At 70.6% G+C, this 57671-nt stretch carries 49 protein-coding genes (1 of these 49 only partly in view); 34 read left to right on the top strand and 15 right to left on the bottom strand.

Annotated features, from left to right (window positions below; genetic code table 11):
• The first annotated feature begins 77 nt into the window (after positions 1-77).
• The 9 genes from ACZ4LX_RS11235 to ACZ4LX_RS11195 all read left to right on the top strand — a co-directional run bounded on the left by ACZ4LX_RS11235 (position 78) and on the right by ACZ4LX_RS11195 (position 11169).
• On the top strand, positions 78-1052 hold the full coding sequence (locus tag ACZ4LX_RS11235; protein ID WP_467641073.1) for a LacI family DNA-binding transcriptional regulator: 975 nt from the start codon (positions 78-80) through the stop codon (positions 1050-1052).
• A gap of 148 nt (positions 1053-1200) precedes the next feature.
• Positions 1201-2877 (top strand): ABC transporter substrate-binding protein, encoded by a 1677-nt coding sequence (locus ACZ4LX_RS11230; protein WP_467641070.1) that lies wholly within the window; start codon positions 1201-1203, stop codon positions 2875-2877.
• A 24-nt stretch (positions 2878-2901) separates the two neighbouring features.
• On the top strand, positions 2902-3966 hold the full coding sequence (locus ACZ4LX_RS11225) for an ABC transporter ATP-binding protein (RefSeq protein WP_467641068.1): 1065 nt from the start codon (positions 2902-2904) through the stop codon (positions 3964-3966).
• On the top strand, positions 3963-4943 hold the full coding sequence (locus tag ACZ4LX_RS11220) for an ABC transporter permease (protein ID WP_467641065.1): 981 nt from the start codon (positions 3963-3965) through the stop codon (positions 4941-4943). The genes ACZ4LX_RS11225 and ACZ4LX_RS11220 overlap by 4 nt, the downstream gene beginning before the upstream one ends.
• A 5-nt stretch (positions 4944-4948) precedes the next feature.
• Positions 4949-5965 carry an ABC transporter permease gene (locus ACZ4LX_RS11215; RefSeq protein WP_467641062.1) on the top strand — a complete coding sequence of 339 codons (1017 nt, stop codon included), beginning with the start codon at positions 4949-4951 and terminating at the stop codon, positions 5963-5965.
• On the top strand, positions 5962-6978 hold the full coding sequence (locus ACZ4LX_RS11210; RefSeq protein ID WP_467641059.1) for an ABC transporter ATP-binding protein: 1017 nt from the start codon (positions 5962-5964) through the stop codon (positions 6976-6978). Before ACZ4LX_RS11215 ends, ACZ4LX_RS11210 begins: the two co-directional genes overlap by 4 nt.
• Before the next feature lie 31 nt (positions 6979-7009).
• Positions 7010-8428 (top strand): GH1 family beta-glucosidase, encoded by a 1419-nt coding sequence (locus ACZ4LX_RS11205; protein ID WP_467641056.1) that lies wholly within the window; start codon positions 7010-7012, stop codon positions 8426-8428.
• A 55-nt stretch (positions 8429-8483) separates the two neighbouring features.
• Complete coding sequence (locus tag ACZ4LX_RS11200) at positions 8484-10358, top strand: discoidin domain-containing protein (protein WP_467641053.1); 1875 nt, start codon at positions 8484-8486, stop codon at positions 10356-10358.
• A 337-nt stretch (positions 10359-10695) separates the two neighbouring features.
• Positions 10696-11169: a carboxymuconolactone decarboxylase family protein gene (locus ACZ4LX_RS11195; RefSeq protein WP_467641050.1), complete on the top strand. Its 474-nt coding sequence runs from the start codon at positions 10696-10698 to the stop codon at positions 11167-11169.
• A gap of 310 nt (positions 11170-11479) precedes the next feature.
• Here ACZ4LX_RS11195 and ACZ4LX_RS11190 read toward each other — a convergent pair whose 3' ends face one another.
• Together ACZ4LX_RS11190 and ACZ4LX_RS11185 are read right to left on the bottom strand one after the other, a co-directional pair.
• Positions 11480-12787, bottom strand: coding sequence for a VanZ family protein (locus tag ACZ4LX_RS11190; protein WP_467641048.1), 1308 nt, complete (start codon positions 12785-12787; stop codon positions 11480-11482).
• An 83-nt stretch (positions 12788-12870) separates the two neighbouring features.
• Positions 12871-13050 (bottom strand): hypothetical protein, encoded by a 180-nt coding sequence (locus tag ACZ4LX_RS11185; RefSeq protein WP_467641046.1) that lies wholly within the window; start codon positions 13048-13050, stop codon positions 12871-12873.
• Between the two features lie 635 nt (positions 13051-13685).
• Between ACZ4LX_RS11185 and ACZ4LX_RS11180 the strand changes: the two genes are divergently transcribed.
• Positions 13686-15080: a hypothetical protein gene (locus tag ACZ4LX_RS11180; protein WP_467641043.1), complete on the top strand. Its 1395-nt coding sequence runs from the start codon at positions 13686-13688 to the stop codon at positions 15078-15080.
• 135 nt (positions 15081-15215) lie between these two features.
• On the opposite strand, the gene ACZ4LX_RS11175 is transcribed toward ACZ4LX_RS11180, so the two are convergent.
• Positions 15216-16016: an ALF repeat-containing protein gene (locus ACZ4LX_RS11175; protein ID WP_467641040.1), complete on the bottom strand. Its 801-nt coding sequence runs from the start codon at positions 16014-16016 to the stop codon at positions 15216-15218.
• Between the two features lie 377 nt (positions 16017-16393).
• On the opposite strand from ACZ4LX_RS11175, the gene ACZ4LX_RS11170 reads away from it, so the two are divergent.
• Entirely contained in the window at positions 16394-16990 is a 597-nt protein-coding gene (locus tag ACZ4LX_RS11170; RefSeq protein ID WP_467641037.1) for a dihydrofolate reductase family protein, read from the top strand.
• 48 nt (positions 16991-17038) lie between these two features.
• Here ACZ4LX_RS11170 and ACZ4LX_RS11165 read toward each other — a convergent pair whose 3' ends face one another.
• Entirely contained in the window at positions 17039-18634 is a 1596-nt protein-coding gene (locus tag ACZ4LX_RS11165) for an adenosine deaminase family protein (protein WP_467641034.1), read from the bottom strand.
• A gap of 315 nt (positions 18635-18949) precedes the next feature.
• Between ACZ4LX_RS11165 and ACZ4LX_RS11160 the strand changes: the two genes are divergently transcribed.
• Complete coding sequence (locus ACZ4LX_RS11160) at positions 18950-19828, top strand: GH25 family lysozyme (RefSeq protein WP_467641031.1); 879 nt, start codon at positions 18950-18952, stop codon at positions 19826-19828.
• Positions 19829-19978: 150 nt separating this feature from the next.
• On the top strand, positions 19979-21115 hold the full coding sequence (locus ACZ4LX_RS11155) for a glycoside hydrolase family 3 N-terminal domain-containing protein (protein ID WP_467641028.1): 1137 nt from the start codon (positions 19979-19981) through the stop codon (positions 21113-21115).
• A 123-nt stretch (positions 21116-21238) separates the two neighbouring features.
• Here ACZ4LX_RS11155 and ACZ4LX_RS11150 read toward each other — a convergent pair whose 3' ends face one another.
• On the bottom strand, positions 21239-22327 hold the full coding sequence (locus ACZ4LX_RS11150) for a zinc-binding dehydrogenase (RefSeq protein ID WP_467641025.1): 1089 nt from the start codon (positions 22325-22327) through the stop codon (positions 21239-21241).
• Between the two features lie 235 nt (positions 22328-22562).
• Here ACZ4LX_RS11150 and ACZ4LX_RS11145 point away from each other — a divergent pair, with 235 nt between their 5' ends.
• Together ACZ4LX_RS11145 and exaC are read left to right on the top strand one after the other, a co-directional pair.
• Positions 22563-23240, top strand: coding sequence for a TetR/AcrR family transcriptional regulator (locus tag ACZ4LX_RS11145; RefSeq protein ID WP_467641022.1), 678 nt, complete (start codon positions 22563-22565; stop codon positions 23238-23240).
• Positions 23241-23387: 147 nt separating this feature from the next.
• Positions 23388-24911 (top strand): acetaldehyde dehydrogenase ExaC, encoded by a 1524-nt coding sequence (gene exaC / locus ACZ4LX_RS11140; RefSeq protein ID WP_467641019.1) that lies wholly within the window; start codon positions 23388-23390, stop codon positions 24909-24911.
• A 117-nt stretch (positions 24912-25028) separates the two neighbouring features.
• Here exaC and ACZ4LX_RS11135 read toward each other — a convergent pair whose 3' ends face one another.
• From ACZ4LX_RS11135 to ACZ4LX_RS11120, 4 genes are all read right to left on the bottom strand, one after another.
• Positions 25029-25733 (bottom strand): tectonin domain-containing protein, encoded by a 705-nt coding sequence (locus ACZ4LX_RS11135; protein WP_467641016.1) that lies wholly within the window; start codon positions 25731-25733, stop codon positions 25029-25031.
• 80 nt (positions 25734-25813) lie between these two features.
• Positions 25814-26191 carry a hypothetical protein gene (locus ACZ4LX_RS11130; protein WP_467641013.1) on the bottom strand — a complete coding sequence of 126 codons (378 nt, stop codon included), beginning with the start codon at positions 26189-26191 and terminating at the stop codon, positions 25814-25816.
• A 464-nt stretch (positions 26192-26655) separates the two neighbouring features.
• Positions 26656-26928, bottom strand: a complete 273-nt coding sequence (locus ACZ4LX_RS11125; protein WP_467641011.1) for a DUF397 domain-containing protein — start codon at positions 26926-26928, stop codon at positions 26656-26658.
• Entirely contained in the window at positions 26925-27746 is an 822-nt protein-coding gene (locus ACZ4LX_RS11120) for a helix-turn-helix domain-containing protein (RefSeq protein WP_467641009.1), read from the bottom strand. The genes ACZ4LX_RS11125 and ACZ4LX_RS11120 overlap by 4 nt, the downstream gene beginning before the upstream one ends.
• 111 nt (positions 27747-27857) lie before the next feature.
• Between ACZ4LX_RS11120 and ACZ4LX_RS11115 the strand changes: the two genes are divergently transcribed.
• From ACZ4LX_RS11115 to ACZ4LX_RS11100, 4 genes are all read left to right on the top strand, one after another.
• On the top strand, positions 27858-28325 hold the full coding sequence (locus ACZ4LX_RS11115; RefSeq protein ID WP_467641008.1) for an ATP-binding protein: 468 nt from the start codon (positions 27858-27860) through the stop codon (positions 28323-28325).
• A gap of 15 nt (positions 28326-28340) precedes the next feature.
• A complete protein-coding gene (locus tag ACZ4LX_RS11110) occupies positions 28341-29384 on the top strand; it encodes an NAD(P)/FAD-dependent oxidoreductase (RefSeq protein WP_467641005.1) in 1044 nt (347 codons plus the stop codon).
• A complete protein-coding gene (locus ACZ4LX_RS11105) occupies positions 29381-30100 on the top strand; it encodes an SAM-dependent methyltransferase (RefSeq protein WP_467641002.1) in 720 nt (239 codons plus the stop codon). The genes ACZ4LX_RS11110 and ACZ4LX_RS11105 overlap by 4 nt, the downstream gene beginning before the upstream one ends.
• Positions 30101-30244: 144 nt before the next feature.
• Entirely contained in the window at positions 30245-30799 is a 555-nt protein-coding gene (locus ACZ4LX_RS11100; protein ID WP_467640999.1) for a DinB family protein, read from the top strand.
• A 137-nt stretch (positions 30800-30936) separates the two neighbouring features.
• Here the strand turns inward: ACZ4LX_RS11100 and ACZ4LX_RS11095 are convergent, their stop codons facing one another.
• A complete protein-coding gene (locus tag ACZ4LX_RS11095; protein ID WP_467640996.1) occupies positions 30937-31554 on the bottom strand; it encodes a YceI family protein in 618 nt (205 codons plus the stop codon).
• 248 nt (positions 31555-31802) lie between these two features.
• On the opposite strand from ACZ4LX_RS11095, the gene ACZ4LX_RS11090 reads away from it, so the two are divergent.
• From ACZ4LX_RS11090 to ACZ4LX_RS11065, 6 genes are all read left to right on the top strand, one after another.
• Positions 31803-32324: a hypothetical protein gene (locus ACZ4LX_RS11090; RefSeq protein WP_467640993.1), complete on the top strand. Its 522-nt coding sequence runs from the start codon at positions 31803-31805 to the stop codon at positions 32322-32324.
• A 191-nt stretch (positions 32325-32515) separates the two neighbouring features.
• Positions 32516-33667: an ABC transporter substrate-binding protein gene (locus ACZ4LX_RS11085; RefSeq protein WP_467640990.1), complete on the top strand. Its 1152-nt coding sequence runs from the start codon at positions 32516-32518 to the stop codon at positions 33665-33667.
• Positions 33668-33749: 82 nt separating this feature from the next.
• Entirely contained in the window at positions 33750-34850 is a 1101-nt protein-coding gene (locus tag ACZ4LX_RS11080) for a FecCD family ABC transporter permease (RefSeq protein WP_467640987.1), read from the top strand.
• The gene (locus ACZ4LX_RS11075) at positions 34847-35680 is read left to right on the top strand and encodes an ABC transporter ATP-binding protein (RefSeq protein WP_467640984.1); all 834 of its coding nucleotides are present in this window, start codon (positions 34847-34849) and stop codon (positions 35678-35680) included. Before ACZ4LX_RS11080 ends, ACZ4LX_RS11075 begins: the two co-directional genes overlap by 4 nt.
• The gene (locus ACZ4LX_RS11070) at positions 35677-36369 is read left to right on the top strand and encodes a hypothetical protein (RefSeq protein ID WP_467640981.1); all 693 of its coding nucleotides are present in this window, start codon (positions 35677-35679) and stop codon (positions 36367-36369) included. The genes ACZ4LX_RS11075 and ACZ4LX_RS11070 overlap by 4 nt, the downstream gene beginning before the upstream one ends.
• The gene (locus ACZ4LX_RS11065; protein WP_467640978.1) at positions 36366-37091 is read left to right on the top strand and encodes a hypothetical protein; all 726 of its coding nucleotides are present in this window, start codon (positions 36366-36368) and stop codon (positions 37089-37091) included. The genes ACZ4LX_RS11070 and ACZ4LX_RS11065 overlap by 4 nt, the downstream gene beginning before the upstream one ends.
• A 78-nt stretch (positions 37092-37169) precedes the next feature.
• Here the strand turns inward: ACZ4LX_RS11065 and ACZ4LX_RS11060 are convergent, their stop codons facing one another.
• The gene (locus ACZ4LX_RS11060; protein ID WP_467640975.1) at positions 37170-38399 is read right to left on the bottom strand and encodes a glycoside hydrolase family 64 protein; all 1230 of its coding nucleotides are present in this window, start codon (positions 38397-38399) and stop codon (positions 37170-37172) included.
• Between the two features lie 351 nt (positions 38400-38750).
• On the opposite strand from ACZ4LX_RS11060, the gene ACZ4LX_RS11055 reads away from it, so the two are divergent.
• The 9 genes from ACZ4LX_RS11055 to ACZ4LX_RS11015 all read left to right on the top strand — a co-directional run bounded on the left by ACZ4LX_RS11055 (position 38751) and on the right by ACZ4LX_RS11015 (position 54744).
• Complete coding sequence (locus tag ACZ4LX_RS11055) at positions 38751-42623, top strand: endo-alpha-N-acetylgalactosaminidase family protein (protein WP_467640973.1); 3873 nt, start codon at positions 38751-38753, stop codon at positions 42621-42623.
• A gap of 107 nt (positions 42624-42730) precedes the next feature.
• Positions 42731-45055: a polysaccharide lyase 8 family protein gene (locus ACZ4LX_RS11050; RefSeq protein ID WP_467641163.1), complete on the top strand. Its 2325-nt coding sequence runs from the start codon at positions 42731-42733 to the stop codon at positions 45053-45055.
• Positions 45056-45222: 167 nt separating this feature from the next.
• Positions 45223-46620 (top strand): S1 family peptidase, encoded by a 1398-nt coding sequence (locus ACZ4LX_RS11045; protein WP_467640970.1) that lies wholly within the window; start codon positions 45223-45225, stop codon positions 46618-46620.
• Positions 46617-48908, top strand: a complete 2292-nt coding sequence (locus tag ACZ4LX_RS11040; protein ID WP_467640968.1) for a serine/threonine protein kinase — start codon at positions 46617-46619, stop codon at positions 48906-48908. The genes ACZ4LX_RS11045 and ACZ4LX_RS11040 overlap by 4 nt, the downstream gene beginning before the upstream one ends.
• Before the next feature lie 150 nt (positions 48909-49058).
• The gene (locus ACZ4LX_RS11035; RefSeq protein WP_467640965.1) at positions 49059-50483 is read left to right on the top strand and encodes a vWA domain-containing protein; all 1425 of its coding nucleotides are present in this window, start codon (positions 49059-49061) and stop codon (positions 50481-50483) included.
• Positions 50483-51502: a hypothetical protein gene (locus tag ACZ4LX_RS11030; RefSeq protein WP_467640962.1), complete on the top strand. Its 1020-nt coding sequence runs from the start codon at positions 50483-50485 to the stop codon at positions 51500-51502. The genes ACZ4LX_RS11035 and ACZ4LX_RS11030 overlap by 1 nt, the downstream gene beginning before the upstream one ends.
• The gene (locus ACZ4LX_RS11025) at positions 51499-52737 is read left to right on the top strand and encodes a carbohydrate ABC transporter substrate-binding protein (protein ID WP_467640959.1); all 1239 of its coding nucleotides are present in this window, start codon (positions 51499-51501) and stop codon (positions 52735-52737) included. Before ACZ4LX_RS11030 ends, ACZ4LX_RS11025 begins: the two co-directional genes overlap by 4 nt.
• Positions 52738-52890: 153 nt before the next feature.
• Positions 52891-54474 (top strand): acyl-CoA carboxylase subunit beta, encoded by a 1584-nt coding sequence (locus ACZ4LX_RS11020; protein ID WP_467640956.1) that lies wholly within the window; start codon positions 52891-52893, stop codon positions 54472-54474.
• Between the two features lie 66 nt (positions 54475-54540).
• A complete protein-coding gene (locus ACZ4LX_RS11015) occupies positions 54541-54744 on the top strand; it encodes an acyl-CoA carboxylase subunit epsilon (protein ID WP_467640953.1) in 204 nt (67 codons plus the stop codon).
• A 227-nt stretch (positions 54745-54971) separates the two neighbouring features.
• Here ACZ4LX_RS11015 and ACZ4LX_RS11010 read toward each other — a convergent pair whose 3' ends face one another.
• The 4 genes from ACZ4LX_RS11010 to ACZ4LX_RS10995 form a co-directional block, all read right to left on the bottom strand.
• On the bottom strand, positions 54972-55553 hold the full coding sequence (locus ACZ4LX_RS11010; RefSeq protein ID WP_014048542.1) for a GTP-binding protein: 582 nt from the start codon (positions 55551-55553) through the stop codon (positions 54972-54974).
• Complete coding sequence (locus tag ACZ4LX_RS11005; protein ID WP_467640950.1) at positions 55534-56148, bottom strand: DUF742 domain-containing protein; 615 nt, start codon at positions 56146-56148, stop codon at positions 55534-55536. Before ACZ4LX_RS11005 ends, ACZ4LX_RS11010 begins: the two co-directional genes overlap by 20 nt.
• An 89-nt stretch (positions 56149-56237) precedes the next feature.
• Positions 56238-56651: a roadblock/LC7 domain-containing protein gene (locus ACZ4LX_RS11000; protein ID WP_018551717.1), complete on the bottom strand. Its 414-nt coding sequence runs from the start codon at positions 56649-56651 to the stop codon at positions 56238-56240.
• Between the two features lie 10 nt (positions 56652-56661).
• Positions 56662-57671, bottom strand: the 3' end of a protein-coding gene (locus ACZ4LX_RS10995; protein WP_467640947.1) for a sensor histidine kinase. Its footprint extends 2212 nt past the window's final position; 1010 of the gene's 3222 nt are visible here — the last part of the coding sequence; the start codon falls outside the window, past its right edge — the gene reads right to left on this strand; the stop codon is at positions 56662-56664.

Below are 57671 nucleotides of genomic sequence, written 5' to 3'. Positions count from 1 at the left end.
CGGTTCCGGAACCGGTTGCGGTACCGGTTCCACCGTCGTCCGTTCGCTCTGTCCCGTTGTGTCCTGGAGGCCCTCCGATGCGTGTCACCATCGCTGATGTCGCCCGTGAGGCCGGCGTCAGCAAGACGACCGTCTCCCGGGTCATCAACACCAAGGGCGAAGTGGATGGTTCGACGGCCGCCCGTGTTCGTGAAGTGATCGCACAGCTCGGCTACGTGCCCAGTTCGGGCGCCGTCGGTCTGGCCCGCGGCAGCAGCCGTACGGTCGGCATGCTGGTGCCCTCCCTGACCTGGCCGTGGATGGGCGAGGTGCTTCAGGGCGTCGTCGACACCGTCGAGGCCGCCGACTACGGGCTGCTGCTCTTCACGTGCAACCGCGGGGCCGAGTCCGTGGAGCGCTTCACCAGCCAGGTGTCGGCGCGCGCCTTCGACGGACTGGTCGTGGTCGAACCCGAGAACACCATGGACCATCTCACCGCCCTGCACCGCGCCGGCCTGCCGATCGTGCTGATCGACGATCGCGGCCACCACCCCGAGTTCCCCTCCGTCGTGACCACCAACCACGAAGGAGGCGCGTCGGCGGCCCGCCATCTGCGGGACGCCGGCCGCACCAGGCCCCTGGTCATCACGGGCCCGCAGGACTTCGGCTGCGTACGCGACCGGCTGGAGGGCTTCGTCTCCGTGCTGCCCACCGACCTCGTCGTCCGAGGGGACTTCACCGAGCGGTGCGGGCGGCTCGCCGTGGAAGAACTCCTCGCCTCCGGCGTCGAGTTCGACTCCGTGTTCGCGCACAACGACATCACCGCGGCAGGCGTCCTGCGGGCGCTGCGCGCCGCGGGCCGGACCGTGCCCGGCGACATCGCGGTGGTCGGTTTCGACGACATCCCGATGGCCGAGCACACCGAACCGCCCCTGACCACCGTGCGCCAGCCCACCCGGCAGATGGGTGAGACAGCCGCACGGATGCTGCTCTCCCACCTCGGCGGCACGCCCGTACCCGACGCACCGGTCGTGCTGCCCACCGAACTGGTCGTGCGCCACTCGGCGCCCTAGCGACGCGGGCCGCCCCGCACCGCACCCGCAGAACCCGCACCCGTCCCGCCCGCACCGCCCGTACGCACCCGCACCGTCCGTACCCGGCGCGCCGAGCGCTGCCCGTTTCCGGATCTTCCAGACCCGCCAGTCCCTTCCTGGAGTCGCCATGTCCGCACGCCGTCACCACACGCTCCGAGCGGTCGCGCTCGCCACCGCGGTGGTCGCGCTCGCCGCCGGATGCTCGTCAGCCAACTCGAACCGCGGCAAGAGCGGCAGCGGCGCCTCGGGCGTCCTGACCCTCGGGAAGCCGGACGGGCCGCAGACGAACAACAGCAACCCGTTCCTGAACACTTCGGCGGGCGCCACCCTCGGCTACCGCTGGATGATCTACGAGCCGCTGGCCATGACGAGCCAGATCCGGCCCTCCGACAAGGCCGACCCGTGGCTGGCGACCGACTGGAAGTGGGACCTCAACTACACCAAGGTCACCTTCACCCTCGACGACCGCGCCAAGTGGGCCGACGGAAAGCCGCTGACCGCCGAGGACGTCGCGTTCACCTTCGGCCTGCTGAAGAAGCACCCGGCGCTCAACGCCGACGGCATCGCGTGGGGCGGGGTCGAGGTCCAGGGCAAGAAGGTCGTCCTGACCTTCGACGACTCTCAGTACGTCAACCAGAACAAGATCATCCAGCAGTACATCGTGCCCAAGCACATCTGGGAGAACGTCAAGAACCCGGAGACCTGGCCCAACCGCACACCGGTCGGCTCGGGGCCGTACAAGCTGAAGACGTTCACCCCGCAGACCACCACGCTGACCGCCACGCCCACCTACTGGAAGGGCGCGACGAAGGTCAAGGAGCTGCGCTACAGCACGTACAACGACAACAGCGCCGCCACCACCGCGCTGGCCGGCGGCAAGCTGGAGTGGTCGTTCGTCTTCATGCCGAACTACAAGCAGCTGTTCATCTCCAAGGACCCGGAGAACCACAAGCTGTGGTTCCCCTCCGGGCTCGGCATCCACGGCCTGTGGTTCAACACCGCCCGCAAGCCGTTCGACAACCCCGCGCTGCGCAAGGCCATGGCGATGGTGGTGGACCGCAACGCGATCTACACCCAGGCCGAGGCGACCCTCTACCCGGAGATCACCAACCCGACCGGCATCCCGCTGCCCGCGGGCAAGTCCTTCATCGCGCCCGAGTACCGGAACGCGACCACCGAGCCGGACGTCGAGGGCGCCAAGAAGGTCCTGGAGAAGGCCGGCTTCACCCTCAGCGGCGGTGTGCTGAAGGACCCGGGCGGCAAGCCGGTGAAGCTCACCTTCACCGACCCGGCCGGCTGGAACGACTACATCACCGGTCTGGCGATCATCAAGGACAACATCAAGAAGATCGGCATCGAGGCCAAGGTCAAGACGCAGACCGCCGAGGCCTGGGGCGCGGACGTGGCCAACGGCAACTTCGACGCCACCCTGCACTGGACCAACAGCGGCGCCACCCCGTACGACATGTACCAGAACATCATGGACGGCGCGCTGCTCCAGCCGATCGGAAAGCCCTCCCAGCAGGGCAACTTCGGCCGCTTCAAGAGCACCGAGGCGACCGAGGCACTGAAGGACTTCGCAGGCGCCACGACCGACACCGCCCGCACCGCGGCGATGAACACCCTGCAGAAGATCATGGTCGAGCAGGCGCCGATGATCCCGACGGCGGCCGCGCCCATCGGAGCCGAGTACTCCACCAAGAACTGGGTGGGATGGCCCACCGAGGCCGACCCGTACGCCGACCCGCAGCACACCCAGCGCTCGGCGCTGGAGATCGTGCTGAAGCTCAAGCCGTCGAAGTAGCACCCAGGGATCCAGGTACCGGCCATGTCTGAACAGCTCGAAAAGAACCACGTCGTGCTAGAAGCGCGCGGAGTCACCAAGCACTTCGCCGTACGGCGCACCGGCCGCGATCTCCTCGCGGGCAAGCGCCGAACCGTCCACGCCGTCGACGACGTCTCGCTGCGACTGCGGCGCGGCACCGTCACGGCACTGGTGGGGGAGTCGGGCTCCGGGAAGTCCACCGTCGCCAGACTGCTCGCCCAGCTGTATCCGCTCACCGAGGGCGAGATCCACCTGGACGGCCAGGCGGTGAAGGCCGGACGTGGCCGGTCCTTCCGCGGTTACGTACGCCGGGTCCAGCTCATCTTCCAGGACCCGTTCGCCTCGCTGAACCCGGTGCACACCGTGCGCTACCACCTGACCCGCGCCCTGAAGATCCATGGCAGGGCCGGCAGCGGCGACGCCGAACTGGAAGAGAACCTGACCGCTCTGCTGAACCGGGTCCAGCTGACTCCTCCTCATCAGTATCTGGACAAGTTCCCGCACGAGCTGTCGGGAGGTCAGCGCCAGCGCGTGGCCATCGCCCGCGCGCTCGGCGCCGACCCCCAGGTCCTCCTCGCCGACGAGCCCGTCTCGATGCTGGACGTCTCGATCCGGCTCGGGGTCCTCAACCTGCTGAAGGACCTCAAGGACCGCATGCACCTCGCGATCCTCTACATCACCCATGACATCGCGTCCGCCCGCTACTTCGCGGACTCCACCCTCGTGATGTACGCGGGCCGGATCGTCGAGGGCGGGGACAGCGAGACCGTCACCCAGCACCCCGCCCACCCCTACACCCAGCTGCTGATCGCCTCGGCGCCCGACCCGGACCGGGTGGCCGGCGAGGAGGAGCAGGAGGAGACCGGCAGCGGCGAGCCCCCGTCGCTCATCGACCCGCCGGCCGGCTGCCGGTTCCACCCCCGCTGCCCCAGGGCGATGGAGCGCTGCCGCACCGAACTGCCCCCGCGCTTCGACCTCGCCGACGGCCAGTGGGCCGCCTGCTGGCTGTACGAAGGATCCGCCGGCGCGGCCCCCGCCGACGACCACGAGAAGGAGGCCGCGAAGTGAAGTACCTGCTCCAACGGCTCGCCTTCTACCTGGTCACCGCCTGGGCCGCCATCACCATCAACTTCCTCATCCCGCGCATGATGCCCGGCGACCCGGTGCAGGCCCTCATCGCCCGCTTCCAGGGGCAGCTGGACACCAGCGCCATCGCCTCGCTCAAGGCCCTGTTCGGCCTCGACGAGAAGCAGTCGATCTGGCAGCAGTACACCGACTACTGGTCGCACCTGTTCCACGGAGACCTCGGCCTCTCCTTCACCTTCTTCCCCACACCGGTGAGCGAGGTCATCGCCCAGTCGCTGCCGTGGACGCTCGCGCTCGTCGGGATCACCACGCTGATCAGCTTCGTGCTCGGCACCGGCATCGGAGTCTTCACCGGCTGGCGGCGCGGCTCCTGGCTGGACAGCCTGCTGCCCGTCACCACGTTCATCTCCGCCATCCCGTACTTCTGGCTCGGCCTCATCGCCATCTCACTGTTCGCCGTGAAATGGCCGCTCTTCCCGGCCGCCGGCGGCTACGACAACGCGCTGGTGCCCGCCTTCGACTGGCCGTTCATCTCCAGCGCGCTCTACCACGGGGTGCTGCCCGGCCTCACGATCGTGCTCAGCGCGGTGGCCGGCTGGATCCTCGGCATGCGGAACATGATGGTGACGGTGTCGAGCGAGGACTACGTCATGGTCGCCCAGGCCAAGGGGCTCTCCGAACGCCGGGTGATGTTCGGGTACGCCGCCCGCAACGCGATCCTCCCCAACATCTCCGGCTTCGCCCTCTCACTCGGCTTCATCGTCGGCGGCACGCTCCTGGTGGAGATGGTCTTCTCCTACCCGGGCATCGGCTACCAGCTCTTCCAGGGCGTGGGAGCCAAGGACTACCCCCTGATGCAGGGCGTCTTCCTCATCATCACGCTCTCCGTGCTCGCGGCGAACCTCCTCGCCGACGTGCTCTACATGGTCCTCGACCCCCGTACCCGAAGGGAGGCCTAGGGATCATGGCCGTCACCGCCACAGAGGTCGCCGTCCTCGACGCGACCGAGACCCCGGCGCCCAGCAGGCGCGGCTTCCGCTTCCTGCGCGGCCGCAAGACCGTCGTCGGACTCGGCATCCTGCTCTTCTTCGTGCTGATCGCCGTCATCGGCCCGTGGATCGCCCCGTACGACCCCGACACCATGAGCAGCGAACTGCTCCGGCCGCCCTCCGGTTCCCACTGGTTCGGCACCACGCAGACCGGTCAGGACGTGCTCTCGCAGATCCTCGTCGGCACCCGGGGCGTCCTCGTCGTCGGATTCGTCGCGGGCATCATCGCCACGGCCCTGTCCGTGCTGATCGGCGTCAGCGCCGGCTTCCTCGGCGGCACCGCCGACGAAGTGCTCTCGCTGCTCTCCAACGTCTTCCTGGTCATCCCCGGGCTGCCGCTGATCATCATCATCGCCAGCTTCGTCTCCGACACGGGCGACCTGCTGATCGCCGCCGTCATCGCCCTGACCTCCTGGGCCTGGGGCGCCCGGGTGCTGCGCGCCCAGACGCTCTCCCTGCGCCGCCGGGACTACGTCGAGGCGGCCCGCGCCACCGGCGAGTCGACCTGGCGGATCATCCTCTTCGAGGTGCTGCCCAACCTGACCGCCGTCATCGCCTCCGGCTTCGTCGGCACCGTCATCTTCGCGATCCTCTCCGAGATCACGCTCGCCTTCATCGGCGTCGCCGACATCTCCGACTGGAACTGGGGGACCGTCCTGTTCTGGGCCCAGTCCAACCAGGCCCTCGCCCAGGGCGCGTGGTGGTGGTTCGTCCCGGCGGGGCTCTGCATCGCCCTGCTCGGCATGTCGCTCGCCCTCATCAACTTCGGCATCGACGAGTTCGTCAACCCGCGGCTGCGCACCGAGACCGGCGGCTCCCGGAAGGTCCGCATGCGCGTCGGCTTCACCCCGGTGGCCCGCACCGGCACGCCGGAGGCCGGCTCCACCCCCGTGGCCCGCACCGGCACGTCCAAGAAGGAGCCCCGCTCATGAGCGAGCCCGTCCTCACCATCAGCGGCCTCAACGTGGACTACGGGACCGGCGCGGACGCCGTGCACGCGCTGCGCGACATCGACCTCACCCTGCACCGGGGCGAAGTCCTCGGCCTCGCGGGCGAGTCGGGCTCCGGCAAGTCCACCCTGGCCTACGCCGTCACCCGGCTCCTCTCCCCGCCCGGCGTGATCACCGGCGGCGAGGTCCACTACCACCGGCCGGGCGGCGACACGCTGGACCTGCTGACCCTGACGCCACCCGAACTGCGCGCCTTCCGCTGGCAGGAGCTGTCGATCGTCTTCCAGGGCGCGATGAACTCCCTCAACCCGGTGCACACGGTCCACAGCCAGCTCACCGACGTACTCCAGGCCCACCGCCCGGAGATGAGGAAGGGCGAACGGACCGCACGCGCCAAGGAGCTGCTGGACCTCGTCGGCATCTCCGCCGACCGGCTCGGCGCCTACCCGCACCAGCTCTCCGGCGGCATGCGCCAACGGGTGATGATCGCGATGGCCCTCGCCCTGGAGCCCGAGATCGTCATCATGGACGAGCCCACCACGGCGCTCGACGTCGTCATGCAGCGGCAGATCCTGCGCCGGCTGGTCCGACTCCGCGAGGATCTCGGCTTCTCCGTCGTCTTCATCACGCACGACATCTCCCTCCTCATCGAGTTCTCCGACCGGATCGCGATCATGTACGGCGGACGGATCGTCGAGGAGGCCGGCGCGTCCGAGATCTACCGCGACCCCCGCCACCCGTACAGCGACGGACTGCTGCACTCCTTCCCCGCCCTGCACGGACCCCGCCGCGAGCTCAGCGGCATCCCCGGCTCGCCCCCGCACCTCTCCGCGATGCCGGCCGGCTGCGCCTTCCACCCACGCTGCGCCAGGAAGACCGACGCCTGCGACACCCACGTCCCGCCGCTCGCCGCGCCGGACGGGGGCGACGGTTCCCGTTCGGTGGCCTGCTGGCTCCACCGGGAAGCCCCGGCCCCGGCCGCCGCCCGCTCGTAGCGCCGTACGTCACGCACACCACAGGAGAACCATGAACCTCGTCACCCCCCAGGCCTACGCCCGTGAGATCGCCGCCCGCGCCGTGCCCGGTCTGCCCGCCGACTTCCGCTGGGGTGTCGCCACAGCCGCGTACCAGATCGAGGGAGCGGCGGCCGAGGACGGCAGAACGCCGTCGATCTGGGACACCTACTGCGGGGTGCCGGGCATGGTCGTCCGGGGCGAGAACGGCGATGTGGCCTGCGACCACTACCACCGGATGCCCGAGGACGTGGAGCTGATCGCCGGCCTGGGTGTCGACACCTACCGCTTCTCGCTGGCCTGGCCCCGCGTCCAGCCGGGCGGCCGGGGCCCCGCCAACGCCAAGGGCCTGGACTTCTACAAGCGCCTGGTCGACGAGCTGGACGCCAAGGGCGTCACCCCGTGGGTCACCCTCTACCACTGGGACCTGCCGCAGGAGCTGGAGGACGCGGGCGGCTGGCCGGCCCGCGACACCGCCCACCGCTTCGCCGAGTACGCCGCCCTCGCCTACGACGCCCTGGGTGACCGGGTGAAGCACTGGACCACGCTGAACGAGCCGTGGTGCTCGGCGATGCTCGGGTACGCGTACGGCAACCAGGCCCCCGGCCGCACGAACTTCGGCGAGGCGATCCACGCCGTCCACCACCTCCTCCTCGGCCACGGTCTCGCCTCGCGGTACATCCGGGAGCAGGCCGCCGCCCGCGGCAACGACCTCGAACTCGGCATCACCCTCAACCTGGGCACCGCCACCCCCGAGACCGGCAGCCACGAGGACGCCGAGGCCTGCCGCCGCGCCGACGGGCTCGGCGCCCGCCTCTACCTGGACCCCGTCGTCAAGGGCTCCTACCCCGGGGACATCGTCGACGACCTGGCCGCCCAGGGCGTCGAACTCCCGGTCCAGGAAGGCGATCTGGAGATCATCTCCACCCCGCTGGACGTCCTCGGTGTCAACTTCTACCGGGGCTCGCTCTTCTCCGGCGTCACTGAGGACGGCGCGACGGCCGATGCCGACGGCCTGCCCGTCACCCGCGTCGTCGAGCGCGACCTGCCCCGCACCGCCATGGACTGGGAGATCACCCCCACCGCCCTCACCGACCTGCTCGTCCGCCTGGAGAAGGACTACGGCCTCCCGACGGTCATCACCGAGAACGGCGCCGCCTTCGACGACACCGTCTCCGAGGACGGCGCGATCCACGACGCCGACCGCACCACCTATCTCGCCGACCACATCGCCGCCGTCGCCGCCGCCCGTGCGCAAGGGGCCGACGTCCGGGGGTACTTCGCCTGGTCGCTGATGGACAACTTCGAGTGGTCCTACGGCTACGACAAGCGATTCGGCATCGTCCGCGTCGACTACGACACGCAGGTGCGGACGCTCAAGGACAGCGCCACGTGGTACCGCGACACCATCCACCTCACCCGCAACGCGTAGCCGCGCCCGCGCGCGTGGCCGCGCAGCCCCCACGTATACGAACGGGAGCCCCACCGTGCCCTCTCGTACGACTCTGGCAGCCACCACCGCCGCCGCACTGATCGCCCTCGCCGCCCCCATGGCCTTCGCCGCCCCGGCCCCCCGGCCGGCGGTGCGGGCCGCGGCCTGGGACACCGACCGGGCGGCCGCCGCCCACACCGCCGACCCCGGCGCCGTCACCGCCTCCGGCAGCGAGAACGACGCCGCCGGCCCCGGGGCCGCGGCGGACGGCGACGGCGCGACCCGCTGGTCCAGCAACTTCGCCGACGACGCCTGGATCCGCGTCGACCTGGGCTCCGTCATCCGGATCAGCCGGGTCACCCTGGACTGGGAGGCCGCCTACGGCAAGAAGTACGTCCTGGAGGTGTCGAGGAACGGGACCGACTGGACCCCCTTCTACACCGAGGACGACGGCACCGGCGGCAGCGTCACCGCGCACACCTACCCGCAGGAGGTCACCGGCCGCTACGTCCGGATGCGCGGCGTCCAGCGCGCGACCGCCTGGGGCTACTCCCTCTACTCCTTCAAGGTGTACGGAGGAGAGCAGGCCCCCGCCTCGACCACCCGCACCAACCTCGCCCTGAACCACCCCGCGTACGGCAACCTCTACCAGCACGCGGGCAACTCACCGGCCTTCGTCACCGACGGCGGATGGCCGGCCGACCTCAAGGCGGACCAGTCGCGCTGGTCGAGCGACTGGAACGCGGACCGGTGGGTCGGCGTCGATCTCGGAGCCGCCTCCGCCATCGACACGGTCGACCTGTACTGGGAGGCGGCGTACGCCGTCGACTACCGCATCCAGGTCTCCGACGACAACCGCACCTGGCGCACCGTGTACCAGCCGTCCGCCGCCGACGTCGCCGCCCGCCGCGCCGATGTGAAGGCCCCGGGCGAGGCGGCGGGCCGCCACGACACCGTGACCCTGCCCACCCCCGCGACCGGCCGCTACGTCCGGATGCTCGGCATCGAACGCCGCTCCTTCCACAACCCCGCACCCGCCACCGCCCAGTTCGGCTACTCCCTCTACGAGTTCCAGGTCTGGGGCACCGGAGGCAGCGCGGACGCCGCCTACCCGGCCCTGCCCAAGGACCCCGGCGGCGCGTACAGCACCACCTTCTTCGACGACTTCACCGGCTCGGGCCTGGACCGCTCCAAGTGGCGGGTGGTCCGCACGGGGACGGAGATGGGCCCGGTCAACGGCGAGTCGCAGGCCTACGTCGACTCGACGGACAACATCCGCACCGAGAACGGCGCCCTGGTCCTGGAGTCGAAGTACTGCAAGGGCTGCACCTCCACACCCAACGGCACCTTCGACTTCACCTCCGGCCGGGTCGACACCAACACCAGGTTCGACTTCACCTACGGCAGGGTGAGCGCCCGGATGAAGCTGCCGGTCGGCGACGGCTTCTGGCCCGCCTTCTGGATGCTCGGCAGCGACGTCGACGACCCGTCGGTCTCCTGGCCCGGCTCCGGCGAGACGGACATCATGGAGAACATCGGCTACGGCGACTGGACCAGCTCCGCCCTGCACGGTCCGGGCTACTCGGCCGACGGCAACATCGGCAGGCAGCAGACCTATCCGAACGGTGGCCGCGCCGACGCATGGCACACCTACGGTGTCGAGTGGACGCCCGAAGGCATGACGTTCACCGTCGACGACCGCGTCGTCCAGACGACCTCGCGCCAGAAGCTGGAATCCACCCGGGGCCAGTGGGTCTTCGACCACCACCAGTACGTGATCCTCAACCTGGCACTCGGCGGCGCGTACCCGGCCGGATGGAACAAGGTCACCACCCCCTACTGGGGCCTTCCGCAGTCCAGTGTCGACCGTGTCGCGCAGGGCGGGGTCAAGGCGGAGATCGACTGGGTGCGGGTCGAGCAGAAGAAGTAACCGGACCACCATGCCCGCACTGGGCGCGGGAGGCACCCCGCCCCGTGCGCGGCCTGCGCCACCACCCGCCTCGACACCGATGCCCCACCCTCCGTCGAGGGTGTCCCGGCGGGGCGTACGGTCCGAGTCGGGGTGGGCGTCCGGCGTGGCTGGACTCCACGCCGTCGAGCTGCGAGACCGTCCGCAGCGGCCGTGGACCGTTGTTGCCGCGCGCCGTGCGCGGGTGGCCGGCGCTCGTCGCCGGCGGCATGACGCAGCTCACATCCGGCCGTGTCACAGGGGGCAGAGTCACCTCGTCTCGGGGACGTAGCCACTGACGATCACGGAGGAGCACCCCATGGACGCGCGACTGAACTACTTCGCCGGCCCGACCGCAGGCAAGGCCCTCAAGTACCTCATGTCGGCGGGCAAGGCAATCAAGGAACTGCCCCTACCGGCCGCGACGCAGGAGCTGGTGGCGCTGCGCGTGAGCCAGATCAACGGCTGTGCCGTCTGCCTCGACATGCACACCAAGGAGGCCGCCGCTGCCGGCGAGACCGCGGTGCGGCTGAACCTGGTCGCGGCGTGGCGGGAGGCCACGGTCTTCACCGAGGCCGAGCGTGCCGCGCTGGAGCTGACGGAGCAGGGGACCCGCGTCGCGGACGCGGCCGGCGGGGTCGGCGAAGAGGTGTGGGCGAGCGCCGCGAAGCACTACGACGAGGAGCGGCTCACTGCCCTGGTACTCCTGATCTCCTTCATGAACGCGGTGAACCGGCTGAACATCATCACCCGGCAGCCGGCCGGCACGTACGAGGCCGGGCAGTTCCACTGAGCGGCATCAGCAACTGGCTCGGAGCCCGGCTGCGGGCCACCGGTCACCGGTGCCGGGGCGCTGCTCCGGCCTGCCGGTGGTCTGGCTGATCACAAGATGCCGACGGGCTGACAGCCCATCGCGGCTGCCCCACCCGCTGTCCTGCCCAGGCCGTGAACATCGAACAGACCTGAAAGCGGGTGCCAAAGCAGGTGCCTCCCGGGGCGGTGAACATCGAGCCTTTCGCATCCTGATCAGGTGGCGAGTTCGAGGGGGCCGACGGCTCGGACGACGGCTGTGATCCGGGTGGTGCTGAAATTGAAGGGCTCAACTATGGACTCACCTTGCCGGTTTCGGCGTCCACGTACACCTCATAGGGGTCCGATTGGTCAATTGTGATGGATACGGCCCATTGAGCCCGCCATTCACCTTTTCTCTGAACCGCAGCGAGCCTGGTTGCCTTGACCTTGGCCCCGGAATTATTCGGAAGCGTGTCGTTCACGAGAGATTCTGCCCGGACGCGGCTCACTCGGCGGGGAGGAAGAGTAACGGACGATGGCCCATGTTGCACGTTCAGTTGTGAAACTCTGCCAGCTCGATTGATCTGGACATCAAGGCGCATGGGCATGAGTACGCCGTCTTCGATCTTCCGCCAACTTACAAGCCATCCGAACTCCGCTCCATCACCAACAGGGTATGAATCGTGGTCACCGTCCTTGAGAGCCCACGGGTAGCGCGCGCTCGCGTAGCGTTGCGCGATCGCGTACGCGCTGTCAGCATCCTCTGGTTTTCCGGCTGTGCCGGCTACAGGGAAGCTCCCCGGGCCGGGCACGCTCGAGCTTTCCAGGCTGACATTGAAGTTTTCCCTATCCGGCCAACTCAAGGTGGCCGAGCCGTCGGGAAGGGCGATAAGCAGCGTCTCGGGCCCGCCCTCGTATCCGGGCTGAACCTGCACATTCACCGGAGAGTACCGATCATCGAATGCCTCTCTGAGTGCCGTTCGCGCAGCGTCCTTCTCGCTGCCTCCGGCGATCTGGAGACCAGTGGAATCCACTGCGATTGGCGTGATGACAAGACTCCAAACGATTGCGCAGACAGTAAGTATGCCGAAGCCGCCTATGGCGAGCGGCTTCACACCCTGGCGCCACGGGCTGATCTTAGAACCCTGCATTCTCAGCAGAGCGAAGCCCAGGGTCGCACCCAGAATTACCCCAATCGCATTCATCTGCGCGTCACTGCTTTCGCAGTTTCGGCTGATCCAGGGGATGGTTGCCTGCGACAACTCAACCGATATCGGGGCCAGAACCCCGAAAGTGACGATGGGAAGAGGCCGTCGAAATGCCAGGGCTGCAAAGAGTCCAAGGGGTACGCACATGGCGGCGTTAAGCAGCCCCTGCTCCGTCTTGAATGGCTCCGCGATGTCCCTATTGATGACGCAAACGCGACTCGCTCCACCTCCGCCCGGGATGAATACGGTGACCCCTACGGCCATGGCAAGACAGAATATGAAGGCGGCAATCGCGTAGGAAAATGGTTTGTTCTTGCGGGTGACCCAGTAGGTTGATAGTCCGCAGGTGAGTGAGATGGCGATAAGGGAAAGAAGGAATATTTCTCGATCTTGGAAAACTGCATTCAGCATGGTGCCTTACTATCTTTCGAGCGTAACAAGGTAAATCCTCACGCCCTGCGGTCAGGGCGTGAGGAGTGAGTCGAATGGTCGTGTCAGCAGTACTGCGAGACCGGCGTCTGGAAGTTCCCCTGGCCGCTCACGTTCATGATTCCGACGGTGGCGCGGCACTTGAAGTCGCTGCCGCTGCGTGTCCAGTTGTTGGACTTCGTCGTGCCGGAGGACTGGGTGAAGGTGGCCCCCCAGTACGTGGTGCCGGCGTAGGTGTATCCCAACTTTGCGGTGATGGACGAACCGCTGGTCTTCGTGTAGTGGGTATTTATGTTTGTGTTACCGGCACTGTTCCATGTCTTGCTGTGGAAGAGTGCGCCACTCGAAAGCGATGTGCACCTGCTGCCGTATCCTAAATCGCCGTCCCCGGGGCACCCGGCAGTCTGAATCGAAATGCTCCCCTCCTCTGCGGCCGACGCGCTGCCAGCGGCACCGAGGGTCATGAGTAGGGCAGGGATTACCGCGAGAGAGTTTGCAATCTTGCGCACGCAGATGCCTTCCTTGGCTTTCCGGTTTGATGGCGGGGGTACTTTCGGGCATGGCGAAGTAATTGCATGTCGATTTTCCCACCGATGGAAGTGATCGTGAGTGACTACGTCAATTCACGTAGTGATCTTAATTTACACACCTCCCTCACACAAGGAATTTTTTCCGTGACTGTAAATGTATAGTGAGATTTGGAGTGAAATGGGGTGTACTGGGGCTGAATGAGATCCGTTTTCGGACATTGAGCCAATTTCCGTCCTGATCGGGTGGCGAGTTCGAGGGTGTCGACGGCTCGGGTGATGGCCGTGATCCGGGGCGCGTCTCTCCGTGAAGAGGTAGCGCGCTTCTAACCCTTTTGGGTTAGTTTGGGGCTATGCGGACCAGGCCGTACCCCCATCCAGTGGTCCCGGCGCTCCTGGCGGGACTCCTGGTCGTGCTGTCGGCGCTCGCCCTGCTCCTGATCCGCCCCGCGCAGGCCGTGACCGGCGCCTCCACCGTCGACGACGTCGCCCAGGCCCTGCGCAAGGGCCCGGTGTACGTGGATCCGGCAGCGGCCGGCCAGCTCTCCCGGAGTCAAGCCGACGCCCTGACGAAGAAGATCAAGGACGCCGACAAGCCGGTCTTCGTGGCGGTACTGCCGCAGAGCTCCGCCTTCCCCGCGGGCAGCGTGCTGCGCACCCTGCGCACCGACACCGGGATCAGCGGCGTCTACGCGATCCGCCTCGGCGACGGCTTCAACGCGGGCGCCGACCCGCAGGTGATGTCGAGGCAGGCGGTCCAGAACCTCACCGCGGCCGTGAAGACACCCGGCGCGGACACGTCCGCCGCGACCCAGCTGAACGCCTTCGTCGACCGGGCCGTCGAACAGGCCCGGGGCACCGCCCCCGCCTCCTGGGGCGGCGGCTCCTCCGCCGGCAGTGGCTCGGCCGGCGCAGGCCTGATCGCGGTCGGCGCGGTCGTGGTCGTCGCGGGCGCGGGGGCGTACACGGTCGTGCGCCGTAACCGCAAGCGCAAGGAGGCCGAGGAACAGGCCGCCCTGGACAAGCTCCGGGTCGTCGTGGACGAGGACATCACGGCCTACGGGGAAACCCTCGACCGGCTCGACTTCCACCCCGCGGAACCGGGCGCCGACGACGCGATGCGCGCCGACTACGAGCGCGCCCTCGACTCCTACGAGAGCGCGAAATCCCGGATGGACAAGGCCCGGCACCCCTCCGACGTGCGCGGGGTGACGCAGGCCCTGGAGGACGGGCGGTACTCGCTCGCCGTCCTGGAGGCCCGTCGCACCGGCTCCGGACTCCCCGCCCGCCGGCCGCCCTGCTTCTTCGACCCGAGGCACGGCCCCTCGGTCGCCGACGTCCGATGGACCCCGTCGGGCGGCACCGCCCGCGACGTCCCGGTCTGCGGCGCCGACGAGGTACGGCTGCGCGAGGGCGAGGACCCGGCGAGCCGCACCGTCGACATGGGCGACGGCACCCGGCGCCCGTACTGGGAGGCCGGTCCGGCCTATGGCCCCTGGGCGGGCGGCTACTTCGGCGGCGGCCTGCTCCCGGGCCTGCTGGTCGGCACGATGCTCGGCTCGATGCTCTCCACCCCGGCGTACGCGGCGGAGTACGGGGGCGGTGACTTCTCCGGCGGCGACTTCTCAGGCTCCGACTTCGACTCCTCGGGCTTCGGCGGAGGCGGCTTCGGCGACGGGGGAGGCGGCGGGTTCGGCGACGGGGGAGGCTTCGGCGGGGGCGGTGACTTCGGGGGCGGCGGCTTCTGACGTGCGCGGGAGGCACAAGGGGGCCGAGGCTTCCGGCGTGCGCGGGAACGTCCCGGGGGGCGGGCCCGGCCGAGGCCCCCGGGACCCACTGTGGACCGGCGGCAGCCTCGGCGGGCCCGCTCTTGGCGGCTGTGGTCAGCCGTCGATCTCGTACTGGCCGACCGTCCGGAACTGCCGCAGGGCCTCCGGGCTGCCGTCGTCGAGTACCGCCTGGATCGCGTCGTACATGGCGTCGCTGATGTCCGGGTCGGCCAGCATGCGGACGATGTACACGCGGTCGTCCTCGGCCTGGGCGAGCCGGTATCCGGTCCACCGGAAGGAGCTCAGGGCCTCGGCTGTGTAGATGTCGAGGGCCTCGTTGGCCTCCCGTATCACCCGCTTGTCGTTGTTCTGCGTGGCGACGCCGATGATGCGGACGACGGCGATGGAGTCGTCCTCCATCTGGGCCACCGCGTAACCCGTCTCCAGGAAGGCCCGCAGGGCTTCGGGAATGCTGGCGTCGAGGAGTTCGTTGGCCTCGCGTATCACCCGCCTGTCGCCGTTCTTCGTGGCGACGCCGATGATGCGGGAGACGAAAACCTGGTCGTCCTCGGCCTGGGCCGTGCGACAGCCCGTCTTCAGGAAGTCGCGCAGGGCGTCGACGGTGGAGCCGAGGGCCTTGGTCGCCTCGCGACGGACGCCCGTGCCGGCGTTCTCGTCCGCGAGGATGTCCTGGACCGCGGCCCGGAGTTCGTCCTCCGTCATCTCGTCGACCGGAGTACCGGCGTCGGACGGGACGGCCGGGCAGGCACTCGCCGGCGTGGTCGTGACGGGGGTGGTGGACGTGACGGCCGTGGCCGGCGCGGCCGTGCCGGCGGCGAAGGCCGGTGAGGCGAAGAGGAGAGCGGGCGTCAGGGCGGTCGCGGCGACCAGCAGCGCGGCGCGGGTCGGTCTCATGGATGTGCCTCCAGACTCGTGTTTCCTTCGGCGCCAAGGATCCCTGTGTCGTGCACGAAGATCAACGTCTTTTGAGAGATGGGGAATTGTCAGTAACTACCGTCCCGTGTAAGGCTCTTGCCCGGGTTATGGTCCAGGCCGGACGGCGGGCCGCGCGGCGTCGGCGGGGAGGCCCGGGACCGTCCGGGTGCGCAGACGGGACGGGCGCGTGACCGGATGTGCGGACGGAGACGCGACCGGACGTGTGGACGGAGCCTGGGGCAGGCGCCCGGTCGGGCGATTCTCTGCGACGACGGCGATGGCCCGCGATGACTTCCGGCCGGCGTGGCAGTCTCACTTCCCGTACACCTGAACCGCGCTCCACGAGGAGAGAGCACATGCGCATCGTCATCAGCGAGTTCATCAGCCTGGACGGCGTCGTACAGGCCCCCGGCGGTGCCGAGGAGGACACGGACGGCGGCTTCGCCCACGGCGGCTGGTCGCACCCCTTCTTCGACCCGGAGGTGGTGGGCGGCTCGTTCGACGCCTCGCTGAACGCGGCCGAAGCCCTGCTGTTCGGCCGCCGCACCTGGCAGACGATGGCCGCGGCATGGCCCGGCCGGGCGGGCGACCCCTTCGCCGACCGGATGAACGCGATCGGGAAGTACGTCGTGACCGACACCCTGGGCGACGACGACCTGACATGGGAGAACACCGCGCGCATCCCCGGCGGCACGTTCGCGGAGCGGGTCCGGGAGCTGCGGGAGAAGGAGGGCGGCGACCTGCTCGTCATGGGCAGCCCCACCCTCGTACGCGGACTGCTGAGCGAGGACCTGGTCGACGAGCTCCGGCTCGTGATCATGCCGGTGCTGCTCGGCGGCGGAAAGTCGATCTTCCCGGAGGACGGCGGGCTGCGCACGCTGGAGCTGGTCTCGACCGTCGTCAACGGAACGGGTGTGCAGGTCTGTACGTACCGGCCGGCCGTGAACGCGTAAGGGTGCGGGGCCGACGGCCCCGCACCCCTGTGTGCCGGCGGTCCGGTGTCAGCGACGGCCGCCGTGGGCGCGCTCGAAGGCGGCGAAGGCCGTCTCCTGGCGCCACTGCGTCGCGGCCTTCGGGTTGCCGGAGAGGTAGCGGGCGCAGCGCGCGCCCGGGTGGGTGCTGCCGGGCCGGGTGTCGGCGCAGACGGCGACCGCGCGGTAGCCGGAGGCGGCGGAACCGGTGGCCCACAGGCTGCGGCCGTCACGGAACGCGTACTCCAGCGAGGCGCGGGCCAGATCCTTCAGCGCGGTGTAGCCGAGGTCGTACGTCCTGGCGGCGTACTGGTACTCGTGGCTGATGTCGATCCGCGAGACGCCCGGGTCGTCGGTGGACAGCACCACCGGGACGCCGTAGCTGCGGTAGGCCTCGAACGGGTGGTCGGCGCCCGCGATGCCGAGGATCTGCTTGTTGCTGGAGAAGGGCACCTCGACGGCCACGTTGCGCCGCGCCATGGTGCGCGCGAGCTGCCGCCAGTTGTTCTCGTGGACCAGGTCCACACCGTGCCCGATGCGCTCGGCCCCGGCGACGCGCACGGCCTCGTCGATGTGGAAGGTCAGATCCTCCGGCTTGACCAGGCCCGGGGCCAGCTCACCGGCGTGCAGGGTGAGGTGGGCGCCCGGGTACTGGCCGCGCAGGTACTTCAGCATCCGCATCTGGAGGCTGTAGTTGGCCAGCGAGCTGTCCCAGTCCTCGGGCTGTACGAGGTTGACCGCGACGAACCTCGGGTCGCGCTCGGCCAGCCGCATGCCGACCGCCATCTGCGTGAACACCCGTGCCGGGGTACTGCCCCGGGACACCTGGGAGATCCAGCGCACGGGCAGCCGGCAGCCGGGGTCGGGGCGGGGCGTGTCGCAGTGGGCGGTCCGCCGGAAGTCGGCGTCGCCGTCGTCGGCCTCCTGGACCGCCTCGTCCACGACCCGGTCGAGCTGCCCGCCGGCCAGCAGCTTGCGGTGGAACGCGGCCAGGTCGGCGTCGTAACCCACCTTCTCCGCGAGCGCCCTGGCGCTGTCCGAGGCGGGGGTGACCATGGTCTCCAGATAGAACTGGTTCTGCTCGACCACGGTGTTCGCCACGTCGGCCAGCAGCTTGCCCCGGTCCCAGGTGGCGAGGCCGAACTTGCCGAAGGTGTCGAAGAAGTGGTCGTGGCCGGACTCGTCGGCCGGGAAGTCCTGCATGGACCAGGCGCGGATGATCTGCTGCCGGAACGCCGCGTCCGTCCTCGCGTCGGCGGCGGGCCGGGTGCCCGTGCCGCACGGCGGAGCCACGGCCGTCATCGTCGCGTCGAGGCACAGCCCCTTGTCGATGGCGAGCTTGATCAGGTACTCGGTGGTCGCCGCGCCGGACAGGTGGTTGTGGAGGTCGCCGCCCTTGGGCAGTGCCTTGAAGAAGGCCTTCAGCGCGGCGGGCCTGCCCTGCAACGAGTCGAGGTACGCGGCGGTTCTGCGTTCGGCCGGGGTCACCGCGCGGGGCGAGGCGTCCGGTACGGGCGCGGCGGCGGCGGGGACGGCCGGGAGCAGGGTCAGCAGGGCGAGCGCGCCGCCGAACCCGGCCAGGAGTGGGGAGTTGGGACGGCGTGCCGTCCGGAAGGTAGAGATCACCGCCGAATGATCGCGCCCGGCAAGGCCGTTTACCCCGCAAACCACGTCCATGACCGCGAACCTCCACCCGATCGAGTGCGCGCTACTGCCCGCCAGTTCGGAAAACTTCTGCCGATCACCGGTCGTTTGTACAGCTCACTGCGGGGTCGATTGGACTGGACCACTAAAGGAATCGGAAAGTATTTACCGCACGGGCGCATCTGTGGCTGACTATGTCGTGTTCGCGACAACTGGACGCGCGTAGACGACGCACAGGGCGCGCGGCCGGAGCGGGTGAGTCGCAGGACCGAACCCCCCACACAGCAGGAGGCAGCCTTGTTCGCCCGGATCACTTCCCCCCAGCACACCCAGAAGAGACTCACCGTGGCCGGTGTCCTCGCCACGAGTGCCGCGCTGCTGCTCGGCCTGATGTCCGGCACCGCGTCGGCCGCCCCCGTACCGGACAGCCCCGTGCCCTACGGCAAGGGCTACATGGGCGTCGGCTACCTCCAGGACAGCAAGGAATTCAAGCCGGACAGCCGGCAACTGCACCTCGACCCCCGGGCGGACGCCAACCTCAAGGCCAACCCTGAGGGCATCGACGTCTCCAGCTGGCAGGGCGGCATCAACTGGAGCTCGGTCCGCGGCGCCGGAATCGAGTTCGCCTGGATGAAGGCGACCGAGGGCCTGACGTACAAGGACCCGACGTTCAGTGCCAACTACCTGAACGCCTACAACGCCGGCGTGATCCGCGGCGCGTACCACTACGCACGCCCGGACGTCTCCGGCGGCGCGGCCCAGGCCGACTTCTTCGCGAGCAACGGCGGCGCCTGGTCGCGGGACAACCTCACGCTTCCCGGCGTGCTCGACATCGAGGGCACCTGCTACGGCTACTCCCAGGCCTCCATGCGGCAGTGGGTCCTCGACTTCTACAACACGTACAAGGCCCGCACCGGCCGTGACGTCGTGATCTACACCAGCCCCAGCTGGTGGAACACCTGCACCGGCGGCTGGAGCGGGATGTCCGCCCTCAGCCCGCTGTGGGTCGCGCACTGGACCACCGGCACGCCCAGTATCCCGTCGGGCTTCCCGTACTACACGGTCTGGCAGTACACCTCCACCGGTGCGGTGAACGGTGTCTCGGGCAACGTCGACCGCGACCGCTTCGGCGGTGACCGCTCCCGCCTGCTGGCCCTGGCCAACAACACCCCGTGACGACGGGAGCCGGACATCGTTGCCCCTCCCGGGCGTGACCCCCGGGTGAGGGGTACGGGGCCGGAGCGGCCGCACCCCGGCCGCTCCGGCCTTCGTGCTCTCTCCCCGGAGGCCCGCCCGGCTTCACGACCGTCGACGAAGGAGCACATCATGGGCTCGACACCACCCCTCAGCAGGCGCGGCGCCCTCATCGCCGGAGCGGCGGCCCTGGCCGGCGGGCTCGGGGCGGCGGCCGGTGCGGAAGCGGCCGTACGACCTGTGGAAAGCGCACGCCCCCGCGCGGCCGCGCTGTCCCCGCTGCAACGCGCCGGACAGTGCGTCATCCATTCGTATCCCGGGCTCACACCCCCCGACTCCCTGATGAACGCGATCAAGGAAGGGCGCACGGCCGGTGTGATCTTCTTCGGGGAGAACATCGAGAACCTGAGCCAGATCGAGAGCGTCGTCCGGTCGATGAACGCGGCGCATGCCTCGTCCCCCGTGCAGGCCCCGCTGCTCCTGATGACCGACCAGGAGGGCGGCGTGGTCCGCCGTCTGCCGGGGGAGCCCGTCATGTCCGCCAAGGACGTCGGCGCCTCCGCCGACCCGCACCAGTGGGCCGACTTCACCGGCGGCGCCGCGGGCATGAACCTCGCGGGCGTCGGCATGAACGTCAACCTCGCGCCGGTCCTCGACGTCTACCGCAAGGACGGCGACTTCACCGACCAGTACGAGCGGTCGTACAGCAAGTCCGCCGCCGCCGTGGCCAGTTGCGGTACGGCCTTCATCGCCGCCCAGCAGGACGCCGGTGTCGCGGCCACCGCCAAGCACTTCCCGGGTCTCGGCCCCGCGTCGGCGAGCCAGAACACCGACCTCCGGCCCGTCACCCTCGCCACGTCCGCGGCCACCCTGCGCGGCGTGGACGAGGTGCCGTACCAGGACGCCGTCGCGGCGGGCGTCAAGCTCGTGATGCTGTCCTGGGCCGTCTACACCGCCCTGGACGCGGACCGGCCCGCCGGTCTGTCCCCGGCCGTCGTCGGTGAGCTGCGCGACCGGCTCGCCTACACCGGCGTCACGATCACCGACGCCCTGGAGGCCGGCGCACTCCAGGCCTTCGGCGGTACGTCGCAGCGCGCGGTCGCGGCCGCCGCCGCGGGGATGGACCTGGTGCTCTGCTCCTCGCGCAGTGTCTCCCAGGGGGACGAGGCGGTGACGGCCCTGAGCGGCGCCCTGGCATCCGGCAGCCTCGACGGCGCGGCCTTCGACGCCGCCGCCGCGCGCGTCAACGCGCTGCGGGCCGGTCTGTAGCGGCCTGGCGGCAGGGCGGCCGCCCGGCCCGGCAAGGGAGCGCGCGCATGCCGCCGGGGCCGTACGGAGGAGTCCGTACGGCCCCGGCGTGGTGGGGCGGAGTCCGTGTGCGTCAGGTCTGCGTCAGGAGAAGTCGCTGATGACGACGCGCGCGGTGGTGCCGTCCTTCAGGGACTCGTAGCCCTGCTCGATGTCGGCCAGCCCGATCTCCTTGGAGACCAGGTCATCGAGGTTCATCCGGCCCTGGAGGTACATCGAGGCGTAGAACGGGATGTCGCGCTTGAGGTTCGAGGAGCCCATGTAGACGCCCTGCACCTTCTGCGAGTTGCTCAGCGCCACCAGCGCGGACACGTCGATCCCCGCGTCGTTGCCGCCGACGCCGATCAGGTAGAGCCCGCCGCCCTTGCCGAGCATCTGCATGCCCTGGGCGGTGACGGGGCGTACGCCGACGAAGTCGAAGACGTGGTCGGCGCCCTGTCCGGTGATGTCGCGGACGGCCTCGACCGGGTCGACCGAGCGGGAGTTGACCACATGGGTGGCGCCGAACGCCTTGGCGCGCTCCAGCTTCGCGTCCTCGATGTCGGTCACGATGATCGTGCCCGCCCCGGCGATCCGGGCACCGCTGACCGCGTTCATGCCCACGCCGCCGGCGCCGATGACGACGACGGTGTCGCCCTGCCGGACGTCGGCGCTGTTGAGGACGGCACCGGCGCCGGTGAGCACACCGCAGCCGATCAGCGCGGCCGGGGCCCACGGCATGTCCTGGGGAATGACGGCGAGCTGGTTCTCGTGGATGAGGGTTTCCTGGGCGAATCCGCCCAGACCCATGCCCTGGGCGACCGGGGCGCCGTTCCAGCTCAGGCGGGGTGCCTGGCCCGGCGCGCGCAGGGTCGCCTCGGGGCGCAGGCAGATGTGGGTGCGGCCGCTGAGGCAGTTCACGCAGGAGCCGCAGTACTGGATCAGGCTTCCGACGACGTGGTCGCCGACCTTGACCTGGGTGACCTGCGGGCCGGTCTCGGTGACCACACCCGCGACCTCGTGACCGAGGACGACGGGGAACTCGCCGCCGAGGAACGTGGCGACGCTCAGGTCCGAGTGGCACAGGCCGGACGCCTGCACCTGGACGCGGACCTCTTGCCCGACCGGATCGGCGATGTCGATGTCCTCGACGACGAATCCCTGGCCCAGGCCCTTGGTGACGGATGCCTTCATGATTCTGCTTCTTTCGTCCGAACCATCGGCGTCGCCGGGTGCGGCGGTGCCGAGGAGAAGTCCGCGCGAGGTCCGGCGGGCTCGGTGAGCACCGGTCCGGGCACGGCCGTGGCATGCCCGGTTTATGGGGTATCAGGCCGCTCTGCCACTTTCTCGATTGTGGCACCGGATTGCCGAAAAGAAAAGAGACACTTGTTGATCAGTGCATGTGGGAGGGGTGCGATAGGCTTTGACCGTGTCAGGACAGCCGACGGAGCAGCCGCCTCCCCAGCCCGCGGACGGTCACCCGGTGACGGCCCCGCCGGCCGGTGACGCGCCCCCGCTCGACGTCCGGGTCCGCCGCACCCGCGACCGGCTGCGGGAGGCCGTGCTGCGGCTCGCGTCCGAGCGTCCCGTGGAGGAGATCGCGGTGGCGGACCTGGTGCGCGAGGCGCGCGTCAACCGCACCACCTTCTACAAGCACGCCGACAGCCCCGCGACGGTCCTGGAGCAGGTGCTGTACGAGGAGCTGGACCGGGTCCGCGCCGTCTGGATCAGCGACGTCCTGGCCGCGCGGCTGCCGGTGCACGAGATCTGGGCGCGGGCCTCCGGGGTCCTGCTCGACCACCTGGAACGCCACGACGCCCTGTACACCGTCGGCCTGGTGGGCCACCGCAGCGCGGTCCTCCACCATCTGGTGGTCGAGCACTTCACCGTGTCGGTCTCCACCCTCCTGGAGCGCGACCCGGAGGCCGTGCCGGGACAGGACGGCCCGCTCGCCTGGCGCGTCGAGGCCGCGAGCCGGTTCCTGGCGCACGGCGAGACCGGCATCGTCGAGGCATGGCTCTCGCTCCCGGCCCCGCGCGACCGGAACCTGTTCGTCTCCGCCGCGACCGCCCTGCTGCCGTCCTGGCTGATCCCGCCCTCCCGCTGACCGGGCGCCGGGCGCCTCGCGCGGAGGGGGCGCGCAGGGCGTTCGCGCGGGCGCGGTCCGTGCAACGGTGTTGCAACGTAGGTCTGTTTAGTCTCGCGCCGAGGGCCGTCCAATGGCGGGCGGCACCGGATCCGGGAGGCCACAGAGATGACCCGTTATGCCGCGCCGGGCACCGAGGGCGCCATCGTCTTGTACGAGTCCCGTTACGACCACTGGATCGGTGGCGCCTATGTCCCGCCGGCCCGTGGCCGGTACTTCGAGAACCCGAGCCCCGTCAACGGCCGCCCCTTCACGGAGATCGCCCGGGGCACCGAGGACGATGTCGAGCGCGCCCTCGACGCCGCCCATGCGGCGGCCCCCGCCTGGGGCGCCGTGTCGGCGGCCGACCGTGCCACCGTCCTGAACCGGATCGCCGACCGCATGGAGGAGCACCTGGAGGAGCTGGCGGTCGCCGAGAGCTGGGAGAACGGCAAGCCGGTGCGCGAGACGCTGGCTGCCGACATCCCCCTGGCCATCGACCACTTCCGGTACTTCGCGGGTGCGCTGCGCGCCCAGGAGGGCTCGCTCAGCGAGATCGACGAGGACACGGTCGCGTACCACTTCCATGAGCCGCTGGGTGTGGTCGCTCAGATCATTCCGTGGAACTTCCCCATTCTGATGGCGGTCTGGAAGCTCGCTCCCGCGCTGGCTGCCGGGAACGCGGTGGTCCTCAAGCCTGCCGAGCAGACCCCCGCGTCGATTCATGTGTGGATGAGCCTGGTGGCGGATCTGCTGCCCCCGGGCGTCGTCAACATCGTCAACGGCTTCGGCGCGGAGGCGGGCAGGCCGCTCGCCTCCAGTCCGAGGGTCGCGAAGATCGCTTTCACCGGGGAGACCTCGACGGGGCGGCTGATCATGCAGTACGCCTCGGAGAACCTCAAGCCCGTCACGCTGGAGCTGGGCGGCAAGTCGCCGAACCTCTTCTTCGACGACGTATGGGCGCAGGACGACGACTTCCGCGACAAGGCGCTTGAGGGCTTCACCATGTTCGCCCTCAACCAGGGCGAGGTGTGCACGTGTCCCTCGCGGGCGCTGATCCAGCGCGGACACTACAACGAGTTCCTCGAAGCCGGCCTCGCCCGTACCGAACAGATCGTGCCCGGCAACCCGCTGGACACCGACACGATGATCGGCGCACAGGCCTCCACCGAGCAGCTGAAGAAGATCCTCTCGTATCTGGAGATCGGGCAGCAGGAGGGTGCGAAGGTCCTGACGGGTGGTCAACTCGTCGAACACGGCGGGGAGCTGGAGGGCGGCTACTACGTCCAGCCGACGGTATTCGAGGGGAACAACCGGATGCGGGTCTTCCAGGAGGAGATCTTCGGCCCCGTCCTCGCCGTGACGTCCTTCTCCGACTTCGACGAGGGGATCGCCCTGGCGAACGACACGCTGTACGGCCTCGGCGCGGGGATCTGGACCCGGGACACCAACACCGCCTACCGGGCGGGCCGGGCCATCCAGGCCGGCCGGGTCTGGACGAACTGCTACCACGCCTACCCGGCCCACGCCGCCTTCGGCGGATACAAGCAGTCGGGCATCGGCAGGGAGAACCACAAGATGATGCTGGAGCACTACCAGCAGACGAAGAACCTCCTGGTCTCCTACTCGCCGAAGAAGCTCGGCTTCTTCTAGAACGGCTTCCGGCCTGTCCGAGGGCTTCACCGGTGCGGTCGCCGGGCCGGAACAGACAGACGTGTGGGCCCCGGCCTTCTCCTGGCCGGGACCCACACGGACCGCCGAGCGGTGGGGTCAGCTCGGCTGGTCCCCGGTGTACCGGAAGATGTCACCGTTCTTGTTGACGTGCCAGGCGGTACCGTCCGCTCCGGCGGCGATATCGGTGGCGGCGCCGGGGATGTTGATCCAGGGGCTGGCGTCGTTGTTGGTGTACCGGTAGATGGATCCGGCCGAGTTGACCCCCCACACGTTGGTCCGCGAGCCCACCGCGATGCGGCTGAGGCCGCCGGGGATGTTCTTCCACGGGTTCGAGCTGTCCTGGTCCCCGGTGTACCGGAAGATCTGGCCGCTGCTGTTGACACCCCATACGGTGCCGTCGGCGCCCGCGCCGATGTCGCTCAGCGCCCCCGGGATCTTGATCCAGGGGTTGGCGTCATGGTTCGTGTACCGGTAGATGGCGTCGGAGGAGTTGACCCCCCATACGTTCGTCCGGGATCCCGCATCGATACGGACGAGACCGCCGTTGATGTGCGTCCACGGGTTCGACGCGCCCTGGTCTCCGGCGTACCGGAAGATCTGGCCGCTGCTGTTGACACCCCATACGGTGCCGTCCGCGCCCGCGCCGATGTCGCTCAGCCCGCCGGGGATGTTGATCCAGGGGCTGGCGTCGTAGTTGGTGTACCGGTAGATCGCGTTTGCCGCGTTCACACCCCACACCGTCGTCCTGGAGCCAGCAGAGATGGCCGAGAGGCCGCCCGCGACCTTCACCCAATCCGCCATGTCGAAACACCTTTCCTCGAACCGCTGGTGCTGTCATCTTCTGCGGTCGGATGAGGCCATAAGGTGTGTGAACGCTTGTCTTAGTAATAAACAAGCCGGTAAGCCGAGGTTTGAACCCCTGCCGTCCTGTGGGATCCGGGCCAAGTCGCCTGGCCCGGCGGCGCTTTCGGCGGAAATGGCTGTCCTGCCCACGGAGGATCGACAACTTCGCGAGCTTGTGTATGGGGGTGCCTCCCGCCGGGCCCCGCACGGGAGTGGGTGAGGCCGAGCCGGATGTGGCCGCGGTTGATGTACCGGTGCCGACCGGGGGCGTCTTTCAGCGGTTCGCGGCGGAGAAGTTCGTGGAGCGGCAGGCCGGCGCCGCGGTAGTGATCGGGGCGGGTGGAGGCCCGTAGCCCCGAGGTGTGGGCGATCAGCTCGTGGACGGTCGCCTCGCCGCTGGGGGTCTCGCCGTTCATCGGCGGCAGGACGTCGCGGATCGGGGCGTCGAGGGCGAGCAGCCCGGCATTCGGAGCCCTTGTCCGAGGAGGGGCCAGGTGGCGACGACCTTCGTCAGGGAGGCGATGTCGTAGGCGGTGTCCTGGTCGGGTCCGACGCTGCCGCACTCGGGGGCCACTTTGCTGGCACTGAGGGACTGGGGGCCGGCCCCGATGGTTCCCTGGGCGAGGACACCGCCCGGGGCCGCGCCGCCGACGACGACCTGGTCGAAGGTGTCCCACAGGCGGGTGACGTCGCCGGCGGTGAACGGGACGGGCGTCGGGGGCCTCCGGGGATGGCGACGATGTCGGGGGCCCGGCGGGGAGAGATCGCGCAGAGGTGACGTCAGCCGCGCCGGAGAGGGAACGATCCTTTGACCGTGAAGGCGCCGTCGGCCACGGGTGAACGCCCCCAAGCCCGCCCTGACCCTGACGCGATGTGAGGGTCAGGCCCCTGCGGGCGCGCCCTCGACCGCCGCACCGGTGAACGCGGACCAGGCGTGCGGGGAGACGGTGAGGACGGGGCCGTCGGTGACCTTGGAGTCGCGGATGTGCACGGCGGCGGGGTGGGCGGAGACCTCTACGCAGTCGCCGCCCTCGCTCACGCTGTAACTGGACTTGTGCCAGTCGTAGGCGACTTCGAGGCAGTCACCGCCCTGGTCACTGCTGTAACTGGATTTGAACCAGTTGAGGCCAGTGCGATGTGCTGCGCGGGTCATTTCTCTCCAAGCAGTTCGTCCAGTAAGCGCACACTCTCCTGGGGGGAAAGCGCCTGCGAACGCAGCATCCCATATTTGAGTTGAAGCACACTGACGTCGTCAGGGTCGTCGTGCAGGATATTGGTCAACTGTCCCTCGACGTATGCAAGGTGATCGTGATCTGGCGTCTCCAGCAGCACCATCGGGCCCGCGAGCCCCGCATGCTTGGGCAGGGTCATCGGCATGATCTGGAAACCGACGAACGGGAGTGCCGCGCACGCGCGAAGGTGCTGGATCTGCTCGCTTAAGACGGCAGGGTCCCCGATTCGGCTGCGCAGGATGCTCTCCTCCAGCACGAAATGGAGCATGGGTCGCGGCCTGCGAGCGAGTAGCCGTTGGCGGTCCAGGCGTGCCGCCACCCATTCCTCCTGTTCGTCCTCCTCGATCGGCGGATAGAGGCAGGAGAACACGAACCGCGCGTACGCCTCCGTCTGAAGCAGGCCTGGTACCACCTGATCCTGGTACGACAGCAGCGTCAACGCCTCCTGCTCGTACTCCACGAAGTCCTGGACGAACGCCGGGAACCGCTCCTTCTGCGGCACCTTTGACACCGCGACCCGCAACGCCCCCTTGGTGTCCAGCAGTTCGTCGAGCAGGATGGCGAGATCGAGCTGTAGCGGCCGCCGCCCCTGCTCGATCGACGCGATCGTGTCCTCGCCCACGCAGCACCGATCCGCGAGCGCCGCCTGGGTGAGCCCCGCCGCCTTGCGGAAGGTGGCCAACTGGGCGCCGATCAGGTGCCAGGACGTGACGCGCTTGTTCCTCTTTGCCGACTGCATGCAGTGCCTCTCCCCGTAACGGAACCCCGTCGACCCGTCGGAGGTCGTACAGCCGCGATGTACGACCTGACTCACTGATCGACAGTAGTGACCCTGTGTGATCTTCGCCTCATGAATGAGACGACTCGACTTCCCTGCTTTCGCGATGCTTTCTACCGGCGTGAGCGCAGGTCCATCCCGCTCGTACGGAGGTTCGTGCGCGAGGCGCTCGTCGACTGGGCGTGCGAGGTGGACGTCGACGACGTACTGCTCTGCGTGAGCGAACTGGCCACCAACGCACTCGTCCACGGGGTGCCGCCCGGGCGCGGTTTCCGGATCCATCTCTTCTGGGGGCGGTGCGAGGGCCGGCTCCGTATCGAGATGCACGACAGTGGCGACGGTCAGGTGCCGGTCGTCCGTCGTGGTGACCTGGAAGCGGAATCCGACGCCGAGGGCGGGCGCGGGCTGCTGCTGGTGTCGGTGCTCTCCGACGCCTGGGGTGTGGGGGAGCGGAGCCCCGGCAAGGTCGTCTGGTGCGAGTTTGCCGCTTCGGCAAGGATTTTTGCCGGATTGGAGCCTGGCGCGCACCATCTTCCGTAGATGGAGGTGTTTCGCATGAGCGACATGACGCAGACGTACGACGCCGTGGTGATCGGCGGTGGGGCCGCCGGTCTGAGCGGGGCGCTGGCCCTGGGGCGGGCCCGGCGCTCGGTGCTGGTGATCGACGCGGGCAGCCCGCGCAACGCACCCGCGTCCCATGTGCACAACTACCTGGGCCGCGAGGGCACCCCGCCCTCGGAACTGGTGGCCGTCGGCCGCAAGGAAGTGGCCGAGTACGGGGTCGAGGTCGTCGAGGGCGAGGTCACCTCGGCCGAGCGGCTGCCGGACGGGGACGGGTTCCGGGTCGTGCGCGCGGACGAGGCCGCCGTCACCGCACGTCGCCTGCTCGTCACGACCGGGCTGGTCGACGAACTCCCGCCGGTCCCGGGCCTGGCCGAGCGCTGGGGGAAGGACGTGCTGCACTGCCCGTACTGCCACGGCTGGGAGGCGCGTGACACGGCGATCGGCGTGGTGGCGCTGACCCCGATGGCCGTGCACCAGGCACTGCTCTGGCGGCAGTGGAGCGCGGACGTCACCCTCTTCCTGCACAACGGCCCGGAGCCGGGCGACGAGGAGTACGAGCAGCTGGCCGCGCGGAACATCGCCGTGGTGGACGGCGAGGTGACCGGGCTGGAGGCAGCCGGTGACCGTCTCACCGGGGTGCGGCTGGCCGGCGGCCGGGTCGTCCCGCGCGATCACGTCGTCGTCCAGCCGCGCTTCACCGCGCGCTCCGGGGTGCTGGACGGGCTCGGGCTGCGGGCCACCCCCCTGGACATGGGCGGGCACACCCTCGGCACGTACATCGCCGCCGACCCGGCAGGGGCGACGGAGGTGCCGGGTGTGTGGGTCGCCGGTAACGTCGCCAGTCTGATGGACCAGGTCATCAGCGCCGCCGCCGCGGGGCTGAAGGCCGGCGCCGCCATCAACGCGGAGCTCGTCGCCGACGACACCCGCAGGGCGGTCGAGGCCCGCCGCGCACCCTTCTCGGCGGAAGCCGAGCGCCAGGTCTGCGAGAAGACCCTCGGAGAACGCCGACACGGACTGCGGGAGACCCGATGACCACGGAAAGCACCGCCTCCGACGCGACTGAGGTGTCCGAGGAAGGAGCCGCCTCCGGCACACCCGAGGTGTCCGGCGGCAGCACCGCCTCCGGCACACCCGAGGTGTCCGACGCCGAGCTCTGGGACGAGCGCTACCGCGAGAGCCACCGGATCTGGAGCGGCAACCCCAACACGATGCTCGTCCGCGAGGTCGAGGGCATGACGCCGGGGCGCGCCCTGGACCTCGGGTGCGGCGAAGGGGCCGACGCGGTCTGGCTCGCCCGCTGGGGCTGGCAGGTCACCGCCACCGACATCTCCCGCGTCGCTCTCGGCCGGGCCGCCGAGCACGCGGCCGATGCGGGGGTCGCCGACCGTATCGACTGGCAGTTCCATGACCTCGGGGTCTCGTTCCCCGAGGGGGAGTTCGACCTGGTCTCCGCACAGTTCCTGCACTCCATGGGCGATCTGCCGCGCGAGCGGATCCTACGCCGGGCCGCCACGGCGGTCGCCCCCGGCGGGGTGCTCCTGATCGTCGGCCACGCCGGCTTCCCGGCCTGGGAGCACAACCACGCGGACATGGAGCTGCCGACCACGGACGAGGTGCTTGCCGCGCTCGAACTGCCCGACGGGGCATGGGACGTGCTGCTCAGCGCCGAGCACGAGCGCGTCCAGAACGACCCGGACGGGAACCCGACCACCCGGACCGACAACGCGCTGAAGGTGCGCCGCCGCTGACGGTGGATCACAGACGCCGGGGCGCCCGGGGCGGGGGGTGGCGGACGTGTCCGCCGCCCCCCGACATACAGGTCGGAGACTGACCTATACGGCTCCTACCGTGGTTCTTGTCCGAGGGAACAGGAACGACCGAAGGTGGAGACCATGAACGTCAACGAGCTGGACCCGAGCGCTGCCGCTGCCCCCGCTGTCACCGGCGAGCGCGCCGACCTGCTGGAATCGCTGGCCAAGCAGCGGTACTTCCTGCGCTTCACCACCCGCGACCTCACCGACGAGCAGGCACGGCTGCGGAGCACCGCCGGTGTGCTGTGTCTGGGCGGCCTCATCAAGCACGTCACCTCGGTCGAGCGGAGCTGGGCGGGCTTCATCGTCAACGGCCCCTCGGCGATGCCGGACTTCACCGCCATGACCGAGGCCGACTTCGCGCGGCGGGCCGACGAATTCAAGCTGCTGCCCGGCGAGACGCTGGCGGGTGTGCTCGCCGACTACGCCGAAGCGGCCCGCCGGACCGACGAACTGGTGGCGACCGTGCCCGACCTGTCCCGCACCTGGCCCCTTCCGAAGGCCCCGTGGAACGAGCCCGGCAAGCACTGGTCGGTCCGCCAGGTGCTGATGCACATCGCCACCGAGACCGCCCAGCACGCCGGCCACGCCGACATCGTCCGGGAGTCGATCGACGGTGCGAAGAGCATGGGCTGACCGCTGGGGGTGTCCCGTCCGTCCGGTGGTTCCCCGGAAGCCCCCGCCCCGGGGGCGGGAACGCCGGGCGCCCGCCGTCCTCCCCGGTGGGGGCGGACGTCGGGCGTGCTCGGCGGGGGAGTGTTCCCCCGGGAGGATCAGGCCTGGGGCGCCGCGGCCTTGATGGCGGAGATGTCGAAGTTCAGCTTGACCTTGTCGCTGACCATCACGCCGCCGGTCTCCAGCGCCGCGTTCCAGGTCAGACCCCAGTCGGACCGCAGGATGTCCGCGCTGCCCTCGAAGCCGACGCGCTCGTTGCCGTACACGTCCGTCGCGGAGCCGTTGAACTCCAGGTCGATGGCGAGCGGGCGGGTGACGTCCTTGATCGTGAGGTCGCCGGTGACGCGGTACTTGTCGCCGCCGAGCTGCTCGGCCGCCGTCGAGCGGAACGTCATGAGGGGGAACTTCTCGGCGTCGAAGAAGTCGCCGCTGACCAGGTGGCCGTCGCGGTCGGCGATGCCGGTGTCCACGCTGGCGATCTTGACGTCGATGGAGGCGGCGGAGTTGGCCGGGTTGCTGCCGTCCAGCTTCAGGCTGCCCTCGTGCTCACCGAAGGAGCCGCGCACATTGGTGACCATCGCGTGACGGACGGTGAAGCCGATGCTGCTGTGTGCCGGGTCGATCGCGTAGTCGCCGGTGAGGGCGGCCAGGGCCGGGTCGACGACGGTGGTCGTGGCGGCGGGGGCGTCGTTGTTCTTGCGGTTGAACAGAGCCATGGCTCCTCCTCGGGGACGTGATCGAGCGGGGCTCGAGTAGTTGTTTAACCTTCAACGAGATTCACTGTAGACCCATCTTGTTCAAAGTTCAACATGTGCGGGCCCCGGCCGTTGCGGAAGAGGGTGGGGCGGAGGTGTGGGAGGGGTATGTATTCACGTGACTGTCACCGTGGGCCCTCTGGCGGACGCGCGTAGAACTCGGGCAGTATCTGCATGCCAACCTTGTCATGCACAGGAGGAATCCCCCCATGTTGTCCCGTATGACGCTGCGCCCCGTTCTGACCGTCCTCGCCCTCGTCCTCGGCGTCCTCTTCGCCCCGGGGATCGGTGTCGTCACCGGATCGACGGACGCCTACGCCGTCACCAAGCTCACCCACAGCCAGGCGACCGCCAGATTCAGCTCGTCCGGCGTCACCTGGTCGTCCTCCGGTGGCTGCTCCAACCGCAACGTCTCCACCTGTACGTCCTTCGATCAGCTCAACCTGCCGACGGCCCAGGGTGCCCAGACCCTCAAGAGCGCCACGGGCTGTGCGCTCAACATCACCGGCGGAACGGAGACCGGGCACGCCAGTGGCACGTACTCGCACTGGAACGGCTACAAGCTCGACTTCGCCAAGACCACCTGCCTCACCAACTACGTGCACGGAACGTTCAGTTACATCGGCGTGCGCGGTGACGGCGCGCCCCAGTACCAGTCCGGCTCCGGCAATGTCTACGCGGACGAGGGCAACCACTGGGACGTGACGTACTACAACTGCGGCGGCTGCTGAGCCGTTGGAGCGCGGCTTCGTCGCGCACGCCTTCCAGGCCCCCGTGTGAGAGGTGCCCCCGTCGACCGCGGCGGGGGCACCTCCCGTACCGGGGCTGTGTCGTGCGGGGGTGGCCGGGCCCGCCTGACACGAGTCAGCGAGATCAAGTTAGGGTAGCCTCACCTAACTAATCCGGAAGGTCTCCTGTGCCCATGTCTGCGCCCCCGTCCATCCCGCCGACCCGGCGAACCGTCCTGCGCGGTCTCGGGGCCGGTGCCGCCGCTGTCGGCGGCGTCGGTCTGCTGGCGTCCTGCTCGTCCCGCGAGGTGCGGGAAGCCGCGGCCTCGGCATCGCCGGCCGCCGGCTTCACCATCACCGACCAGCGCGGCAAGGAGATCGCCTTCGACGGCCCGGTCACGCGCATCGCCACCGCGATCATTCCCTCGCCCTCGATGCTCGCCGCGGTGGACGGCTCGTACGCCCGCATCATCGGCATCAACGAGTCCACCCTGACCGCCAATCGGCAGGGCATCTTCGGCACGGTCTTTCCGGAGTCGAAGAAGACCACCACCATCTGCGGCGCCGACTTCGTGCCCAACGTCGAGACCGTCATGGGACTCGAACCGGACGTGGTGCTCCAGTGGGCCGACATGGGGGACGAGATCATCAAGCCCCTGGAGGCCGCGGGGCTCAAGGTGATCGGCCTCACCTACGGAACCCAGAAGATGATGGAGACCTGGGTCACCGTCTTCGGCACCCTGCTCGGGAAGGACGAGCGGGCGGCCGCCCTCCTGGACTGGATGCACAAGGAGGAGGCGGCGGTCACCGCACTGGTGAAGCCCTATGCGCGGAGCGGCCGGCAGAAGGTCCTGTACCTCAAGGCGTCCGCCGACGGCTTCACCACCGCCACCGGTTCCGACTACGTCACGCACTGGACCGAGCTGGCGGGCGGCACCAACGTGGCCGCCGGCGTCGACGCCGCCGCTCCCCAGGTCTCCACCGAGCAGATCCTCGCCTGGGACCCGGAGGTGGTCTTCCTGTCCGCCTTCGACGAGAAGGCCCCCGCGGACCTCTACGCCGACAAGTCGCTGTCCGCCGTCCGGGCCGTCCGCGACCGGCGCGTCTACAAGGTGCCGCTGGGCGGCTACCGCTGGGACCCGCCGTGCTGCGAGTCCCCCCTGATGTGGCGCTGGGTGGCGCAGATCCTCCACCCGGAGACCGCGGGCCGCAACGGCCTGCGCGAGAAGATCAAGAGCACCTTCGAGCTGCTGTACGGGTACGACATCTCCGCCGCCCGGACGGACGAGGTGCTGCGCCTGGACCTGAACGCGAAGAGCGCGAACTATGCCGCATTCCGTGCCTGACGCGGGGGCACCGGCATCTGACGTCCCCGCTTCCGCCGTGCCTGACGTGGGGTCACCGGCGCACGCCGTCTCCGCTTCCGCCGTGCCTGACGTGGGGTCACCGGCGCCCGCTGTCCCCGCTTCCGCCGCGGTCGCCGACGGACCCCTCGCGGCGGGCACGGAGCCGAGGACGCGGCCCCGCGTCCCCCGGCTCGCCCTCCTCGCCGCCGCCACCCTGGTCATCGCCCTGGCCGCCCTGGCACTCGGGCGGTTCGTCGTCCCGCCCAACGAGATGGTGCGGATGCTCCTGGGCCAGGTGCTGCCCCTGGACCGGACATGGACGCCCACGGAGGAGACCGTCGTCCTCGATGTGCGGCTTCCCCGGGTCCTGCTGTCCCTGCTGGTCGGCGGCGGGCTCGCCCTCGGTGGCGCGGCCCTGCAGGGAGTCTTCCGCAACCCGCTGGTCAGCCCGGACGTCATCGGGGTGTCCTCCGGCGCCTCGTTCGGCGGTGTGCTGGCCCTTCTGATCGGGGCCGGCTCCGCGAGCGTGGTCGGCGGGGCGTTCGCCTTCGGAATGGCCGCGCTGGGCGCCGTCCTCCTGATCGGCCGGCTGAACAGCGGCAGCCCCGTCCTGATGATCGTGCTGGGCGGAACCGTCACCGGTGCCTTCTTCACCGCCCTGGTCTCGTTCCTGAAGTACGTCGCCGATCCCGAGTCCCAGCTGCCGTCGATCGTCTTCTGGCTGCTGGGGTCGCTGGCCACCGCCTCGTACGCCAAGGTGGCCACCGCCGCGGTCCCGGTCCTGCTGGGTGCCGCCGTCGTCCTCGCGCTGCGCTGGCGGCTGAACGTCCTCTCGCTGGGTGACGAGGACGCGGCGGCGCTGGGTGTGCCTCCGCGCACCACACGGCTGATGCTGCTCACGGCCGTCGCGCTGATGACCGCGGGATCGGTGGCCGTCGCCGGGCTGGTGGGCTGGGTGGGGCTCGTGGTGCCGCACCTGGCCCGGCTGTGGACCGGAACCGACCACCGGGCCCAACTGCCCGCCGCCTTCCTGATCGGCGGGGCCTACCTCACCCTCATCGACACCCTGTCGCGGACGATCACCGCGGCGGAGATGCCCCTCGGCATCCTGACCGCCGTGATCGGCGCACCGTTCTTCATCGGCCTGCTCGCCAGGTCCCGCAACCGGATGTGGTCCCAGTGATCGAAGCGCGCGGTCTCGGACACCGCTACACGAAGGACGCGTGGGTCTTCCGCGGCGTCGACGTCACCGCCCACGAGGGCCGGGTCCTCGCCGTGCTCGGCCCCAACGGGCGCGGCAAGTCCACACTGCTGCGCGCGCTCGCCGGCCTGCTCGCCCCCACCGAGGGGACCGTCACGGCCGACGCGCCGGTGGCCTATGTGCCGCAGTCGCACAGCGCCGGGTTCGCGTACCCGGTGGCCGACATGGTCCTCATGGGCCGCTCGCGTCATCTGAAGGCGTACGCGGTACCCGGCCGCCGCGACCGTGAACAGGCCCTCCTGGCCATGGAGCAGGTCGGAATCGCCCACATGGCGGACCGCTCGTACGCCGAACTCTCCGGCGGTGAACAGCAGATGGTGCTGATAGCCCGCGCGCTGGCCGCCCAGTGCCGGGTGATGGTGCTGGACGAGCCGGTCTCGGCGCTCGATCTCCGTAACCAGGCCAAGGTCCTGACGATCCTTCAGCAACTTGCCGCCGACGGCATGGGGATCGCCCTGACCACCCACCACCCGGACCACGCGCTGCATCTGGCGGACGACGCGGTGCTGGTCCTCGGCCCGGACGACGTGCGCACCGGTCCGGCGGCGCAGCTCCTGGACGCCTCCGCGCTCAGCGAGCTCTACGGCCTGCCGGTCACCACCGCACGGGTCGACGGGCCGCGCGGGCCGCGTACGGCCGTGGTCCCCGACCTCGGGCCCGGGCGCGCCCCGTCCGCCCTCCGCCCACCCCGTACCCGCGGCGCGGGCGCCCGCGAGGCCGCCCCGCCCGTCGACAAGGAGACCGCCGCATGACCTCCGCAGCCGCACTCCGGCCGTCGCCCGCCCGCCCGGGCGCCCCCACGGCGGAGACCTCCGTCCGGTACGTCACCATGGGCGCGTGTCCCGCCGTGGAGATCGCACCCGGCCGGTCCGTCACCACGCTCGACCTCTACGACCTCGACGCGGCGTCTCTCGCCGGGGTCACGGGCCTCATGTTCTCGCTCGGCTGCGACCAGATCTTCCTGGAACGGCGTCGCGCCCTCCTGGAGGACTTCGTCCGCGCCGGGGGCCGCGTCGTCGTCAACGGACACGTCGTCCGCCCCTTCCTGCCCGGCCTCTCCCCATGGCGGGCCATCGACCACCACGGACCCGGCGACCTGCGGATCACCCCGGTCACCCCGCACCCGGTGTGGGAGGGCGTCGACTTCGACGAGCTGCTGTTCCGCACCGGCGTCCCCGGCACGCCCCGGGGCACCGAGCTCGAACGGCTGGGGGTCGCGGGCTTCTACGGGCGCGGCTACCACTCCCGCGTACCCGGCGACGGGACCGTGATCAACGCCATCGGCCCTCACCGGCTGCCCCTGGACGTACTCGTTCCGCTGGGCGACGGGGCGGTCCTGGCCCACGCCGGCAACGACCTGCACGGATTCTGCGACCCCGACCGCTCCACCAGGAGTCTGGGGCCGCGCCTCCTCGACTGGCTGAAAGGCTCCCGGACATGAGCTCCGCCCCCCGCCTCGGATTTCTGCACACAGGCTCCTTCCACCAGCTGGCGACCCTCGCCGACCCCGCCGTACGCGCCTGGCGGCCCCGGGAGATCTACCTTCCCGAGGCGGCGGAGGACGACTTCGCCGGACTGGACACCCTGATCGTCTCCGACCGGCTCCATCCCGGTCTGCTGGCCCGCACGGCGCCCGCCCTCCTGCGGGTGGCGCACGAGGGCGGCACCGTCGTGGTGCTCGGTGAGAACGAGATCTCCGGCTGGCTGCCCGGACTGCGCGGCCACCTTCCGGCCGAGACCGACTTCTGGTGGTGGCGCACCGGAGGCGACAACGGTGTGCGGCTGAACCACCCCGGCCATCCGGCGTGGGACGCCCTGACGGAACGGGCCGTGCGCTGGCACTATCACGGGCTGCTGGAGCCCCCGGAGGGGGCGACGTCGCTCGTCCACACCGTCAAGGAGCGGGACGGCGAACCGGAGCGCCGTCAGGTCCTCCTCTACGAGGACCTGGTCTCCACCGCGGGCCGTCTGATCGTCACGACGATGGACCCGGTCTACCACCACGGCTCCCGCTTCATGCCCGGGGCGACGCAGCTGCTCTACGGCCTGCTGCGGTGGACCGGCACCCCGGTGCCGGCCGTCGTCGCCCGAGCGGGGCGGGCGGCGGCGCGCGGACCGGGGCCGGTGGCGTCGCCGGAACCGCCGGACGGAAGGACCGCCTGACGGAGGACCGCCGGGACGGAGGGAGGGACCCCCGTCCCGCCCGGACGGGGGTCCCTCCGGCCTTCGGGGGAGAAGCGGTCAGGAGCCCACGGTCACCGTGAAGCGCCTCGGGTTGCCGTCGTTGGCGGCGCCCGAGACGTCCGGCTCCCCGTCGGGGCGTACGTCGTCGTAGGGGAAGGCGTAGCCGATCGGGCTGTTGGCGTGGACGATGCGCGACCAGTGATTGGTCACCGCGCCCTGGTAGTAGTCCGCCACCGAGGTGCCGTTCGGCTGGTCGGGGTGGCTGAGCATGATCGAGCGGTTGAAGCCGGCCGCCAGCCGGGCCAGCAGGCCCTTCTTGTCGTCGGAGTCCGCCGGGTTGTTGGTGAACGGCCCGTGGTTGCAGGTGAAGATGTCCTTCGAGACGGGCTTGGAGAAGGTGTGCCCGCCGTTGAAGGTCAGGGTGTCGCCGCTGACCCGCCCGGTGAAGACGCCGCGTCCGCCCTGGAGGTCGATCCGCAGATCGGTCGAGCGGTACTTCTCCCAGACCTCGTCGATCTGCGCGGTGAACAGGTCGCGGAACGGCATCTGGTCCGGCCGGTCGAAGAACGGCGCCATCAGGTTCTGCGGCGAGATGACCCGCAGGACGCCGCCGTCCGCGCCCCGCGTCACCAGCTGGTCCCACGGCTGCCCGTCGGCCGCGGCCTGGGCGGTGAGGCCGTCGGCGATCCGCTGGACGGCGCCGTCCGGGAGCGGGGCCACCGTGTGCGTGCTGTCGCCCTCCAGTTTCAGCCCGATCGGCAGCGCCGTCACCAGGTCGACATAGCTGATGTTCGCGTACAGCTGCTGCGGATTGAAGGTGAACTCGCAGAACGACCAGGTGCGCCCGTAGTTGGCGTCGGTGGACGTGGCGAAGGCCGGTTCGACCAGGGCCGGGCCCGGGTTGAGGTAGAAGTCCAGGGTGCTGTCGCGGACGAAGTAGACCCGGGCCCCGTACATCTGGGGAAGCGTCAGGACCACCGGAGCGCCGCCCGCGCCGTTCAGCGGGATGGCGCAGTCGACCGGCAGCGGGGTCTGCGGTGCGGCGGGGGAGTCGGGGCGGTAGACGCTGCCGTCCGCCCGCAGCAGCACCCAGCGGTCGGTGCCCTGTTCGTGGCCGGTGACATAGGCGTTGACCCGGCCGGGCAGGGACTTGTTCTCCAGGGCCAGTTCGCAGGTGGCGGCGGCCGCCGACGCGCTCGGGCTCAGCGCGCTGCCCCAGAGGGGGTAGGTGAGTGCGGTCGCGGAGGCGGCGACGCCGCCCGAGAGGAACATTCTGCGCGAAATCATCAGGTGACTCCGGGGGTGTGGGGGGGGGGCGCGGACGGGACGGTCGTGAGGGGAGGCGCAACGGGGGCGTCCGCGGTGCGCACCACTTTCGCGACGGCCGGGGCGGCCGTCAAGACTTGTGACTGAGAGCGCTCTCAAAAGAAGGAAGCCTTTACAACTCGACCCAGGTGAACGGTATTTACCGGGGGAGACCGCGAACTCCCGATGTTTTCGCGGTCAGAAGCCGAACGCGGTGACCGTGGGGCCCGCGCACACCCCACTTGGACTTACGCAGCGCGGTTGTTGGACTGGAGGCGCCCTCGGGGCCGTACGTCGTTGACGCTGTCCCGACCAGGCGACTACGCAGAGCACATGTCGCCAAGATTCACTTCGGTGGGCGCCGCAGCCGCCGCCTCAGCAGCCGTCCTGGCTCTGGTGGGGACCGCCCTCCCCGCCTCAGCCGCCGCTCCCGCTCCCGCCCCGGCCGGATCCGCCGTTCCGGCGGACGCGCCCGTCATCGGATCGGCGCAGCTCGCCGTCGCCGTGGCCGACGACTTCCCCCGCGTCCTCGCGTACACCGACCGTGCCACCGGAGCCCGGCTGTCCGGCAGCACCCGGCCGGTCACCGCCGTCACCCTGAACGGCACCGCGCACCCGGTGGGGCTCAAGGGCGCCCCCGTGATCACCGGATCGGCCGCCCGCTACACGCTCGTCTTCGCCGATCTGCCCGGCGTCGAGATCGACGCCTCGCTCTCGGTCTCCGGGCGCGCCATCACCTTCAGGGTGACCGCGGTCCGCGACACCGGGGCCTTCCGGGTCGGCACGATCGACATCCCCGGCCACGACCTCGTCTCCGTCGCGAGCACCGACACCGGGGCCGCGACCGCCTTCACGAAGCTCGACCCCGACTCGACGAGGACAGCCGACGTCTTCGCGAAGGTCACCGACGCCACCGAGGCCGACGCCGCACCGGCCGGCGGCACCTACGCGATCGTCAACACCGGATCGCTCGCCGCCGCCGTCGAGTCCAACTCCTCGTACGACAAGCCCTCCGGCGCCACCGGCGGCGACGACGCCCGCTTCTGGCACCAGGCCCGCAAGGACGACGACGGCGCCACCCGCGTCGGTGTGTGGTCCGGCCAGTGGACCTACCGGGGCGAGGGCGCGCCGAAGCCCGAGAGCGGCGACAACCTCCCCTGGGCGAAGGTCGTCGTCACCCCCGACGCCAACGGCGACGGGACCGTCGACTGGCAGGACGGCGCCGTCGCCTTCCGCTCCATCGGCGTGGTCGCGCCGGGCAGCAAGGACACCGCGGACCGGGTGATCACCCACATCCCGTTCAACTTCGCCAGCCAGGCCACCCACCCCTTCCTGCGCACCCTCGACGACGTCAAGCGGATCTCCCTCGCCACGGACGGCCTCGGCCAGCTCGCGCTGCTCAAGGGGTACGCCTCCGAAGGCCACGACTCCGCCCACCCCGACTACGGCGGCAACTACAACAAGCGGGCCGGCGGGCTGAAGGACCTCAACGCACTCCTGAAGGACGGCAAGAAGTGGGGCGCCACCTTCGGCGTGCACGTCAACGCCACGGAGGCCTACCCCGAGGCGAAGGCGTTCGACGAGAACCTCGTCGACAAGTCGAAGCCCGGCTGGAACTGGCTCAACCAGAGCTACTACATCGACCAGCGCCGCGACATCAACAGCGGTGACCTGGCCAAGCGCTTCCAGCAGCTGCGCGACGAGACGAACAGCAACCTCAGCATGCTGTACATCGACGTCTACTACTCGCACGGCTGGATCGCCGACAAGACCCTCCAGTCGCTCCAGAAGCAGGGCTGGAACGTCTCCAGCGAATGGGCCGACAAGTTCGAACGCGGCTCGCTCTGGTCGCACTGGGCCAACGACCTCGACTACGGCGGCGCGACCAACAAGGGCCTCAACTCGCAGATCATCCGGTTCATCCGCAACGGCGAGAAGGACGTCTGGAACAACGACCCGGTACTCGGCCAGAGCGCCATCGACGAGTTCGAGGGCTGGACGGGCGAGACCGACTGGAACTCCTTCTACGACAACATCTGGCAGCGCAACCTGCCCGCCAAGTACCTCCAGCAGCAGAAGATCACCCGCTGGAACGGCAACGACATCACCTTCACCGGATCGGTGCGCGGCACGGTCGAGGACGGGAAGCGGACCTTCTACGACCACGGCCGCAAGGTGCTCAGCGGCACCGACTACCTGCTGCCGTGGGACGGCGGCAAGAAGCTGTACCACTACAGCGAGTCCGGCGGTACGAGCAGCTGGGCGGTGCCCTCCACGGGCACGTACACCGTCTACGAGCTCACCGACAACGGCCGGGTCAGGACCGGCACGGTCCGCCCCGTCGACGGGAGGATCACGCTGACGGCAAAGGCCGGACAGCCGTACGTCCTCTACCCGGACAAGGCGCCGAAGGCCGCCGACGCCAAGTGGGGCGAGGGAACCCCCGTCGCCGACCCCGGCTTCAACGACAACGCGCTGACCGCCTGGTCGAAGACCGGCACCGCCGCCCGCGACACCGACGCCCAGGGCCGCAACAGCGCCGAGCTGTCCGGCACCCCGGCCGCCGCGCTCTCCCAGCGCGTCACCGGCCTGAAGCCCGGCGCCCGCTACACCGCGTCCGCCCTCATCGAGGTGCAGCCCGGGAAGACCCGGCACACCACGCTCTCGGCCGGCGGGAAGTCCGTCTCCGTGGACCGCTCCACCGCCAGGGACTACGTCGCCGCCTCCGACTGGCACGGCACGTACTTCCAGCGGGCGAAGGTGAACTTCACCGCGCCGGCGAACGGGCGCACCACCCTGCGCATCGAGGCCGCGGGCGGCAGCGCGGCGACCGTCCGCGCCGATGACGTACGCATCGTCGCCAACGCGCCCGCCACCATGAAGAACACCGTCGTCCACGAGGACTTCGAGGACGTCGACCAGGGCTGGGGCCCCTTCCTCAAGGGCGACGCCGGCGGCTCGACCGACCCCCGCACCAGCGTCTCCCAGCCGCACGCCCCGTACACCCAGGCCGGCTGGAACGGAAAGCTCGTCGACGACGTGCTCGGCGGCAAGGAGTCCCTCAAGGCCCACGAGGAGAACACCGGGCTCGTCTACCGCACCGCCCCCTGGACCGTCCCGATGACCGACGGCCACCGCTACCGGGTCGAGTACGACTACCAGTCCAGCCACGCCGGTGCCTACGAGTGGGTCGACGGCTACGACCGGATCACCGCGGAGGGCAGCCCCGAGTCCGTCGAGACCCGGGCCACCGCGATCGGCGCACAGCACACCACCGGGCACTTCACCGAGACCGTCACGGCGGGCTGCGGCGACACCTGGACCGGTCTGCGCAAGCGCGGCGACGCCCCCGACGGCGCCGACTTCGTCCTCGACGGCTTCACCGTGACCGACCTGGGCGCGGCCCCGGCCGGTGAGCAGGCCGCCTGCGGCACCCTCACCCTGGACCCGGGCGCCGAGACCCTGGAGCCCGGCACCGCCAACACCGTGAAGGCGAGCTTCACCAACTACGAGGCCACCGCCGCCACCGGCGTCACGGTCGGCCTCACCCTCCCCGAGGGCTGGAAGGCAGAGCCCGCGGGCGCCGTCACCTTCGACTCGGTCGCGGCCGGCGCGAGGGCCACCGCGAGCTGGCGGGTCACCCCGCCGGTGGACGCCGAGTACCGGACGTACACGATGGGCTCCGAGGCGTCGTACACCGTCGGCGGCGCGCGGCGCACGCTCGGCGCGCAGACCTCCGTACGCACCCTGCCGCCGCCCCCCACCACCGACAGCTGGGCCAGTGACCTGGACTGGACGGCCTCCTCGAACGGCTGGGGACCGGTCGAGCGCGACCTCTCCAACGGTGAGACCGGCACCGGTGACGGCACCCCGCTGACCATCGGCTCCACCGTGTACGAGAAGGGCCTCGGCACCCACGCACCGGCGAAGGTCCGCTACTACCTGGGCGGCAGGTGCACCTCCTTCACCGCCGAGGTGGGCGTCGACGACGTGCAGAGGAGCGCGGGCAGCGTGCGGTTCTCCGTGACGGCCGACGGCACCGAGAAGGTGAAGTCGCCCGTCCTCAGGGCCGCCGACACCGCCTGGTCGCTGACGGCGGACGTCACCGGCGCGAAGTACGTCGAGCTGATCGCCGGTGACGGCGGCGACGGCAACGGGAACGACCACGCCGACTGGGGCAGCGCCCGCTTCCACTGCGGAGGCTGAACGGCTCCATGAGGCAAGGGCGGGGCCTCTGGCGGCCCCGCCCTTCCGCGCACCATCCTTTGCAGGCCCCCCACCACGCGCTCACCGGAGGTAGCCCCGTGCCGATCCTGCCCGACTGGTCCCGCCGTGCCTTTCTCGCCACCGGCAGCGCCACCGCACTCGGTCTGGCGCTCGCCCCGGCCGCCCGCGCGGCACAGGACGAGTTCGAGACGCTCCGGCTGCGCTGGAACGACCTCTCGCTCGGCACCGGCTACGACCCCGCCACCGAGCCCTACGCCTCCAAGCTGGCCGAGACCGGTGAACTCGCCTCGGAGTTCCGCTCGACGATGGCCCCGGCCGCCGGCTCCCTCTGGGCGGGCCACACCTTCGACCCGCCGTCCGGCATCACCTGGAGCTACGGCCGGCTGTGGACGATGACCCAGGCCTACGCCCAGCAGGACACCGGTCACACGGGCGACGCGAGCCTGCTCGCCGACATCGTCCGAGGCCTGGACCACCTCTCCGCGACGGTCTACAACCCGGCCACCACCCGGTACGGGAACTGGTGGGAATGGCAGATCGGCAGCCCGCGCCTGCTCATGGACATCGTCTCCGTCCTCCGCCCCCACCTCGGCGAGGAGCGCGTCGCGGCCGCCTGCGCCGCCGTCGACCACTTCATCCCCGACACCATGCTCACCGACTACAGCGGCACCTCGACCGGTGCCAACCGGGTCGACCTGTGCCGCTCCGTCGCCCTGCGCGGCATCCTCGGCCGGGACGCCACGAAGACCGCGCTCGCGCGCGACGCCCTCTCGCCCGTCTTCCCGTACGTGACCGAGGGCGACGGTCTCTACGCCGACGGCTCGTTCGTCCAGCACACCTGGGTCGCCTACTCGGGCACCTACGGCCAGGTCATGCTCGACGGTCTCGGCCGGCTCTTCGCGCTGCTGGCCGGCTCCACCTGGGCGGTCACCGACCCCGGCCGGCAGATCATCCTGGACAGCGTGGAGCACGCCTACGCCCCGCTCATCCACGACGGTCTGATGATGGACAGCGTCAACGGCCGTGCCATCAGCCGGGGTCTGCTGAAGAGCGACGAGCTCCGGATCATGCGCAGCGACCACTTCCACGGCCAGGGGCTGATCGCCGCCGTCGCGCTGCTCGCGGGCGGCGCCTCCGCCGCCGAACGAGACCGGTGGAACGGCATGATCAAGGGCTGGATCGAACGGGACACCGTCAGCCCGGTCCTCGCCGCCCCGCAGTTCGGGGTCGCCGACCTGTCCCGGCTGCGGGCGGCGGCCGACGCACCCGTCCCGGCCGCACCCGAACCCGTCGGCCACACCCTGTTCGCGGCGATGGACCGGGCCGTGCACCGCCGCCCCGGCTGGGTCGCGAACCTCGCCATGTCCTCGGAGCGGATCAGCGCGTACGAATGCGGCAACGGCGAGAATCCGCGCGGCTGGCACACCGGGGCCGGAATGCTCTACTGGTGGGCCGGACCGGCGGGCGGCGGCCAGTACACCGACTGGTTCTGGCCCACCGTCGACTGGTACCGGCTGCCCGGCACCACCGTCTCCACCAAGCGGCTCGCCGACCGGGCCGGCGGCGAGTGGGGCGAGCCACGGCCGGCCGTCCAGTGGGTCGGCGGCGCGCACGACGGGGAGTTCGCCGCCGTCGGACAGCATGTGAAGGGCCTCGGCTCCACCCTGGAGGCCCGCAAGTCCTGGTTCTGCGCGGCGGACGCGGTCATCTGCCTCGGCGCCGGCATCACCGCCGCCGACGGGGTCCCCGTCGAAACGGTCGTCGACAACCGCAACCTCGGCCCGGACGGCACCCAGGTCCTCACCGTCGAGGACCGCGCGCACCCCCGCTGGGCCCATCTGGAGGGACACGGCGGCTGGGTACTGCCCGGCGGCGCCGCACTGCGCACCCTGCGCGAGGCCAGGACCGGCGCCTGGTCCGACATCAACACCACCAGCTCCACCGAGCGGCAGACCCGCCACTGGCAGACCCTCTGGCTCGACCACGGCACCGACCCGGCCGACGCCGGCTACCTCTACCTGCTGATGCCCGGCGCGTCCCGCCGTACCGTCGCCGCCCGCGCGGCAGACCGGCACTGGCTGACGGTGCTCGCCAACACCGCCGCCGCCCAGGCCGTCGCCGTGCGCTCGCTCGGGCTGACCGCCGCCAACTTCTGGCAGCCGGGCGCGGCCGGACGGCTCTCCTCGACCGGACCCGCCAGTGTGCTCGTACGCGAGGGCCGGAGCACGACGGCCGTCCGGGTCAGCGGGCCCGACCGGAGCGGCACACCCTTCGAAGTGGTCTGGGACCGGCCGGTGCGCGAGGCGTTCCCGGCGGATCCGGGCATCGAGGTCCGCGCCACCGGCCGGCGGCTCGTGCTGGGCGTGGACCCGGGGACGGCGGGGGCCACCCTGCGGTGCGACGTCCGGTGACGGTGTGGGCGGGCCACCCCGCGGTGCGATGTCCGGTGGCGGCGGGGAGCGTTTCGGGGTGGCTGAGCCCGGCCCGCTCGCACTGACGCACTGGGCCGTAATCCGTTGGGCCGGAGTGTGCGCGCAGTCTGGGAATGGTGACCCGTGCGCGCGTACTCTCGGTAGCTATGGGGGAGTTGAGAGCGGACTGGCGGCTCCGGTTACGCCGGGGCGACGCGCGCGGGGCCGTGTACGGGGCAGGGGTGCTGATCACCCAGGACCGGATGCTGACCTGTGCCCACGTCGTCGGTGACCCGGCCACCCGGATGTGGGTGGAGTTCGCCGAGAACCCCGGCATCCCGCCGGTCGCCGCCAGGGTCGCCCCTGACGGCTGGCTCCCGGGCCTCGACGGGGGCGACCGCGAGGACGTCGCCGTGCTCGCCCTCGAAAGCCCCCGCCCGCAGGCGGCACCCGCACCTCTCGGCCGGGCGCTGGAGCGCGGCCGTGACGTCTGGATCTGCGGCTACGCACAGGGCTTCGACGACGGGATGTGGCTGAGCGGCCGGATCGGCGGACTGCACGGGGACCGGGTGCAGCTCGCCGCGGGGACCCGCGCCGGGGCGGTGCGTCCCGGGTTCGGCGGCGCCGCCGTCCAGGTCCGGGGCGAGCGGCAGGGCGCCGAAGAGGTCGTCGGCCTGGTCGTCGGCCGGCGCGACCACCCGGGACCGGTCCCGCCCGACGGGAACGACCTGGCGTTCTCCTACATGATCCCCGTCGACCGCATCGCCGCACTCGTCCCGCTGGTCGCCGAACTGAGCGGTCCGGACGGCTGGGACCGCGGACTGGAGCGGCGCCTCCGGCACTGGTTCGACGGCGGCGAGGAGCCCTCCGTGCGCTTCGGCGTCATCGCCCGGGGCACCGGCCGCGACCGGGTCCTCCAGCACCAGCTGCACCGCGCCCACCTCGTCTTCAAGGGCCCGAGCACCCGGCCCGAGGAGCTCGTCGACACCCTGGTGGCACAGCTGCGACCACCTCGGTACCAGCGCAACGCCTACCGCGACTGGCTGCTGGAGGGCGGCACCGTCCCGGAACGCACGGGCGGCGGCCTGCCCTCCGGATCGGGCCCCGTACTCGCCGTGGTCGGCCTGGACGAAGCCGGCGACCCCCGCGCCCTGGTGCGACTGCTGGCACGCGTGCGCGTCCTCGGATTCCGGCTCCTGGTCGTCCACCGGGGCAGCGAGGGGGCCGGGCTGACCGAGGTGGCACGGCACCTGCTGCTGCCCGCCCTGGAGGAGCGCGCCGAGGAGCTGGTGCACCGGGTCGAGCGCGCCGAGCGTGAGTGGGCCGGCCTGCGGGGCATGGTGGCCTCGTCCTCGCTTCCCCCGCTGCCCCCGGTCGGCTCGGCTGCCCGCCGTCACCGTCTGCGCGAACTGAAACTGCTGGCCGACCCGCAGGACCAGCTGGCCGAACTGAAGCAGCTGTTGCGGGAGTTACGCGACGACCTCGCCCGGTCGACCGGCTCCGGCTCCGGCCCCGGCGCCCCACCCGGCCGGCACACCGGGCACGGCCCGACGGAGCGCCCATGAGGATTCCCTGCCCGCACCGCCGCTTCACCGGCGCCCCCTGCGACGGCGCCGTCCTGTCGACCGGCTACTGCGACACCTGCGGACGCGGGGAGGGCGCGCACGGACTGCCGCCGCTGCCCACCGCCCCGGAGCGGCACGGCCCCGAGGGACTGCTCGAACTGCCGCTGCTGGAAACCGGCAGCCCGGCCGAGCGCCTGGCCGCCGAGCAGCCGCTGCGCATCGTGATGACCTGCTCGGCCGAGGCCTGCCACACCGCGTTCGTCCCGCCGCTCACGGCCGCCCCGCCCCCGGACAAGGGGTACTGCCCCCAGTGCGGTGTCCCGTACTCCTACCGCCCCGAGCTGACGAAGGACGAGCTGCTCCAGGACCAGTACCGGATCTGCGGCCCCATCGCCCACGGAGGCCAGGGCTGGGTCTATCTGGCGGAGGACACCCACCTGGAGGACTTCGTCGCGGTCAAGGGCCTCCTCAACCGCTACGCGGAACGCGGCGCGGCCCAGGCCGGTGAGGAGCGCCGCACCCTGGTCGCGATCCGCCACGAACGCATCGTCCAGATCCGCGACTTCGTCAGCACCCGCACGGACGGCACCGTCTCCGGCGGCTACATCGTCATGGAGGACGTCGGCGACCGGACCCTGTCCGCCATCGTCGAGTCGACCCGGCAGGGCGCCTTCGTCCTCGACATCGAGCACGTCATCACCTACGGCTGCCAGATCCTGGAGGCCCTCGCCCATCTGCACGGCATGGGGTTCCTGTACGGAGACATGAAGCCGTCCAACGTCATCCACCACCGCGACGGCATCAAGGTCATCGACCTCGGAGGGGTCCGCAAGGAGGGGGCCACCGACCCGCCGCCGGTGACCACGCAGGGGTACGCCGCCCCGGAGACGGAGGGAGGAGGCCCGCTCACCGTCGCGCACGACGTGCACACGGTCGGGGTCACCCTGGCCGAACTGGCGCGCTGGGCCGTCGGCGACGACGTGCCGGGGCTCGGTATCAGTTCGTTCCGGCTGGCCGTGGAACGGGCGACTGCCCACGACCCGGAGCGCCGGTTCGGATCCGCCGACGACATGGCCGTCCAGCTGCGCGGGGCGCTGCGCGAGATCCGGGCCCTGCGCGGCAAGCGCGACCAGCCCGAACCCTCCGCGTACTTCACCCCCTCCACCGAACTGCTCGGTTCGCGCCTGGGTTCGGTGCCCGACTACGCGCACTGGCTGCGCCGCCCGCTGTACTCCCGCCGGGAGACGCCACCGGCGCCCGTACTCGACCCCGGACGGCCCACCCCGACCGAGATCGCCCGCAGGCTGCCGGTGCCCCGGCCCTATCCGAAGGACCCGCAGGCAGCCTGGTTCGGGGTCAGCAGCTACGACCCGGCGCAGCCGCTGACCCAGCCGGACCACGGGGAGCGGTCGGTGGAGATCTGCCTGCACAACGCCCGGCTGCTGCTCGGCCAGGACAGCGGCGAGGCGCTGGTGGCGGCGCGCGAACAGGTACAGGCCGCTGCCGCCATACCGGGCCCGGGCCCGGTCCGGCAGTGGCGGCTCAGCTGGCACTGGGGGCTCGTCGCACTGCGCAGCGCCGATGTGCAGGACGACCGGCAGCCGATGCTCGAAGCGGCCCTTGAGCACTTCTCGGCCGTGCACCGGGCGCTTCCGGGCGAGTACGCGGCCAAGCTGGCCCTGGCGTACTGCGCGGAACAGCTCGGCGAGAGCCGTTCGGCCGGGGCCGGCCCCTCGGCGTACGAACTCTTCCGGGCCGTGCACGCCCGTAACCCCTCGCACGTCGGGGCGGCCCTGGGGCTGGCCAGGATCGCTCTGGCGCGCGGTGACCGGGCCGCGGCGACCGAGGTCCTCGGCCTGGTGCCCGACGAGTCGCGGGACCACGCCGTCGCCCGGATCGCCGCCCTGCGCATCCGGGCGGCGCGGCTCGCGACGGGGGAGCGGCCGCTGCCCGGGGAGGCGGAGATCGACGCCTGTCTCAGCGCCCTCGCGCCGGGGCCCGGCATGCCCGCCCCGGTGGTCGCGGGGGACGAGGCGGCCTGGCTGCTGCGGACCGAGCTGTACGAATGGAAGCTCGACGCCGTCCGGGCCAGGGGGCCGGTGGCCGCGCGGTCCCGGGGCGGCCTGCTGAGGATCGGGCTGCCGCCCCCGGCCGTGCCCGGCGAGCAGGCGGTACGGGAGCAACTGGAACAGTGCTACCGCTGGCTGGCCCGGCAGCGGCAGGCACCGGCCGAGTACGAACGGCTGATCGACCTGTCGCACGCGGTCCGCCCGCAGACCCGCTTCTGAGGGGCGAGCCCCAGGGACCCGCCCCGGACGGGCGAGGCCCATGGACCCGCTTCTGGCCCGCGAGCCCCGTGGACCGCTCCCGAAGGGCGAAGCCCACGGACCCGCTCAGCCGACAGCCGCACCCCGTCCCGTCACTCTGGAGGCAGTCCCATGGGAGCCAACGCCCCCTCTTCCGGACTGGAGTTCACGGTCTCTATCGACGTCCGGCGCGACCAGCAGCCGCACCACGACGCCCGGATCGAGGCCCTTCTCCGTGTCGATGCCGTCGGCATCGGCCCCCGCGACGAGGTGCCCGCCGTCGAACTCGCCGTCGTCATCGCGCTGGACGTCGCCGCCGCCCGCCGGGAGGCCGCGGCCTCCGCCCTCGCCGCCGCGCTGCGGGTCCTGCCCGACGGAGCCTCCTTCAGCGTCCTGGGCGGCGTCCGTACGAACGGGGAACCGGCCCTCTGCTACCCGCTGCGCGGCGGATGGGCGCTCTCCGGCACGATGGAGAAGCGCCGTGCCGCGTTCAGCGCGGGCCGGATCGCCCCCGCCGACGGCGACCGCCCGCCGCCCGGATATCCGGCCTGGCTCGCGGCCGCCCGCCGACTGTTCGCCGAACGTCCCCTGCCGGTACGGCACCTGCTGCTGATCACGGACGGCAGCGGCCGGGACCCGGCGGACGCCACCGGGCCCAACGGGGAGGGGGCCGGCGCGCTGCAAGCTGAACTCACCTCCTGCGAGAGTGCGTTCACGGCAGACGTGCTGGCGGTCGGCGGGGACTGGGACCCCGCGCCGCTGCTCGCCGTCGCCGAGGCCCTGCACGGCACCGCCGAGCACGTCCCCGACCGGTTCGGCCCCGCCGTCACCGAGGCGGTGCGAAGGCTGCGCCGGGTCCGCAGCCCCGAACTGCCCGTCGTGGTGCGGGCACGTCCGGTGGTGCGCGCGGTCGAACTGACCGAGATCGCCCCGCGCGACCAGCCGCTCGAACCCGAGGTCCGGCAGGAGGAGCCGGGGCTGACCGAGTTCCCCACCTACCAGTGGGAGCCGGGCGACCGCAACTACCGCCTCACGGTGCACGCCGACGCGAGCACCGATCCGCTCGGTGTGCTGCTGCAACTGGCCACCGTCCGGGTCGGTGACGCCGTCGCCGCGCTGCTGGTGCGCTGGAAGCCGCCGGGAGTGGCCGTGGGAGCGGCGGCCGGCAGCGGGGGCCACCTGCTCCAGACGGCGAACGCCGCCACCCGGATGCGCACCGCCCTCATCCGCGGATACGCCGCACTCGAACCGCTGATCCGCGACGAGGCCGAGCACCAGCTCGGCCTCGCGGTCCGGCTCGCCACCGAGATCGACGCCGGCTGGGTCATCCAGGACGTGGGCAAAGTCGCCGACATCGTCGACCGCGCCGGCGGAGTGGTCCGGGTGGGCCCGACCGTCGACCACGTCAGCCTGCGGGTGGGCCGGCTGAAGACCGCCTCGGGCCACCCGCTGAAACTGCCCGCCCACGCCGCCGGGAAGCCGGTGCCGTGCCCGGACTGCGGTCATCTCGCCGGACCGGGCGCCTCGTACTGCATCTCCTGCGGAAAGAGTCTGTGATGCCCTCACCGAGCCGGTGGACGCGCGCCTTCCGGACCCGCCGCGCCACCGCCTCACGCACCAGGCGGCTGCTGAGGCGGCATCTGATCGTCATGGTGGTGGCCGCGCTCGTCTCCATGACCGCCCTGCTCGTCTCCTACCGCGAGGTGCAGGACGCCGCCGGCGAGATGCGCACCCGGGGCGCCCCCGCCGTCCAGGGCGTCGCCGCCACCCAGCTCGCCCTGCTCCGCGCCCATCAGGAGGCCCGGAGCTCGATCGACCACGGGATCGACGAGGTGGTCGGCGCCGGAGCGCGGTACGAGAACCAGCTGGCGGCCGCGGACCAGGGCCTGTCCCGGCTCTCCGACGTACAGGTCGACGGGGAACGCGGCCGGGGCGTCCTCGAAACGGTCAACGGCCTGCTGACCTCGTACAGCAGCTCCATCACGCCGGGCGCCGTCAAGTACGTGCACGACGACCTGATGCAGCAGCAGAAGTTCGAGGAGGCCACAACCCTCCTCGAACGGGAGCACACCGGGGTCGTGCCGCGCCTGGACGTCCTCCAGGAACACCAGATGGGGTACGTGGACCGGGTCAGCTCACTCGGAACGCTTCAGCAGACCGGCTGGGCCGTCGCCGAACTGGGCCTGCTGGTCCTGGCCCTGGCCTGCCTCAGCGCCCTGTGGGTGCTGCGCACCCGCTGCGGCCGCAGCCAGGACCCCTGGCTGCTCGCGGCGCTGCTGGTGACCGTCGCCCTCGCCGTCGTCCCGCTGTGGGCCACCATCCACACCCAGGAGCGGCTGGACACCGCCCGCCACCGGCTGGTCGCGATCGAGCGAACGGCCCACGACCACGCGGACCTGGCCGCCTCCCAGACGTACGTCACCGACAACTCCACCGCCCTGCGCGGCCGGCTGGCCGCCCGGAGCTGGCAGAGCTGGACGTACTACGGGGCGCTCGGCGGCGCCGCGCTGACCGTCCTGCTTCCGGCCGCCGGCATCCGCCGGCGCCTCAACGCCGACTACCGGAGGGCCGGATGAGACGGCACACCCGCGCGCTCCTGTTCGTCCTGGCCCTGTTCGTGACCGCGTCCGGCTGCGGACTCGCGGCCCCCGGCGGCAGCGACGCGGAACCGGAGGTGACGATCCTCGGCCCGTGGACCGACGCGCAGGAGCAGCGGTTCAAGGACGTCCTGGACGGATTCGGGATCCCGTACACCTACCAGGGCACCGCCGCGACCCGCGAGGTGCTGCTCGCCGAGGTCCAGGCCGGCGATCCGCCCGACATCGCGATCCTGCCGGGCGTCGGCGAACTCGTCGAGTACGCGGACGAGGGCCGGCTGCGCTCCCTGAAGGGGCTGTACAGCCCCGAGGAGTACGGCAACCCGTGGCGGCCCCAGGCGGAAGGCGTCGAGGCCGATCTGTGGGTACCGCTCAAGGCCGACCTCAAGTCCATCGTCTGGTACCGCGACGGCGCGGCCCCGGCCCGCAGCCCCGCACCGCTGGCCTCGTGGTGCGTCGGCATGGGCGACGACGGCGCCTCCGGCTGGCCCGGCAGCGACTGGATCGAGGACCTGATCCTCCAGCGCGCGGGCCCGGTGCTGTACGCCCGCTGGGCGACCGGTGACATGAAGTGGACCGAGGACCCGGTGGCCGACGCCTGGACCGCGTGGGCCGGAATGCTCGCCCAGGACCCGGAACTGGCCGGACACATGCTGCTGACCGACCACCGCGGGCGGGCCGGCGGCCGGGGACTGCTCTTCGGCGGTGGCTGCGGCCTGGAGCATCAGGGCTCCTTCGCCACCGTCTTCTACGACACCGAGAGGGACCGGGCCGCCTTCGTGGATTCGGCGCCGCTGCTGCCCGGTGGCCCCTATACGGTGAAGGCCCACGAGGTGTCGGCCGACTTCGCGGCGCTCTTCGGCCGGAGCGGCCCGGCCCGCGAGATGATCCGGCGGCTCGCCTCCCGGGACGCCCAGGAGGAGTGGGGCCGCACGGGCGGCGTGTTCTCGGCCAACGCGGCCGTCCCGTCCACGCAGGGCACGGTCGGCGAACAGGTGGGCAGCCGGTTCACGGACCAGCGGGTGCCGCTCTGCCTGGACGCGTCGGACGTGATGCCCGCGGCGGTGCGGGACGCGTTCTACGAGGCCGTGCTGCTCACGATGGCACACCCCGGGGAACCGGTACGGTCGAGGCTGGAGGACATCCAGAAGGTCCAGGACGCCCAGCCCACAGGCACCCCCCGGCTGACCGGGGTGTGCGGAAGGCCTCAGTGAACCTTTGTTGAATTTCCACAAAAAAACACGGGCGCGGGCTGGTACTTCGCCTGCATGGGCCCTGGCTTCTGTCAGGCTCCACCAGGAATCCGGCCGGGAGACTGTACGGAGTCGACGGCAGGATTTTCTGGGTTGGGTTCGTAGGGTCAGTACATGACCGTTGTGGACGAAACCCAGGGCGAGCCGAGCGACACCCGTGGCCGTGTGGCGGAACTGCTGGCACTGCGCGAGCAGGCCCGGCGCGGACCGAGTGACCGGGCGACCGAGGCACAGCACGCCAAGGGCAAGCTGACCGCGCGTGAGCGCATCGAGCTGCTGGTGGACCCGGGTTCGTTCAAGGAGGTCGAGCAGCTGCGCCGGCACCGGGCGACCGGTTTCGGCCTGGAGGAGAAGAAGCCGTACACCGACGGTGTCATCACCGGCTGGGGCACGGTCGACGGCCGCACGGTCTTCGTCTACGCACACGACTTCCGGATCTTCGGCGGCGCGCTGGGCGAGGCCCACGCCACGAAGATTCACAAGATCATGGACATGGCCATCTCGGCCGGTGCCCCGCTGGTCTCGCTCAACGACGGCGCCGGCGCCCGTATCCAGGAGGGCGTCTCGGCGCTCGCCGGCTACGGCGGCATCTTCCAGCGCAACACCCGGGCCTCCGGTGTCATCCCGCAGATCAGCGTGATGCTCGGCCCGTGCGCGGGCGGCGCGGCCTACAGCCCGGCGCTCACGGACTTCGTCTTCATGGTCCGCGAGACCTCGCAGATGTTCATCACCGGACCGGACGTCGTCAAGGCGGTCACCGGCGAGGAGATCACGCAGAACGGCCTCGGCGGCGCCGATGTGCACGCCGAGACGTCGGGTGTCGCACACTTCGCGTACGACGACGAGGAGACCTGCATCGGTGAGGTCCGCTACCTGATCGGGATGCTGCCCTCGAACAACCGGGAGAACCCGCCCGTCGTCCCGAGCGACGACCCGGCGGACCGGCGCGGCGACGTACTGCTGGACCTGGTCCCGGCCGACGGCAACCGTCCGTACGACATGCACAAGGTCATCGAGGAGCTCGTCGACGACGGCGACTTCCTGGAGGTCCACGAGCGCTGGGCCCGCAACATCATCTGCGCGCTGGCCCGCCTGGACGGCCAGGTCGTCGGCATCGTCGCCAACCAGCCGCAGGCCCTGGCCGGGGTCCTGGACATCGAGGCGAGCGAGAAGGCCGCTCGGTTCGTCCAGATGTGTGACGCGTTCAACATTCCCATCGTCACTCTTCTGGACGTCCCCGGCTTCCTGCCCGGCGTCGATCAGGAGCACGGTGGAATCATCCGGCACGGCGCGAAGCTGCTCTACGCCTACTGCAACGCGACGGTGCCGAGGATCTCGCTGATCCTGCGCAAGGCCTACGGCGGTGCCTACATCGTCATGGACAGCCAGTCCATCGGTGCGGACCTCACCTACGCCTGGCCCACCAACGAGATCGCGGTGATGGGCGCCGAAGGCGCCGCCAACGTCATCTTCCGTCGGCAGATCGCCGACGCCGAGGACCCCGAGGCCATGCGGACCCGTATGGTCAAGGAGTACAAGGCCGAACTGATGCACCCGTACTACGCCGCCGAGCGCGGCCTGGTCGACGATGTCATCGACCCCGCCGAGACCCGTGAGGTGCTGATCGCCTCACTGGCGATGCTCCGCTCCAAGCACGCCGACCTGCCGTCGCGCAAGCACGGCAACCCCCCGCAGTAGTCCGCGGCCCCGCAGCAACCCCGCAAGGCCCCCGCGAAGACCTGCCGAGAAGACGGAGAGACATCCATGAGCACTGCCACCGAGTCCGTGCTGCGCGTCGAGAAGGGTCTGGCCGACCCCGAGGAGCTGGCCGCCATAACAGCGGTCCTGCTCGCCCGCGCGGCGGCCCGGCCCGTCGACGCCCCCGCCCGCCGAGGCCGCGACACCGCGGGCTGGCGCCGGCTGGAGCGTACCCCCGGCTTCCGCGCCCCGCACAGCTGGCAGGGCTGACGGCCCGAGCGCATCCCCGATGCGGCCGCACCACCTCGGTGCGGCCGCATCACGCCTTCCCGGACCGGCCGGACCGGCCCGTCGAGGGAGCACCTCCCATGCCCTTCGGGCCAGGGGGAGACCGAGGACGGAGCACGGCCGAAGGCCGGGCGCACCACGTGAAAGGCCCCGCACGCCCCACCAGGGGGAGCGCGGGGCCTTTCGCGTGGACCGGGCCCGGAAGGGACCTACCGCAGGCGCGCCATCAGCGCGTGCTCGACCAGGGTGATCAGCGCGCTCTTGGCGTCGGCGCGGTGCCGCGCGTCCGTGGTCAGGATCGGGGTGTCGGGCCCGATCTGGAGGGCTTCGCGGACCTCGTCGGGGGTGTAGGGCTGGTGTCCGTCGAAGCCGTTGAGGGCGATGACGAAGGGGAGACCGCTGTTCTCGAAGTAGTCGACGGCGGGGAAGCAGTCGGCGAGGCGGCGGGTGTCGACGAGGACGACGGCGCCGATGGCGCCGCGTACGAGGTCGTCCCACATGAACCAGAAGCGGTCCTGTCCGGGTGTACCGAAGAGGTACAGGATCAGGTCCTGGTCCAGGGTGATGCGGCCGAAGTCCATCGCGACCGTCGTGGTCGTCTTGTCCCCGGTGTGTGTGAGGTCGTCGATGCCCGCGGACGCGGACGTCATCACGGCTTCGGTGCGCAGCGGATTGATCTCCGAAACGGCACCGACAAACGTGGTCTTACCCACGCCGAAGCCCCCTGCCACCACGATCTTCGCCGAGGTAGTGGAGCGGGCCGCTCCGCCGCTAGAGCTTGCGAAGTCCACTGAGCACCCTTTCGAGCAGTGTCACATCTGGCTGGCCGCCGGCGGACTCGTCGCCGCCGGGCTGGTGGATAGCGACGAGTCCGGCCTCAGCCAGGTCGGCTACGAGGATCCGGGCAACGCCGAGCGGAATCGAGAGCAGGGCCGAGATCTCGGCCACCGACTTGATCTCGATGCACAGCCGGCAGATCCGCTGGTGCTCGGGCAACTGCCCTTGCAACCGGGACGGATCGGCCGTCGTACTGACCAACGCCTCAATGGCGAGTTGGTAGCGCGGTCGGGTCCGTCCACCGGTCATGGCGTACGGACGAACCAGCGGATTGTGTGCGGCGGGCGGGGCCGGTTCGGGGGCTCGCCGGGGCTGCACGGGCTGAATGCGGGGCGGGGAGTCGTACCGGTGGGGGCGCTGCGGCCGGTGGGGCTGCTGCGGCTGCTGCGACCACTCCTGGCCCTGAACGTGCAGCGGCTGCTGAGGCTGTCGGTAGGGCTGCTGCGCGCCCTGTCCGCCGGGGGAGGGGAAGCCGAAGCCGCCGTCCCCGTGCTCACCCGGTACCTGCTGACCACCGTTGAACCGCTGTCCGCCTGGGGGTGTACCCACGATTCCTCCTCCGCCTGCCGGTCCCGGACCCAGTGGGCCCGCGCCACCGCACCCTATGGCGCGGTGACGCGAAACGCACTGTCTGTCTACTAGTTAAGAAGACTTCCCTGGAGCTCGGCACGGAGGTCCGGGGTGAGGACGCTGCCCGCGCGGTCGACCAGAAGGGCCATTTCGTACCCAACCAGGCCGATATCGGCATCCGGATGTGCAAGAACAGCCAACGAAGATCCGTCGGAAACGGACATGATGAAGAGGAACCCTCGCTCCATCTCCACAACTGTCTGATTGACCGCGCCGCCTTCGAAGATCCGGGACGCGCCCGCGGTCAGCGAGGTCAGACCGGAGGCGACAGCCGCCAGCTGATCCGCACGGTCACGCGGAAACCCCTCGGACATCGCCAGCAGGAGTCCGTCGGCGGAGACCACCACCGTGTGCGACACCCCTGGGGTGTTGTCCACGAAGTTGGTGATCAACCAGTTCAGATTCTGCGCCGCCTGGCTCATCGGGCTCACACTAACGCTCCTGGTTGTAGGTATTACTGGTGTCCGAACCCGCGTTACGTCCCCGCAGCACGCCGCGGCGCAGGTTGCTCAACCTGCCACGCACGTCCTCCGGGGCGCGGGAGACCTGGGGGCCGCCCTGGTGAGTCTGTTCGGCCGTGCCCTCGACCAGATTGGCCTTGGGCACGCGCCGGGGAAGACCGGACGGGGTGACCCCGCCCGCCTTCGGCTCCCGGAGCTTCTCGGCCCGCTCCCAGCGCTCGTCGTTCGCCGAGCGCCAGTCCTCGGTACCGTCTCCGTCCGCCTGCGCGGGAGACGGCTGCCGCTGCGGCAGTTCAGCCTGCTGCTCCTGCTCCTGCTGCGACGGCTGTGGTGCGGCGGCGGGCCGCCCGTTGCCGCGGCCGGTGGGCTGCCAGTGCTGCTGGCCACCGCGGCGCGGCAGCCCGGCATCGGTCAGCTCGTGGCCGGAGTTCGGGACGGGTCCCGAATGGTCGAAGCCTACGCGTTCCGGCGTGGACGCGGGTGCGCTCGCGGCAGATTCCGCCTCGGCCTGCGCCACCGGCTCGTACCCACCCTGGTACGTGCCCTGATCAGCCCACTCCTCCTGCTGGGGCAGGCTCGTGTACTGCTCGTCGTAGGACGGCTGCGGGGCCTGCGGAGCCGGGTGTGTCGCCTCCTGGTAGCCCCCTCCCGCGCCGTAACCGGGCTGCTCGGCAAAGCCGTTGTCGCTCCGGTACGGGTCGTAGGCGCCGTCGTACGCGGGCTGCCCGTACTGCTGCGCCTGCTCTCCGCCCGCCTGCGGCTCCTGGGCGTAGGGGGCCATGCCGTAGGGCGTCTCGCCGTACCCGGACCCGGAGTACTGCTGCTGCGGCTCCTGCTGCTGCGGGAACGGCGGGCGCTCGTTGCCGGTCTGGGCCTCCAGCGCCGCACGGCGCTCCTCCCGCATGAGCGAGCGGCCCACCGGGTCGAGCTGCGCGGAGTCCGCGGCGGGCTCCTCGTAGCGCGAGTCGTCGAAGCCGAGCT

This window comes from Streptomyces sp. NPDC026062 (assembly GCF_055568375.1).
This window is presented reverse-complemented; position numbering and strand designations above follow the sequence as displayed.

Excerpts from the sequence above, each read along its gene's own strand:
- ACZ4LX_RS11235 (WP_467641073.1), top strand. The coding sequence starts at position 78 with ATGCGTGTCACCATCGCTGATGTCGCCCGTGAGGCCGGCGTCAGCAAG.
- ACZ4LX_RS11230 (WP_467641070.1), top strand. The coding sequence starts at position 1,201 with ATGTCCGCACGCCGTCACCACACGCTCCGAGCGGTCGCGCTCGCCACC.
- ACZ4LX_RS11225 (WP_467641068.1), top strand. The coding sequence starts at position 2,902 with ATGTCTGAACAGCTCGAAAAGAACCACGTCGTGCTAGAAGCGCGCGGA.
- ACZ4LX_RS11215 (WP_467641062.1), top strand. The coding sequence starts at position 4,949 with ATGGCCGTCACCGCCACAGAGGTCGCCGTCCTCGACGCGACCGAGACC.
- ACZ4LX_RS11210 (WP_467641059.1), top strand. The coding sequence starts at position 5,962 with ATGAGCGAGCCCGTCCTCACCATCAGCGGCCTCAACGTGGACTACGGG.
- ACZ4LX_RS11205 (WP_467641056.1), top strand. The coding sequence starts at position 7,010 with ATGAACCTCGTCACCCCCCAGGCCTACGCCCGTGAGATCGCCGCCCGC.
- ACZ4LX_RS11195 (WP_467641050.1), top strand. The coding sequence starts at position 10,696 with ATGGACGCGCGACTGAACTACTTCGCCGGCCCGACCGCAGGCAAGGCC.
- ACZ4LX_RS11190 (WP_467641048.1), bottom strand. The coding sequence starts at position 12,787 with ATGCTGAATGCAGTTTTCCAAGATCGAGAAATATTCCTTCTTTCCCTT.
- ACZ4LX_RS11180 (WP_467641043.1), top strand. The coding sequence starts at position 13,686 with ATGCGGACCAGGCCGTACCCCCATCCAGTGGTCCCGGCGCTCCTGGCG.
- ACZ4LX_RS11175 (WP_467641040.1), bottom strand. The coding sequence starts at position 16,016 with ATGAGACCGACCCGCGCCGCGCTGCTGGTCGCCGCGACCGCCCTGACG.
- ACZ4LX_RS11170 (WP_467641037.1), top strand. The coding sequence starts at position 16,394 with ATGCGCATCGTCATCAGCGAGTTCATCAGCCTGGACGGCGTCGTACAG.
- ACZ4LX_RS11155 (WP_467641028.1), top strand. The coding sequence starts at position 19,979 with ATGGGCTCGACACCACCCCTCAGCAGGCGCGGCGCCCTCATCGCCGGA.
- ACZ4LX_RS11150 (WP_467641025.1), bottom strand. The coding sequence starts at position 22,327 with ATGAAGGCATCCGTCACCAAGGGCCTGGGCCAGGGATTCGTCGTCGAG.
- exaC (WP_467641019.1), top strand. The coding sequence starts at position 23,388 with ATGACCCGTTATGCCGCGCCGGGCACCGAGGGCGCCATCGTCTTGTAC.
- ACZ4LX_RS11135 (WP_467641016.1), bottom strand. The coding sequence starts at position 25,733 with ATGGCGGATTGGGTGAAGGTCGCGGGCGGCCTCTCGGCCATCTCTGCT.
- ACZ4LX_RS11130 (WP_467641013.1), bottom strand. The coding sequence starts at position 26,191 with ATGAACGGCGAGACCCCCAGCGGCGAGGCGACCGTCCACGAGCTGATC.
- ACZ4LX_RS11125 (WP_467641011.1), bottom strand. The coding sequence starts at position 26,928 with ATGACCCGCGCAGCACATCGCACTGGCCTCAACTGGTTCAAATCCAGT.
- ACZ4LX_RS11120 (WP_467641009.1), bottom strand. The coding sequence starts at position 27,746 with ATGCAGTCGGCAAAGAGGAACAAGCGCGTCACGTCCTGGCACCTGATC.
- ACZ4LX_RS11115 (WP_467641008.1), top strand. The coding sequence starts at position 27,858 with ATGAATGAGACGACTCGACTTCCCTGCTTTCGCGATGCTTTCTACCGG.
- ACZ4LX_RS11110 (WP_467641005.1), top strand. The coding sequence starts at position 28,341 with ATGAGCGACATGACGCAGACGTACGACGCCGTGGTGATCGGCGGTGGG.
- ACZ4LX_RS11105 (WP_467641002.1), top strand. The coding sequence starts at position 29,381 with ATGACCACGGAAAGCACCGCCTCCGACGCGACTGAGGTGTCCGAGGAA.
- ACZ4LX_RS11100 (WP_467640999.1), top strand. The coding sequence starts at position 30,245 with ATGAACGTCAACGAGCTGGACCCGAGCGCTGCCGCTGCCCCCGCTGTC.
- ACZ4LX_RS11095 (WP_467640996.1), bottom strand. The coding sequence starts at position 31,554 with ATGGCTCTGTTCAACCGCAAGAACAACGACGCCCCCGCCGCCACGACC.
- ACZ4LX_RS11090 (WP_467640993.1), top strand. The coding sequence starts at position 31,803 with ATGTTGTCCCGTATGACGCTGCGCCCCGTTCTGACCGTCCTCGCCCTC.
- ACZ4LX_RS11085 (WP_467640990.1), top strand. The coding sequence starts at position 32,516 with ATGTCTGCGCCCCCGTCCATCCCGCCGACCCGGCGAACCGTCCTGCGC.
- ACZ4LX_RS11070 (WP_467640981.1), top strand. The coding sequence starts at position 35,677 with ATGACCTCCGCAGCCGCACTCCGGCCGTCGCCCGCCCGCCCGGGCGCC.
- ACZ4LX_RS11065 (WP_467640978.1), top strand. The coding sequence starts at position 36,366 with ATGAGCTCCGCCCCCCGCCTCGGATTTCTGCACACAGGCTCCTTCCAC.
- ACZ4LX_RS11060 (WP_467640975.1), bottom strand. The coding sequence starts at position 38,399 with ATGATTTCGCGCAGAATGTTCCTCTCGGGCGGCGTCGCCGCCTCCGCG.
- ACZ4LX_RS11055 (WP_467640973.1), top strand. The coding sequence starts at position 38,751 with ATGTCGCCAAGATTCACTTCGGTGGGCGCCGCAGCCGCCGCCTCAGCA.
- ACZ4LX_RS11045 (WP_467640970.1), top strand. The coding sequence starts at position 45,223 with ATGGGGGAGTTGAGAGCGGACTGGCGGCTCCGGTTACGCCGGGGCGAC.
- ACZ4LX_RS11040 (WP_467640968.1), top strand. The coding sequence starts at position 46,617 with ATGAGGATTCCCTGCCCGCACCGCCGCTTCACCGGCGCCCCCTGCGAC.
- ACZ4LX_RS11035 (WP_467640965.1), top strand. The coding sequence starts at position 49,059 with ATGGGAGCCAACGCCCCCTCTTCCGGACTGGAGTTCACGGTCTCTATC.
- ACZ4LX_RS11030 (WP_467640962.1), top strand. The coding sequence starts at position 50,483 with ATGCCCTCACCGAGCCGGTGGACGCGCGCCTTCCGGACCCGCCGCGCC.
- ACZ4LX_RS11025 (WP_467640959.1), top strand. The coding sequence starts at position 51,499 with ATGAGACGGCACACCCGCGCGCTCCTGTTCGTCCTGGCCCTGTTCGTG.
- ACZ4LX_RS11020 (WP_467640956.1), top strand. The coding sequence starts at position 52,891 with ATGACCGTTGTGGACGAAACCCAGGGCGAGCCGAGCGACACCCGTGGC.
- ACZ4LX_RS11015 (WP_467640953.1), top strand. The coding sequence starts at position 54,541 with ATGAGCACTGCCACCGAGTCCGTGCTGCGCGTCGAGAAGGGTCTGGCC.
- ACZ4LX_RS11000 (WP_018551717.1), bottom strand. The coding sequence starts at position 56,651 with ATGAGCCAGGCGGCGCAGAATCTGAACTGGTTGATCACCAACTTCGTG.